The following is a 57,208-nucleotide window of genomic DNA, read 5'->3' as shown; positions in this document are numbered from 1 at the left end:
GCGTCGGCAGGCCGGCGACGAGGTCGAGCAGCTGCTCGCCGAGCCGCTCCATCCGCTCCATCCGCACCCGGGCCCGGCTGCGCGTCGTCCAGCCGACGAGGGCCATGAACAGCGGCACCAGCGGGAGGGTCACCGCCATGAGCACCGCCGACAGCAGGTCCTGGGTGAGGACGACGGCCAGCAGGGCCGGGGTCACCAGGGCGGTCGCGAGCAGCTGTGGCAGGTAGCGCACGAGGTAGCCGTCGAGGGCGTCCAGGCCGCGGGTCGCCAGGGTGGTCAGTGCGGCGGTCCTGCCGTGCAGCGCGGCCGGGCCGGCCGCCGCGAGGTGGTCGACGAGGGCGCCGCGCAGCTCGGCGACGACGTCCACGGCCGCGCGGTGGGCGAACCGCTCCTGGGCGCCGGCGAGCAGGGCCCGCCCGCCGACGACGAGGGCCAGCCAGGCCACCGCCTCCGCGACCGAGCCCGTCGTGGCCGACCCGGTGACGACTCCGGCCAGCGCGTCGCCCAGCAGGAACGCCTGGACCACGACGAGCGCGGCGTTGCCGACCTGGAGCGCGGCGGCGAGTGCCACCCAGCCGCGGGCCGCCCGGGCCCGGGCCAGCAGCCGCGGGTCGAGCGGTGCGCTCACCGGGCCGCGGGCCGGTCGGGCTTCAGGCCGGTGTACTCGGGGATCCGGTCGAGCGTGATCCGGCGGCGGAACACCCAGTACGTCCAACCCTGGTAGAGGAGGACGAAGGGCAGCATCGCGACCGCGATCCAGGTCATCACCATGAGGGTGTACGGGCTGGAGGACGCGTTCTCGATGGTCAGCGAGTAGGCCGGGTCCGTGGTCGAGGGCATCACCGCCGGGAACAGCGAGCCGAACAGCAGGACCACCGCGGACGCGATCGTGACGGTGGTGAGCGCGAACGCCCGGCCCTCACGGCGCACCCGGGTCGCCCGCACCACGCCGAGGAGGGCAGCGGCTGCGACCACGACGGCGACCCAGGTCCAGGTCTTGCCCAAGGCCAGCTGGGTCCACAGGGCGAACACGCCCGCGACGACGCCCACCGGTACGGCGAGCCGCTCGGCCAGCCGGCCGGCGTCCTCGCGCACCGGGCCGTCGGTCTTGAGCGCCACGAAGACGGCGCCGTGCAGCGCGAACAGTCCCAGCGTGGTGAGCCCGCCGAGCAGTGCGTACGGGTTGAGCAGCGTGAGCACGGTGCCGGTGAACTGCTTGTCCGCGTCGATCGGGACGCCGTGGACGATGTTGGCCAGCGCCACGCCCCACAGCAGCGCCGGTACGTAGGAGCCGACGATGATGGCCCAGTCCGCGCGCCGGCGCCAGCGGTCGTCGTTCACCTTGCCCCGCCACTCGAACGCGACCCCCCGGACGATCAGCGCGGCGAGGATGAGCAGCAGCGGCAGGTAGAAGCCGCTGAACAGGGTGGCGTACCACTCCGGGAAGGCGGCGAAGGTGGCGCCACCGGCGACGATCACCCACACCTCGTTTCCGTCCCACACCGGTCCGATGGTGTTGATCATGACGCGGCGGCGGCGGTCCTCGCGGCCCAGCACGGGCAGCAGCATGCCGACGCCGAAGTCGAAGCCCTCGAGCACGAGGTAGCCGAGCCAGAGCACGGCGATGAGCACGAACCAGACGACGGTGAGGTCCACGGCGGTCTCCGGAGGTCAGTAGGCGAAGTGCAGGGGCTCGGACTCGTCGCCCTCGTCGAGGTGCTCCGGGGGCGGGTCCTCAACCGGGGCGCCGTGGGCGGCGTACCGCCGCATGAGCCCGAACCAGACCACGGCGAGGGCTCCGTAGATGACCGTGAAGGCGATCAGCGACACCCACACCACCCAGGCGTCGTGCCCGGACACGCCGTCCCGGGTGAGCATCCACACGCCGTCGATCCCGGTCGGGTTCGGGGCAACCACCCACGGCTGGCGGCCCATCTCGGTGAAGATCCAGCCGACGGTGTTCGCCAGGAACGGCGCCGGGATCGCCCACAGCGCCCAGCGCCCGAGACGCTCGTCGTCGGGTACCCGGCCTCGGCGGGTGAGCCACAGGCCCGCCAGGGCCAGCAGGGCTGACACCACCCCGAACCCGATCATGAGCCGGAAGCTCCAGTACGTCACCGGCAGGATCGGCACGTAGGACCCGTTGTCGCCGTACCGCTCGGTGTACTCCTCCTGGAGGTCGCGCACTCCCTTGAGGGTGGCGTCAGGGTCCCCGGTCGCCATGAACGAGGTCAGTCCGGGCACGGTGAGCTGACGCACGTCGCAGCGGTTCTGCAGGTCGCCGACGGCGATGATGCTGAACCCGGCCCCGGTCTCGGTGTCGCACAGCGCCTCGGCGGCGGCCATCTTCATCGGCTGCTGCTCGAACATGAGCTTGGCCTGCCAGTCGCCGGTCACCGTGACGGCGACACCGGAGACCAGGATGGTCCACAGCCCGAGGATGGCGGCGGGCCGGTAGACGCGCGCCTCGGCGAGGTCCCCGCGGCGTGCCGAGCGCACCATCCACCAGGTCGCGATCGCCGCCATGAAGGTGGCCCCGGTGAGCACCGAGCCGGCGACCACGTGCGGGAAAGCGGCGAGCGTGGTGACGTTGGTCATCAGCTCCCAGATGCTCGTCAGCTCGGCCCGGCCCGTCTCCGGGTTGAACCGGACGCCCACCGGGTGCTGCATGAAGGAGTTCGCGGCGAGGATGAAGTAGGCGCTCGCCCAGGTGGCCACGGCCACAGCCCAGATGGTGGCGAGGTGGATCGCGCGCGGCAGCCGGTCCCAGCCGAAGATCCACAGCCCGAGGAACGTCGACTCGACGAAGAAGGCGGCGAGGCCCTCGATCGCGAGCGGGGCGCCGAACACGTCGCCGACGAACCGCGAGTACTCGCTCCAGTTCATCCCGAACTGGAACTCCTGGACGATCCCGGTGACGACGCCGATGGCGAAGTTGATCAGCAGCAGCTTGCCGAAGAACTGGGTGAGCCGGTAGTACCGGGCCTGGCCGGTGCGGTACCACATCGTCTGCAGGATCGCCACCAGCGGCGCCAGGCCGATCGTCAGCGGCACGAACATGAAGTGGTAGACGGTCGTCACGCCGAACTGCAGGCGGGCCACGTCGAGGGCGTCCAACGGTCTCCTCCAGGATCGGGTCGGGACCGGGCCGCCGCCAGGTCCGGACAAACGCTAGGCCGCGTCGCGACCGGGGGACCCGGGTCCAAGGTCCCGGTTTCGTCCCCTCCCGGCGCTAGGGTGACCGCCGTCCGCAGGTCGACCAGAACTGAGCCGAGACGTGCACCTCAAGACCCTCACCCTCAAGGGCTTCAAGTCCTTCGCCTCGGCGACCACGCTGCGCCTCGAGCCCGGCATCACCTGCGTGGTGGGCCCCAACGGCTCGGGCAAGTCCAACGTCGTCGACGCCCTGGCGTGGGTGATGGGCGAGCAGGGCGCCAAGAGCCTGCGCGGCGGCAAGATGGAGGACGTCATCTTCGCCGGCACCGCGGGACGCCCACCGCTGGGCCGCGCCGAGGTGAGCCTCACCATCGACAACACCGACGGCGCGCTGCCGATCGACTACACCGAGGTGACGATCACCCGGACGATGTTCCGGTCCGGCGGCTCGGAGTACGCGATCAACGGCGCCCCCGCCCGGCTGCTCGACGTCCAGGAGCTGCTGTCCGACTCCGGTATCGGCCGGGAGATGCACGTCGTCGTCGGGCAGAACCAGCTCGACGCGGTGCTGCGGGCCACCCCCGAGGAGCGCCGCGGCTTCATCGAGGAGGCGGCCGGCGTCCTCAAGCACCGCAAGCGCAAGGAGAAGGCCCTGCGCAAGCTCGACGCGATGCAGGCCAACCTCACCCGGCTCACCGACCTCACCGCGGAGATCCGCCGACAGCTCGGCCCCCTGGGCCGCCAGGCCGAGGTGGCCCGTCGGGCCCGGACCGTGCAGGCCGACGTCCGCGACGCCCGCGCCCGGCTGCTCGCCGACGAGCTCGTCCAGCTCACCGCGACCCTCGAGGCGGAGGTCGCCGACGAGACCGCGCTACGCCGGCGCCAGCAGGAGGTGGAGTCGCGGCTGGAGGAGGCCAGGGCCCGTCTGGGCACGCTGGAGCGGCTGGCGCAGGAGGCCTCGCCGCGGCTCGCCGCGGCGGCCGACACCTACTACGCGCTCCAGTCGCTGCGGGAACGACTGCGCGGCACCGCGACCCTCGCCGCCGAGCGGCTGCGTCTGCTCGGCAGCGCGGCCACCGAGGAGCGCGGAGGCGGCCGGGACCCCGGTGACCTGGAGGCGCAGGCCGCCGAGGTGCGCGCGCAGGAGGCGGCCCTGGCGCAGGAGGTGGCCCGGCTCGGCGCCACCCTGCAGGACGCCGTCACCGCCCGCACCGACGCCGAGCAGGCGCTCACCGAGGAGGACCGCCGGGTCGCCGCCCGGCTGCGGGCCGCCGCCGACCGGCGTGAGGGCCTGGCCCGGCTCGCCGGGCAGGTCGCGGCCCGGCGCAGCCGGGTGGAGGCCGCGGAGGGCGAGATCGGGCGGCTGCGCGACGCCCTCGCCGAGGCCGAGCGCCGGGGCGCGGCCGCGCAGTCCGACTTCACCGCGGTGGAGTCGCAGGTCGCCGGGGTCGAGGAGGGCGAGGAGGACCTGGACGCCGAGCACGAGGCGGCGGTCGCCGCGCTGGCGGACGTCGAGGCCGAGCTCGACCGGCTGCGGGAGGCAGAGCGGGACGCCGAGCGTGACCGGGCCACGTGGACGGCGCGCCGTGAGGCGCTCGAGATGGGCCTGGAGCGCAAGGACGGCGCGGGAGCGCTGCTGGCCGCCGGCGAGCAGCTGCCCGGCCTGCTCGGTCCGCTGGCCGGCCTGCTCGCCGTCGAGGCCGGGTACGAGGACGCCGTCGCCGCCGCCCTCGGGGACGTGGCCGACGCCGTCGCCGTCGACGGGCTCGGCTCCGCCGTGGACGCCCTGCGGCTGCTGCGCGACCAGGACGCCGGCCGTGCGGGGCTGCTCGTCGGCCCGACCGGGGCCGGCGAGCCGGTCGAGGCGCCCTCCCTCGACGGGCTGCCCGAGGGCACGGTCGCGCTGGTGGACGTGGTCGCCGGCCGCGCCCCGGTGGCCGACGTCGTGCGCAGCCTGCTGGCCCGGCACGTCCTCGTCCCCGGGCTGGCCGAGGCCCGGCGGGTCGTCTCCGCCCGGCCCGACCTCGTCGCCGTCACCGCCGCCGGCGACGTGCTGTCCGTCACCACGGCCCGGGGCGGCTCGGCCGCCGCACCCAGCCGGCTGCAGGTGCAGGCGGCGGTGGACGAGGCGACCGAACGGCTGCAGGACGCCGTCCGGCGCGCCGAACGGTCCCGCTTCGGCGTCCAGGAGGCCACCGCCCGCCGGGACGCCGCCCGGGAACGGGTCGAGGCGGCCCTCGAGCGGCTGCACGAGTCCGACGCCCGGCTCGCGGCGGTCGCCGAGCGGCTCGGCCAGCTCGGGTCCGTGGTGCGGGCCGCCCGGGCGGAGGCGGAGCGGCTCACCAGCAGCCTGGCCCGGGCCACCGAGCAGCTCGAGGCCGACCGGCGGGACCTGCACGACCTCACCGAGCGGCTGCGGGCCGCGCAGGAGGAGCCGGCGGAGGCCGAGCCCGACACCGGGGAGCGGGACCGGCTCGCCGCGGCGGCCGCGGCGGCCCGCACCGCGGAGACCGAGGCGCGTCTGGCGCTGCGGACCGGTGAGGAGCGGCTGCGGGCCCTGTCCGGGCGGGCCGAGTCCCTGGAGCGCGCGGCCCGGACCGAGCGCGAGGCGGCGGTGCGCGCCGCCCGCCGGGCCGAGCAGCGCCGCCGCCAGGCCGAGGTGGCGCGCGCCGTGGAGGTCGGGGCCGCCGCGGCGCTCCGGGTGCTCGAGCGGACCCTGGCGGACGCCGCCGTCGACCGGGACGACGGCGAGGCCGAGCGGGCCCGGCGCGCCGCCGAGACCGCGCAGGTGCGCGAGCAGCTCGACACGCTGGCCGCCGAGCTGCGGGAGCTGACCGACTCCGTGCACGCCGACGAGGTCGCCCGCGCCCAGCAGCGGCTCCGGGTCGAGCAGCTCCAGCAGCGGGCCACCGAGGAGCTCGGACTCGACCCGGAGGTGCTCGTCGAGGAGTTCGGCCCGCACCGGCCGGTGCCCCCGTCGCCGCCGGCTCCCGGGGACCCGGAGCCGGACGAGCCGCCCGCCGCCGTCCCGTTCGTGCGCGCCGAGCAGGAGAAGCGGCTGCGCCGGGCCGAGCGTGCCCTGGCCCAGCTCGGCCGGGTCAACCCGCTGGCGCTCGAGGAGTTCGCGGCGCTGGAGGAGCGGCACACGTTCCTCACCGAGCAGCTGGAGGACCTCAAGCGGTCCCGCAAGGACCTGCTGGACATCGTCCGCCAGGTCGACGAGCGGGTCGAGCAGGTGTTCGCCGAGGCGTTCGACGACACCGCCCGCCACTTCGAGGAGGTCTTCCCGCGGCTGTTCCCCGGCGGCGAGGGCCGGCTCGTGCTCACCGACCCCGACGACCTGCTGACGACCGGCATCGAGGTCGAGGCGCGGCCGGCGGGCAAGAAGGTCAAGCGGCTCAGCCTGCTGTCCGGCGGCGAGCGCTCGCTGACCGCCGTCGCCCTGCTGGTGGCCATCTTCAAGGCCCGGCCCAGCCCGTTCTACGTGCTCGACGAGGTCGAGGCGGCTCTGGACGACACGAACCTCGGCCGGCTCATCACCCTGCTCGAGGAGCTCCGCGCCTCCAGCCAGCTGATCATCATCACCCACCAGAAACGGACCATGGAGATCGCCGACGCCCTCTACGGCGTCAGCATGCGCGGCGACGGGGTGACGACCGTGGTGAGCCAGCGGCTGCGCGAGCTCGCGGACGCCTGAGCCGCCCCGGCCGCGGGCCGGACCCGTGTGGCCGGGCGGTCGCGGGTGAGGCACCGTAGTGCCGTGACCGTCGTCGCCATCGGGATGCTCGTGAGCCTCGGCACCGCCGTGGTCGTGCTCGCGCTGGTGGCCGTGCCGCGGGTGCGGGAGGGGGAGCGGATCCTCACCCCGGACGGCGAGGCGGCGGTGCGTGAGGCACGTGCCCGCGCCCGCGCCCTCGCCGTCGAGGCCCGGGAGCAGGCCCGGACCCGTCGCGCCGGGTCCCGCGACCGCGGCGGCGCCGCCCTGCGAGGTGCCGCGACCGGCGTCCGGGCCCGTGCCGGCTCGGTACGGGACACCACCGTCTCCGCGGGGCGCCAGGCCGCGACGGTCGGCGCGGCGGCCGTCACCCGGGCCCGGGCGGCGACCCGCGCCGGGTCTACCGCGGTGGTCACCCGTTCGGCGACCGCCGTCGCCGACCCGCCACCGGTACCGGCCGCCGAGGACGACGTCATCGACCTGCGTGACCGGGCGCCCGGCCCCGACCGGGAGCCTCCCGCCCTCGCCCGGGCCCGGCTGGCCCGCCGCCTGGAGTGGGGCGAGCCGGAGCCGGGGCCCCGGCACCGTCGCTGACCCGCGCCGGCAGCCCCTGAAGCGCCTGGAAGGCTCTCTGCAGGGCCGTCTGGAAGGCCGTCTGGAAGGCCGTCTGGAAGGCTAGGACCCCGTGGAGTCCATCGAGCTCGTCATCGCCCTTGCCGTCGCCCTCGCCGTCGTCGCCGCCGGCGTCCTCGTCGGCCTGCTGCGCCGCCGGCCCGGCCGCGACCGGACCGCCCCGCCCGGCGAGCGACGTCCGGGTGTGGACTACCGGCCGGGCGTCGGCGACGACGCCGAGGAGCCGCGGGACACCCCGCTGCGCACGGTCGAGACCGTGCAGGCCCCGAGCCTCGACGCCCCCGCGGCCACGGACGCCGACGTCGCCGAGCCGTCCGCGCCGGCGGCGCCCACGGTCGAGCGGCCGGCGCCCGTGGCGGGCCGGATGGTCCGCCTGCGCGAGCGGCTCTCCCGCTCGAGCTCCACCCTCGGCAGGGGGCTGCTGACCCTGCTGTCCCGGGAGACAGTCGACGAGACCACCTGGGAGGAGGTCGAGGAGACCCTGCTGCTCGCCGACCTCGGGGTGGGCCCGGCCACCGAGCTCGTCGACCGGCTGCGCGAACGGGTCCGCGTGCTGGGCGCCCGTGAGCCCGACCAGGTGCGGGCCCTGCTGCGCGAGGAGCTGCTGCGCGTGGTGGGCCCGGACACCGACCGCTCCCTCGCGGTCGAGCGGCACCCCGACCGCCCGGCGGTGGTGCTCGTCGTCGGTGTCAACGGCACGGGCAAGACGACGACGGTCGGCAAGCTCGCCCGGGTGCTCGTCGCCCAGGACAAGGACGTCGTCCTGGGCGCCGCGGACACCTTCCGGGCGGCCGCCGCCGACCAGCTGCAGACGTGGGGGGAGCGGGTCGGCGTGCCGACGGTCCGGTCCGACCGTGAGGGGGCCGACCCCGCGTCGGTGGCGTTCGACGCCGTCAAGGCCGGGATCGAGGTGGAGGCGGACGTCGTCCTTATCGACACCGCCGGCAGGCTGCAGAACAAGGTCGGGCTGATGGACGAGCTCGGCAAGGTGAAGCGGGTGGTCGAGCGGCACGGCCCGGTCGACGAGGTCCTGCTCGTCCTGGACGCCACGACCGGCCAGAACGGGATGCGCCAGGCGCAGGTGTTCTCCGAGGTCGTCGACGTCACCGGCATCGTCCTGACCAAGCTCGACGGCACCGCCAAGGGCGGCATCGTCGTCGCCGTGCAGCGCGAGCTCGGCGTCCCGGTCAAGCTCGTCGGGCTCGGCGAGGGTGCCGACGACCTCGCCCCGTTCGAACCGGAGGCGTTCGTCGACGCCCTGCTCGCGTGAGGCGGGCGAAACAGAGGTTTCACCGGGCGGCCACACCCGTCACCTGCCGGTAACACGACAGGACGCCGTCGGAAACACCGCGCCGTCACCGTCTCCTGCGACAGAGCCGGCCGGACCCGACGGCGTCGACGACGACGACGGCCCGGGACGCCGGCCCCGACCACGACTCGCAGGAGGTTGCCGTGGTGAACACCGGCGACACCGCCTGGATCCTCACGAGCGCCGCGCTGGTGCTGCTGATGACCCCGGGGCTCGCACTCTTCTACGGCGGCATGGTCCGCGCCAAGAGCGTGCTCAACATGATGATGATGAGCTTCGGCGCCCTGGCCCTCATCAGCGTCCTGTGGGTGCTCTACGGGTACTCCATGGCGTTCGGCGACGACCTGGGCGCCGGACTGCTCGGCGACCCGACCCAGTACCTCGGCCTGGCCGGGCTGATGGAGGACACGACGTCGGAGGGCGGGGGCCTGCCCGCGATGGCCTTCGTCGGCTTCCAGGCCGTCTTCGCCGTGATCACCGTCGCGCTGATCTCCGGCGCCATCGCCGACCGGACGAAGTTCGGCACCTGGATGGTCTTCGCCGGCGTCTGGGCGACGATCGTCTACTTCCCGGTGGCGCACTGGGTGTTCGACTTCACCGTCACCGACGACGCCGGCCAGACCACGCACGTCGGGGGCTGGATCGCCAACCAGCTCGCCGCGATCGACTTCGCCGGTGGGACCGCCGTTCACATCAACGCCGGTGCGGCCGCGCTGGCCCTGGCCCTCGTGCTCGGCAAGCGGAGAGGCTTCGGCAAGGACGTCCTGCGGCCGCACAACCTGCCGCTGGTGATGATCGGTGCCGGACTGCTGTGGTTCGGCTGGTTCGGTTTCAACGCCGGCTCGGCCCTCGCCGCGAACAACACCGCCGCCGTCGCGTGGGTCAACACGCTGGTGGCCACCGGTGCCGCCGCTCTGGCCTGGCTGGCGACCGAGAAGATCCGCGACGGGCACGCCACGTCGCTCGGCGCGGCGTCCGGCGTCGTGGCCGGCCTGGTCGCCATCACCCCGGCCGCCGCGGCACTGTCACCGGTCGGGTCCATCGTGCTCGGTGCCGTCGCCGGCGTGCTGTGCGCCCTCGCCGTGGGCCTGAAGTACCGCTTCGGTTACGACGACTCGCTGGACGTCGTCGGCGTCCACCTCGTCGGTGGCCTCGTCGGGACCATCGGGGTGGGCTTCCTTGCCACCGCTGCCGCCCCCGCCGGCGTCGACGGGCTACTGTACGGCGGCGGCGCCGACCAGCTGTGGCGCCAGGTCGTGGGGGCGCTCGCCGTCCTGGCCTACTCGTTCGTCGTCACCCTGGTCGTCGGCCTTCTGCTGCACCGCACCATGGGCTTCCGGGTCGACCCCGACGACGAGGTGGCCGGCATCGACCAGGCCGTGCACGCGGAGTCCGGCTACGACTTCGGTGGCCTCGGCGCCGGCGGCTTCCGGCCCGGCACCGGTGGCACGCCGGCCACCCGCTCCACCACGTCTACCGAGGAGGTCTCGGCATGAAGCTCGTCACCGCGGTCGTCAAGCCGCACAAGGTCGAGGACGTCAAGACGGCCCTGGAGGCGTACGGCGTCCAGGGGCTGACCGTCAGCGAGGCCAGCGGGTACGGCCGCCAGCGAGGCCACACCGAGGTCTACCGGGGGGCGGAGTACAACGTCGACCTCGTGCCCAAGGTCCGCATCGAGGTGCTCGTCGACGACGTCGACGTCGCGGACGTCGTCGAGGTGGTCGTCAAGGCGGCGCAAACGGGGAAGATCGGCGACGGCAAGGTGTGGACCGTGCCGGTCGAGGACGTGGTGCGCGTCCGCACCGGCGAGCACGGCGTCGACGCCCTGTAGCTGGTGGCGACGGCGTGCGGGTCGCACCGGTGCCGGCCGGGCGAGGGAGCCGGCCGGCCGGCTCCCGGGACCTGCGGGCCGAGCGGTTCGAGCTGGCTGCCCGCTGCGACCTGCGCGACCCGCAGGCCGGCGGCCGGCGCCGCCACGCGCTCGCCGCGCTCGTCGACAGCTGGCTCGGGGACGTCTGGGCGGCCGCGACGCCACCCCCCGCCGGGGTGGCGCTCGCGGCCGTCGGGGGGCACGCCCGTCGGGACGCCGGCCCGGCGGGGGACCTGGACCTGGTCCTCCTGCACGACGGTCGGACGGTGCGCGGGCCCGACGTCGCGGCGCTCGCCGAGTCCCTGTGGTACCCGGTCTGGGACGCCGGTCTGCGGCTCGACCACTCGGTCCGCTCGGTGGCGCAGTGCCGGCAGGTCGCCGCGCAGGACGTCACCGCCGCCGTCGGGCTGCTGGACCTGCGGCCGGTCGCCGGGGACGCCGCTCTCGTGCTGCGGGCCCGCGAGACGCTCCGGGAGGACTGGCGCCGGGGTGCCCGCAACCGTCTGCCCGCCCTGCTCGACACGCTCACCGAGCGCGCGGAGCGGCACGGCGAGCTCGCCTACCTGCTCGAGCCGGACCTCAAGGAGGCCCGCGGCGGCCTGCGGGACGTCGTCGTCCTCGGCGCCGTCGTCGCCACCTGGCTCGCCGACGTCCCGCACGCCCAGGTGCGGGCGGCGACCACGCTGCTGCTCGACGTCCGGGACGCCCTGCACCTGACCACCCGCCGTGCCGGGGAGCGGCTCGGGCTCGCCGACCAGGACGCCGTCGCCGAGGCGCTCGGCCTGCCGGACGCCGTCGACCTCCTCGCGAGCACCGCGGTCGCGGCGCGGGCGGTGACCCACTCCGTCGAGACCACGGCCCGGCGCGCCCGCGGCGCCGCGGCCCGCGGCCGGCCGCCGCGTGAGCGCCCCCGGCCGCGGCCGGTGGCTCGTGACCTGGTCGAGCACGACGGCGAGCTGTGCCTCGCTGGGTCGGCACGGCCGCAGGGCGACCCGGTGCTCGCGGTGCGGGCCGGTGCGGCCGCGGCCCGCGCCGGCCTGCCGCTGTCACCGGTCACCGCCGGGCTCCTGGCGCGGTCGGCCCCACCGCTGCCGGACCCCTGGCCCCAGGAGGCCCGGGCAGCCTTCGTGGACCTGCTCGGCGCCGGCCCGGCGCTGGCAAGCGTCTGGGAGACCCTCGACCAGGCTGGGCTCGTCACCGCGTGGCTGCCCGAGCTGTGGCCCGTGCGCAACCGGCCCCAGCGCACCGTCGTGCACCGGCACACCGTCGACCGGCACCTCGTCGAGACCTGCATCGAGGCGTCCCGGCTGGTGCGTGACGTGACCCGCCCCGACCTGCTGCTGCTCGCGGCCCTGCTGCACGACGTCGGCAAGCTGCCGGGTGCCACCGACCACTGCGCGGTCGGTGCGCCGATCGCCTGGCGAGTGGCGCGTCGCACCGGCCTCACCGCTGCCGACGCCGCCGTCGTCGAGCGCCTGGTGCGCGAGCACCTCACCCTCGTCGACATGGCCACCCGCCGGGACCCCGACGACCCGCGCACCGTCGAGGCCCTCGTCGCCGCGGTCGACGGCCGCGAGGACGTCCTGGACCTGCTGCGCGCGCTCACCGAGGCCGACGCCCGGGCCGCCGGGCCACCGGCGTGGTCGGCGTGGCGGGCGCGGCTCGTCGACGACGTCGTCGCCCGTGCCCGCCGGGTGCTGCGGGACGAACCGGTCCCCCCGCCGGCCGACCCCCCCGGCGTGGGGGCCGACGTGGTCGCGGCGGTGGCCGCCGACGGGGTGCCGGAGGTCTCGGTGACCGAGGTGGACGGCGAGCACCTCGTCACCGTGGTCGCACCGGACCGTCGGGGCCTGTTCGCGGACATCGCCGGCACGCTCGCGGCCTCCGGGCTCACCGTGCGCTCGGCGACCGTCCGGACCGTCGACGGGGTGGCGGTGGACACCTGGCGGGTCGGCGCCACCGGCTCGGCGCCCGACGCCACCGTCCTGCGCACCACGTTGCGGCGGCTGTCGGCCGGGGAGCCGGCGGTGCTCGAGCTGCTCCGGCGCCGGGAGGCGTCGTGGCGCCCGGGACCACGGGCCGGGCCCGTGCCCGCGGCCAGGGTGACGCTGGTCCCCGGCGGGTCCAGCGACGCCACCGTCCTCGAGGTCCGCGCCGCCGACCGGCCCGGCCTGCTGCACCGGCTGGGCCGGGCGCTCGTCGGCATCGGGGTGGACGTCCGCTCGGCACACGTCGCCACGTTCGCCGGCCAGGCCGTCGACGTGCTCTACCTGTCCGGCCCGGACGGCGGGCGCCTCACCCCGGCCATGGAGGCCGCGGCCTTCTCCGCGCTGGCGAGGTCCGCTGACGTACCCTGAGGCCCGTTCGCCGTCCGCCTACGCCGAGGACCCCGCCCCGTGTTCTCCACGCTGTCCGACCGTCTCACCGCGACCTTCAAGAACCTGCGCGGCAAGGGCCGGCTCACCGAGGCCGACGTCGACGCCACCGTCCGCGAGATCCGTCGGGCCCTGCTCGACGCCGACGTCGCCCTGCCGGTGGTGCGCGAGTTCGTCGCGACCGTCCGGGAGCGGGCCCTCGGCGCGGAGGTGTCCCAGGCGCTCAACCCCGCCCAGCAGGTCGTCAAGATCGTCAACGAGGAGCTCGTCGGCATCCTCGGCGGGTCGACCCGCCGGCTCACGTTCGCCAAGACGCCCCCCACGGTCATCCTGCTCGCCGGCCTGCAGGGCTCCGGCAAGACGACCCTGGCCGGGAAGCTCGGCCACCTGCTGCGCCAGCAGGGCCACACCCCGTTGCTCGTCGCGGCCGACCTGCAGCGGCCGAACGCGGTCACCCAGCTCGAGGTCGTCGGTCAGCGCGCCGGGGTGCCGGTGTTCGCCCCCGAGCCCGGCAACGGTGTCGGCGACCCCGTCGACGTGGCCCGCCGCAGCGTGCAGGAGGCCCGCGCCCGCCAGTACGACGTCGTCATCGTCGACACCGCCGGCCGCCTCGGCGTCGACGCCGAGATGATGCAGCAGGCCGCCGACATCCGCGACGCCGTCCAGCCCGACGAGGTGCTGTTCGTCCTCGACGCGATGATCGGCCAGGACGCGGTGAACGTCGCCCGCGCCTTCGCCGACGGCGTGGGCATCACCGGGGTGGCCCTGACCAAGCTCGACGGCGACGCCCGCGGTGGCGCAGCACTGTCGGTGGCCTCGGTCACCGGCCGCCCGGTGATGTTCGCGTCCACCGGCGAGAAGCTCGGGGACTTCGAGCTCTTCCACCCCGACCGGATGGCTTCCCGGATCCTCGACATGGGTGACGTGCTCACCCTCATCGAGCAGGCGGAGAAGGCCTTCGACGCCGGTCAGGCCGAGGACCTCGCCACCCGCTTCCTCGAGGGGGAGGACTTCACCCTCGAGGACTTCCTCGTCCAGATGCAGGGCCTGCGCAAGATGGGCTCGCTGAAGAAGATGCTCGGGATGCTGCCGGGGATGGCCCAGGTGCGCGACCAGCTCGAGCAGTTCGACGAGCGGGAGATCGACCGGATCGAGGCCATCGTCCGCTCGATGACGCCCGCTGAGCGCCGCCAGCCGAAGATCATCAACGGTTCGCGTCGTGCCCGGATCGCGAAGGGGTCCGGGGTCACCGTCACCGAGGTCAACCAGCTGCTCGAGCGCTTCGTCGACGCCCAGAAGATGATGCGCCAGCTCCGTCAGGGCGGCGGGGTGCCGGGGATGCCGGGGCTGCCGGGGATGCCCGGCGGTGGCAAGAAGTCCCGCGGCCGGACCGCCCCGGCGAAGGGACGCCCCCGCAAGGCCAAGTCGGGCAACCCCGCCAAGCGAGCCCAGCAGGAGCAGGCGGCGCGGGAGAAGGCCGCCACCGGCCGCGGCTCGGCGTTCGGCGCCGGGGCGCTGGGTGCCGGCGCCCCCGGTCAGGACCCGGACGGCGAGCCGGACCTGTCCCAGGTCCAGCTGCCGCCGGGCTTCGAGAAGTTCCTCGGCGGCCGCTGACCCACCGGCCCGGACCCGCTGCCCGGTAGGTTGCCGGGCATGACCGACGTCCTGCACCTGACCGGCCCGGTCCTGGTCGACCACACCGACGCCGGGACCGACGTCCGCGACCAGGCCTGGGTGGTCGGCGGCCGGCTGACCTTCGAGCGGCCCACCGGTGACCACGACGTGACCACCCTCGACGGCTGGGTGCTGCCCGGCTTCGTCGACGCCCACTGCCACGTCGGCCTGGACGCGCACGGCGCCGTCGACGACGCCACCGCGGAGCAGCAGGCGCTGCAGGAGCGGCAGGCCGGGGCGCTGCTCCTGCGGGACGCCGGGTCGGCCGCCGACACCCGGTGGATCGACGACCGGGAGGACCTGCCCCGGATCGTGCGGGCCGGGCGGCACATCGCCCGCACCCGCCGGTACATCCGCAACTACGCCCACGAGATCGAGCCCGAGGACCTCGTGGCGTACGTCCGGCGGGAGGCCCGGCGCGGTGACGGCTGGGTCAAGCTCGTCGGGGACTGGATCGACCGCGAGGTCGGGGACCTGACCCCGTGCTGGCCCGCCGACGCGCTGCGTGCCGCGATCGCGGCGGCGCACGAGGAGGGGGCCCGGGTGACCGCGCACTGCTTCAGCGAGGACTCCCTGCCGGACCTGGCCGAGGCCGGGATCGACTGCGTCGAGCACGCCACCGGGCTCACGGCGCAGACCACCGCCCTGTTCGCCGAGCGGGGGATCGCCGTCGTGCCGACCCTGGTGAACATCGCCACCTTCCCCGGCATCGCCGCCGCCGCCGAGGCCAAGTTCCCGGTCTACGCGGCGCACATGCGGGACCTGCACGCGCGCCGGTACGAGACCGTCCGCAGCGCCGTCGAGGCCGGGATCGAGGTCTACGTCGGCACCGACGCCGGCGGCTCCCTGCCGCACGGGCTCGTCGGCCAGGAGGTCGCCGAGCTCGTCACCGCCGGGCTGCCGCCGGTGCAGGCCCTGTCCGCGGCGACGTGGGCGGCCCGCCGCTGGCTGGGCCGCCCCGGACTGGGCGAGGGCGAGGAGGCGGACCTCGTCGTCTACCCGCAGGACCCGCGCACGGACGTCGGGGTGCTGGCCAGCCCCCGGGCGGTCGTGCTGCGCGGCCGGGTGGTCGCCGCCGGTTAGGGGTCCGGGGCCCGGTCTGGCAGAATGCCCGCCGTACCCGGCGCGCTCGGCCCCTCTCACCGTGCGCCGCCGCGTCCGCCCGGGAGCCCCGGTGCCGCCGACCCCCACACGGTGGCCGAGAGGCTCCCACCCCCACAAGAGCAGGAGACACCACAGACGTGGCCGTCAAGATCCGACTGAAGCGCCTCGGCAAGATCCGGGCGCCGTACTACCGCGTCGTCGTCGCCGACTCCCGGACCAAGCGGGACGGTCGAGCGATCGAGGAGATCGGCAAGTACCACCCGACCGAGGAGCCGTCGCTCATCGAGATCGACTCCGAGCGGGTCCAGTACTGGCTCGGTGTCGGCGCCCAGCCGACCGAGCAGGTGCTCGCGCTGCTCAAGGTCACCGGTGACTGGCAGAGGTTCAAGGGCCTGCCGGGTGCCGAGGGCACCCTCAAGGTGGCCGCTCCCAAGGCTGACAAGCGGGCCGTCTTCGAGGCTGCCGCCAAGGAGGCCATGGACGAGCCGACCGCCGAGGCGACGACTCCGCGGAAGAAGGCGACGAAGGCCGCTGAGCAGCCCGCTCCTGAGCAGCCCGCTGAGCAGCCCGCCGCTGAGCAGCCTGCCGACGAGCCGGCTGCCGAGGGCGAGAGCGTTCCGGCCGAGCGAGCCGAGGCCTGACCGTGCTGGCCGACGCCTGCGAGCACCTCGTCCGCGGGATCGTCGACCACCCGGACGACGTCCGGGTGGCCGAGAAGAACCTGCGCCGCGGGCTGCTGCTCGAGGTGCGGGTGCACCCCGAGGACCTCGGCCGCGTCATCGGCCGCTCCGGTCGCACCGCCAAGGCGCTGCGCACCGTGGTCGGAGCGCTGGCCGGTGACCGTGGGGTCCGAGTCGACCTCGTCGACGTCGACCGCCGCTGACACCGCCGCCTCGAGCGGGCTCCCGAGCGCGGGGGCCCGCTCGAGGCGCGTGGGCGCCTGAGCACAGGAGGACCTATGGACGTCGTCGTGGCCCGGGTGGGCCGCCCGCACGGGGTCCGCGGCGAGGTGACCGTCGAGGTGCGCACCGACGTCCCGGAGCTGAGGCTGCGTCCCGGGGCCGTGCTGTCCACCGACCCCGACCGCGGCCGGTTCACGGTCGGGTCGGCACGCGACCACAACGGCCGGCTGCTGCTCACCTTCGCCGAGGTGACCGACCGCACCACGGCCGAGGGCCTGCGCGGCGTCCTGCTCGTGGCCGACGTCGACCCCGAGGCCGAGGAGGCCGAGCACGACGCCTGGCCGGCCGCGCGGCTCGTCGGCCTGCGGGTGGTCACCGTCGACGGGCGCGAGGTGGGACGAGTCGCCGGGGTGCTGCACCTGCCCGCGCAGGACGTGCTCGAGGTGGACCAGCCGTCCGGGGCCACCGTCCTCGTGCCGTTCGTCCGCGCCATCGTGCCGCAGGTCGACGTCGACGGCGGTCGGGTCGTGCTCGACCCGCCCGGCGGGCTGCTGGAGGACTGAGTGCGCCTCGACGTCGTCACGATCTTCCCCGAGTACCTGGCCCCGCTGGACCTGTCGCTCATCGGCCGGGCCCGGCGCGACGGCGTCCTCGACCTCGCCGTCCACGACCTGCGGGACTTCACCCACGACCGGCACCGGACGGTGGACGACTCCCCGGCCGGCGGGGGAGCCGGCATGGTGATGCGGCCGGAGCCGTGGGGCGAGGCCCTGGACGCCGTCCTGGCCGCCGGCCGCTCCGCGCTCGGTGACGACACCGCCGTGCCCACCCTCGTCGTGCCCACCCCGAGCGGGACGCCGTTCACCCAGGCGGCCGCGCACGAGCTCGCCGGACTGCCCTGGCTGGCGTTCGCCTGCGGCCGGTACGAAGGCATCGACGAGCGGGTGCTCGAGGACGCCGCCGAGCGGATGCCGGTCCGGCCGCTGAGCATCGGCGACTACGTGCTGGGCGGCGGTGAGGCCGCCGTCCTCGTCGTCGTCGAGGCCGTGGCCCGGCTCCTGCCGGGAGTCGTCGGCAACCCCGAGTCCCTCGTCGAGGAGTCGCACGCCGCCGGCCTGCTGGAGTACCCGGTGTACACCCGGCCCGCCACCTGGCGCGGCCGGTCCGTGCCCGAGGTGCTGTCCTCCGGGAACCACGCGCTCGTCGCCCGCTGGCGCCGGGACGAGGCTCTGCGCCGCACGGCGCGCCGGCGACCCGACCTCGTGGAGCGGCTGGACCCGGCCGGTCTGGACGCCGCCGACCTGGCCCTGCTCGACGACCTCGGCTGGGTCCTCGAGCACGGGCGGCTGTGCCGGGCCGAGCCCTGAGCCGGGCCACCCGGCGGCGGTTTCGCACCGCGGTCTCCGGCTGTGGCACACTGGGCGATCGTGTCGCGCCCGCGACCGTCCGGTCCTGCCGCAGGGGGACCGGTCCGAGGCGGGACGCGCGACACCCACCGAACCGGACACCCCGGCGCCACGCCGCGCCGCCGAGCAGCGCGCACGTGACCTGTGGCACGGCGCAGAGAGCGACTGACATGCACACCCTGGACTCCGTCGACGCCGCCAGCCTGCGCGACGACCTGCCGGACTTCCGCGCCGGCGACACCGTCAAGGTCCACGTCAGGGTCGTCGAGGGCAACCGCTCCCGCGTCCAGGTCTTCCAGGGTGTCGTCATCCGCCGCCAGGGCGACGGGGTTCGCGAGACCTTCACCGTCCGCAAGGTGAGCTTCGGCGTCGGTGTCGAGCGCACCTTCCCCGTGCACACCCCGGTGATCGAGAAGATCGAGCGGGTCAGCCGTGGCGACGTCCGGCGCGCCAAGCTGTACTACCTGCGCAACCTGCGCGGCAAGGCCGCCAAGATCCGGGAGAAGCGCGAGACCACCCCGGCGCGCTGACACCCGGCGCTGCGGCACCCGGGGCGCCGAGGTCCGTCGGTCGAGGCTCTGCCGTGCCGGCTCGCAGGTGGCCCTGGTGGGCCGAGGTCGTCGCCGCGGCCGTGCTCGCGGTGCTGGTCACCGTGGGCCTGCGGCTGCTCGTCGTCCAGGCGTTCGTCATCCCGACGGCGTCCATGCAGCCGCTCCTGCAGCCGGGGGACCGGGTCGCGGTCCTGCGGCTGCCGGCGCTCACCGGCGACGTCCAGCGCGGTGACGTCGTCGTGTTCGACGGCCGCGGGACCTTCCCCGACGGCGGCGACTACGCCAAACGGGTCGTCGGCGTGGCCGGGGACCGGGTCGCCTGCTGCGCCGCCGACGGCCGGCTCACCGTGAACGGTGCGCCGCTCGAGGAGCCCTACCTCTATCCTGGCGACCGGCCGAGTGACCTCCGGTTCGACGTGGTCGTCCCGCAGGGGCGGCTCTGGGTGCTGGGAGACCACCGCAGCGTGTCCGCAGACTCGCGTTCCCTCCTGGGTCGCCCAGGCGGTGGGATGGTGCGTCAGGACCGGGTCACCGGCCGCGTCGTCGCGGTCCTGTGGCCGGTCGACCGGATCGGGATCGTCGAGAGGACGCCGTGAGCGAGCGCACGGAGGAACGTCGCGCCGGCAGCCGGCTGCTGGGTCTGGTCCGCGAGACCGTCATCGTCGTGGGCACCGCCCTCGTGCTGTCCCTGCTGATCAAGACGTTCCTCGTCCAGGCCTTCTACATCCCGAGCCCGTCGATGGAGCCGACGCTCGTCGCGGGCGACCGGGTGCTCGTCAGCCAGCTCACCCCCGGGCCGATCGACCTGTCCCGCGGCGACGTCGTCGTCTTCCACGACCCCGGCCAGTGGCTGGACCCGGTGCCGGAACCGGACCGCAGCGCGGTCGGGGACGTCGTCGTCGACGTGCTGACGTTCGTCGGGATCCTGCCGCAGGACTCCGGCGAGCACCTCATCAAGCGGGTGATCGGGCTGCCCGGGGACGTCGTCGCCTGCTGCGACGCGCAGGGCCGGCTGACCGTCAACGGCGTCCCGCTGGACGAGCCGTACGTCTACCCCGGGGACGCACCCAGCGACATGACCTTCGAGGTCACCGTCGGTCCCGACGCGCTGTGGGTGATGGGCGACCACCGCGGGGCCTCCCAGGACTCCCGGTGGCACCAGGACCTCGAGGGCGGCGGGACCGTGCCGGTCGACGAGGTCGTCGGGCGTGCGATCGCCGTCATCTGGCCGCCCTCGCGGCTGGACTGGCTGGGGAACCACCCCGAGGTCTTCGAGGCCGTCCCCGAGCCGTGAGCGCCGGACCCACCGACCGGGGCACCGGGACGGCACCAGCGGCGCGCCGCGCCGCCCGGGTGCTGTGCCTCGACCCGGACGGCGCCCTGCTGCTCGTCGGCGGCACGGACCCCGCCCGCCCGCACGCCCCGGCGGTGTGGCTGCCGCCCGGTGGCGGGGTGGCGGCGGGGGAGAGCGCCGGGGCCGCCGCCCGCCGGGAGCTCTTCGAGGAGACCGGGCTGTGGCTGGACGACGTCGGCCCGGCCGTCACCGGGCGGACCGTCGAGTTCGACTTCGCCGGACGCCGTTTCCGCCAGCGGGAGACCTGGTTCGCCGTCCGGGTCGCACGTTTCGAGCCCCGTCCGACGGCGTGGACCCGGTGGGAGCGCAGGTCGCTCGTCGGGACGACGTGGTGGCGTCTGGGAGACCCGCCGCCGGGCGTCATCCCGGACGACGTCGTCCGGCTTGGTGAGGGCGCCCACCGGGACCTGCCGGCCACCCCCCGGCGGGTGGGGCTGTGACGGTGGCAGCCGCCCGCCGCGGACCGCGGTCGACGGTCCCCACGCTCCGGGAGGAGCGCCGGCTGCTGCGTTCCGGTGCCCGGCTCGTCGCCGGCGTCGACGAGGTGGGCCGCGGAGCGCTCGCCGGACCGGTGACGGTCGGGGTCGTCGTCGTGCAGGCCACGACCCGCAGCGCGCCGGCCGGGCTGCGCGACTCCAAGCTGCTCACCCCCGCGGCCCGCGAGGCGCTCGTGCCCCGGCTGCGTCGCTGGGCCACCTCCTGGGCGGTCGGGCACGCCGAGCCGCACGAGATCGACGCCCACGGCATCCTGTCCGCTCTGCGCCTCGCCGGGAACCGGGCGCTGGCCCGCCTGCCCGAGCCCCCGGACGCCGTCCTGCTCGACGGGTCCTACGACTGGCTGACCCGCCCGGCCCTGCCGCTGTCCCTGTTCGGCGACCTCGAGCCGGACGCCGCCCCCGACGTCCACCTCGCCGAGGGCTGCGTGCGCACCCTGGTCAAGGGCGACCTGCGGTGCGCCGCGGTCGCCGCGGCCAGTGTCCTGGCCAAGACCGAGCGGGACGCGCTGATGCGGCAACGGGCGCAGGTGTACCCCGACTACGGCTGGGCCGGGAACAAGGGCTACTCCGCGCCCGAGCACCTCGAGGCTCTTGGGCTCCTGGGCCCCTGCGAGCAGCACCGGCGCAGCTGGCGGCTGCCCCGCAGCGGGCCGGCGGGCGCCGCCCGGACCGGTGCCGGCGACCTGGCCGCCGGGGTCCCTGAGCCCGGCGCCGGGACCGTGCCGCTCTTCGAGGACCCGGTCGGCGGCACAATGGCCCCGTGAGCGCCGAGGACCTGGAGAACTACGAGACCGAGATGGAGCTCGCGCTCTACCGCGAGTACCGGGACGTCGTGGGGCTGTTCTCCTACGTCGTGGAGACCGAGCGGCGCTTCTACCTGGCCAACCGGGTCGAGCTCGTCCCCAGGACGTCGGACGGCGAGGTGTGGTTCGAGCTCACCCTCACCGACGCCTGGGTCTGGGACGTCTACCGCTCGGCCCGGTTCGTCAAGAGCGTACGGATCGTGACCTTCAAGGACGTCAACGTCGAGGAGCTGTCCAAGACGGACCTCGAGGTGCCCAAGCCGGAGGGCTTCTCCCGGTAGCAGCCGCGGCACCTGTCCCGCACAGGCGGGCCAGCCGGGCCGGCCGTCCACAGGGCTTCCGGGAGCGGCCCCGGCCCCGCCCGGCGCACGTCACCGTGGCGCCCGGAGGTGGTTGCGGTGCGGGCGAAGGACGCCGTCGGACGGTACGGGGAGCGGGTCGCGGTACGGCACCTGCTCGACCTCGGCTACCAGGTGCTGGACCGCAACTGGCGCTGCTCCCTCGGCGAGCTCGACGTCGTCGCCGTCGACGACGACTGCCTGGTGGCGGTCGAGGTGAAGACCCGCCGGTCGCTGGCCGCCGGGCATCCGCTGGAGGCGGTCACCCCCGCCAAGCTCGCCCGGCTGCGCCGACTGCTCGGCGTCTGGCTCGCCGAGCACGCGGACGACCCGGTCCGTGGGCGGCGCTGGCCGCAGGTGCGCATCGACGTCGTCGCGGTGCTGCGGCCCGCGCGGGGTGCGGCCGTCGTCGACCACGTGCAGGCGGTCGGGTGATGCTGGGTCGCACTCGCTCGGTCGCCCTGCTCGGGGTCGAGGGGCACGTCGTCGAGGTGGAGGCGCACGTGGCCGACGGGCTGCCGGCGTTCGCGCTCGTCGGTCTGCCCGACGCGTCGCTGTCCGAGGCCCGGGACCGGGTCCGGGCCGCCCTGGCCAACGCCGGCCACGGCTGGCCGCAGCGACGGGTGACCGTCAACCTGTCCCCGGCGTCCCTGCCGAAGACCGGGTCCGGGTTCGACGTCGCCGTCGCCGTCGCCCTGCTCGCCGCCCTCGGGCAGGTGCCGCCGGACTCGGCCGCCGGCACGCTGCACGTCGGCGAGCTCGGGCTGGACGGCCGGCTGCGGCCGGTCCGCGGCGTCCTGCCGGCCGTGCTGGCCGGTGCGAGGGCGGGGGTGCGGCGGGTCGTCGTGCCCGCCGCGGACGCCGACGAGGCCCGCCTCGTCGGGGACGTCGACGTGGTCGCCGCGGTGGACCTCGCCGACGTCGTCCTCGCCCACGGCGGCCTTCCCGGGCGGCCCCCGGGGCGCTCGGTGCCGGTGCCGCACCCGGTCGCCGCCCGGGCGGGTGCGCCCCGGCCGGAGCCCGACCTCGCCGACGTCGTCGGCCAGGAGGAGGCCCGTCACGCACTCGAGGTCGCCGCCGCCGGCGGCCACCACCTGCTGCTGCTCGGTCCGCCGGGAGCGGGCAAGACGATGCTCGCCGCCCGGCTGCCGGGGCTGCTGCCGGACCTGGACGACGACACCGCGGTGGAGGTCACCGCCGTGCACTCGGTGGCCGGCACCTTCGACCCCCGTGGCGGACTGCTGCGCCGGCCCCCGTTCGAGGACCCGCACCACACCGCCTCGACCGCGTCCGTCGTCGGCGGCGGGACGGGTCTGCCGCGGCCCGGCGCCGCCTCCCGGGCCCACCGCGGCGTGCTCTTCCTCGACGAGGCGCCCGAGTTCCGGCACAGCGTGCTGGAGGCGCTGCGGCAGCCCCTCGAGCACGGCGAGCTCGTCATCGCCCGCTCCCGCGGGGTGGCCCGGTACCCGGCCCGCTTCCAGCTCGTGCTGGCCGCCAACCCGTGCCCGTGCGGCAAGGGCGGCGGCAAGGGCCTGGAGTGCACGTGCACGTCGCTCGCGCGGCGCCGCTACCTGCAGCGGCTGTCCGGGCCGTTGATGGACCGGGTCGACCTGCAGGTGCAGGTGCAGCCGGTGTCGCACCGGGCGATCCGCGGTGGGCCCGGGGAGAGCAGCGCCGTCGTCGCCGGCCGCGTCCGGGCCGCGCGGGCCGCCCAGCGGGAGCGGCTCGCCGGCACCGGCTGGCAGTGCAACGGGGAGGTGCCGGGCCCGCTGCTGCGTGGCCGCTTGCGCCTGGCGCCGCCGGCGACGGCGGCGATCGACCGGGCCCTGGACCGCGGCCTGCTCACCGCCCGCGGGTACGACCGGGTGCTGCGGACGGCGTGGACGCTCGCCGACCTGGCCGGCAGGAGCCCCGGGCGCGAGGAGGTGGAGCGGGCCGTGTTCCTGCGGACGATGGGGGGCGCGGCGTGACGGACCGGCTGACCCGTCGCGGCGACGCCGACCGGGTGGCCCGCGCCGCGTGGACCCGGCTGGCCGAACCGGGTGACGAGGCGGCCGGCGCGGCCATCGCGGCGCTCGGCGCCGCCGGCGCCCTCGAGCACGTCCTGGCCGGGCGGCGGCTGCCGCCGGAGGTCCTCGAGCACTGGGACGCGGGCAGCCCGGCCCGCCTGGGCCGGGCGCTGGCCAGGTGGCGCACCCGGGTCGACGTCCTGGCCCCGGACCGGGACCTGGACACCGTGGCCCGGTTCGGCGGACGGTTCGTCACCCCCGAGGACCCGGAGTGGCCCGGCGGGGTCGACGACCTCGACCTCGCCCGCCCGTACGGGCTGTGGGTGCTCGGGCAGCGGCCGCTCGGGCCGACGGTCGGCGCCGGCGTGTCCGTGGTGGGCGCCCGGGCCGCGACGGCCTACGGGCTCACCGTCGCCACCGACCTCGCCGCCGGTCTCGCCGCCCGGGGGCTCACCGTCGTCTCCGGCGCCGCCTTCGGCGTCGACGCCGCCGCGCACCGCGGCGCGCTGGCCGCCCCCGGTCTCACCGTCGCCGTGCTCGCCTGCGGCGTCGACCGCTTCTACCCGATGGCGCACGAGGGCCTGCTGCGCACGGTCGCGGCCGAGGGCCTGGTCGTCGCCGAGGTCGCCCCCGGCACCACGGTGATGCGGGACCGGCTGCTGCAGCGCAACCGGCTCATCGCCGCGCTCACCCGCGGCACCGTCGTCGTCGAGGCCGGCGTGCGCTCGGGCGCCCTCGTCACGGCCCGGCACGCCGCCACGCTCGGGCGGGCCCTCGGCGCCGTCCCCGGGCCGGTCGGCTCCGCCGCCAGCGCCGGCTGCCACGTGCTGCTGCGGGAGTACGGCGCCGTGTGCGTCACCGACGCCGACGAGGTCGCCGAGCTGGTCCGGCCGATCGGTGTCGGGCCGTCCGCCGCGGACCGTGCCCCCTCGGCGCCGGAGGAGGACCTGCCGCCGCAGCAGGCCCGGGTCCTGGAGTCGCTGCCCGTGCGCCGGCCCGTCGGCGTGGACTCCCTGGTCCGGGTGGCCGGCCTGCCCCGGCCGGACGTCGAGCAGGCGCTGGCCGGTCTCTACCTGGCCGGCCTGGCCGAGTTCCGGACCGGAGCCGACGGCCAGGTGTGGCGACGGACCTGAGACGGGTGCCGCTCGGACCAGGCCTCGGGGCGACCTGTTCCGACGCGAGGGGACACGCCGTGCCCGGGCCGCCACGCCGGGCGTGTCGACGGTGCTTGTGCCGGGGCGCGGCAGGGTCCACGGTGTGCGCCATGACGACGGAGGTGCCCGCCGCCGCGGCGTCCACGCGTCTGCCGGAGGACCCGCGTCTGCCGGAGCAGCTGGAGCAGGTGCTGGTGGACTTTCGCCGGCACCTGGAGGCCGAGCGTGGGCGATCGACGCACACCGTGCGCGCCTACCTCGCCGACGTCGCGGGGCTGCTCGCGGAGGTTGCGGCCACCGGTGCCACCGGCCTGGACGGACTCGACCTGCCGCTGCTGCGCTCCTGGCTGGCCCGGATGGCCGCCGCCGGCCTGGCCCGCAGCACCCTGGCCCGGCGGGCGTCGGCGGCCCGGACCTTCACCTCCTGGGCGGTTCGCACCGGCCGGCTCGAGACCGACCCGGCGCTGCGGCTGCGCGCGCCGCACCCGGACCGGCACCTGCCCACCGTGCTGCGTGCCGAGCAGGCCGCGCGGCTGCTGGACCTTGCCGCGGTCCGGGCCGACGACGGTGCGCCGACGCACCTGCGGGACCGGGCCGCTCTCGAGCTGCTCTACGCGTGCGGCATCCGGGTCGCCGAGCTCGTCGGCCTCGACGTCGACGACGTGGACCTCGACCGCCGCACCGTGCGGGTGCTCGGCAAGGGCGCGCGCGAACGGGTGGTGCCCTTCGGGGTGCCGGCCGAGCGGGCGGTCCGCGGCTGGCTCACCCGGGGACGTCCGCGGCTGGCCACCGCGGCGTCCGGGCCGGCCCTGCTGCTCGGAGCACGGGGCAACCGGTGGGGTACCCGTCAGGTCCGGGACGTCGTGCACCGGTTGCTCGCCGACCTGGGGGACGGCACGGACGCCGGGCCGCACGCGCTGCGGCACAGCGCGGCGACCCACCTGCTCGACGGGGGCGCGGACCTCCGCAGCGTTCAGGAACTTCTCGGTCACGCTAGTCTCGCCACGACGCAGGTCTACACGCACGTGTCGGTGGAGCGCCTGCGTCGCAGCTACGACCGGGCCCACCCACGGGCATGACGAGGCGGACGGGGAGCACAGTGCCCGAGGACGTCGAGCACGAGGGCAGGGTGCGCGAGCGCAGCGTGCGCGAGGGCAGAGTGCGCGACCACCCGGTGCGTGACGACCCGGTGGGCGACGACCGGGTACGCGATGACCGGGCGCACCAGGACGGGGTGCCGGTCGGCCGGGCGGCCGACCACGCGACGCCCGAGAGCACAGTGCCTGAGAGCACAGTGCCCGAGGAGCCAGTGCCCGACCCGGCCGCCGAGAACGAGGCGCTCCTGCAGGGGCTCTGGCGGCGGTTCAAGGACACCGGCGACGAGTCCGTGCGCGAGCGGCTGATCCTGCACTACTCGCCGCTGGTCAAGTACGTCGCGGGCCGGGTCGGCGTCGGCCTGCCGCCCAACGTCGAGCAGGCCGACCTCGTGTCGTACGGGATCTTCGGCCTCATCGACGCGATCGAGAAGTTCGACCTGGACCGGGCGATCAAGTTCGAGACGTACGCGATCTCCCGGATCCGCGGCGCGATCATCGACGAGCTGCGCGCCCTGGACTGGATCCCCCGGTCGGTGCGCAGCAAGGCCCGCGAGGTGGAGCGTGCCTACGCCGCACTCGAGGCCGACCTGCACCGCACCCCCACCGAGGCGGAGGTCGCCGACCGGCTGGGGATGCCGGTGACGGACCTGCACGCGGTGTTCACCCAGGTGTCCTACGTCAACGTGCTGGCGCTGGACGAGCTCATGTCCTCCGGCGACCGGGGGGAGGGCGGCCTGTCACTGGGGGACACGCTCAAGGACGCCAAGGCGGAGGACCCGGTCCTCGCGTTCGAGGGCGAGGAGACCAAGTTCCTGCTCGCCCGTGCCATCGACCAGCTCCCGGAGCGCGAGAAGATCGTCATCACCCTCTACTACTACGAGGGCCTCACCCTGGCGGAGATCGGCCGGGTCCTCGGGGTCACCGAGTCCCGGATCTGCCAGATGCACACCAAGGCCGTCGTGCAGCTGCGGGGCAAGCTGCGCGACGCCGGGTGACCCCGGCCGGGCGCTGACGGGCACGACGCCTCTCAGCGGCAGCAGCACGGGTGGAGCCGGCGGCCCGAGCAGTCCCAGCGGGTCCACGTACCGCTCACCGCGGCGCACCCCCCAGTGCAGGCACGACCGGGCCTCGCAGTGGCCGGCACCGGCCGCCACCACCCCCACCACCTGGCCACGCGCCACCGGCGTGCCGGCCGGCAGCAGCGCGTCCACCGGTTCCACGCTGCTGCGCAGCCCGCCGGCGACGGTGACGGTCAGCACCCCACGGTCCACGACCCGGCCGGCGAACGTCACCACGCCGTCCGCCGGAGCCAGCACCGGGTCGCCCGGCGCCGCCGCCAGGTCCACCCCGCGGTGCCCCGGCGCCCACGGCGAGGCCGGGATCGCGGGCAGCCGGAGCACCGCGGGCACAGGACGCAGCGGCCAGTCCCAGCCCCGGACCGGGTCCGCGGCCCGGCCGGGCGGTGCCACCGACACGGCGCCGGCCAGCAGGACGGCGGCCACTGCCACCGTCAGCAGTGCGACGGACCTGCCCGCCGCCGGCCCGCCGGCCCTGCTCGCTGCCGGCCCGCCGGCCCTGGACCTCGACCACCCGTTGCGTCCCACCCCGCCACCCTGACCGCCACCACCTGGCCGGACGACGTCACCGGCGGCCGCTGTGCACGACGCACCGGGCCGCGGCGGCTGTGGAGGACACGTCAGGCCCTCCGCAGCCTCCGCAGCCGGCGCACCGCCTCGGCCAGCACGTCCTCCCGCTTGCAGAACGCGAACCGGACGAGCGAGCGCACCGGCTCGACGTCGTCCGCGAAGGCCTGCACCGGCACGCCGACCACGCCGGCGAGCTCGGGCAGCCGCCGGCACAGCTCCAGCCCGTCCGGGTAGCCGAGCGGGGCGGCGTCGGCGAGCACGAAGTACGTGGCCTGCGGCACGACGACGTCGAACCCCGCGTCGACCAGGCCCTCGCACAGGACGTCCCGGCGGCGGGCGAGGTCCGCCGCCTGCTCGGCGAAGAACTCCCGCGGCCAGCCCAGGGCCCCGGCGACCGCGGGCTGCAGCGGCCCGCCGGAGACGAAGGTGACGAACTGCTTGACGGCCGCGAGGGCGTCGACGAGGGCGGCCGGACCGTGCACCCAGCCGATCTTCCAGCCGGTCACCGAGAACGTCTTGCCGGCCGAGGAGACGGTCAGGGTCCGCTCGGCCATCCCCGGCAGCGACGCCAGCGGCACGTGGCGGGCGTCGTCGTCCAGGATCAGGTGCTCGTAGACCTCGTCGGTGACGACGACGAGGTCGTGCCGGCGGGCGACGTCGGCCACCGCCTCGAGCTCGGTGCGGTCCAGCACCCGGCCGGTCGGGTTGTGCGGGGTGTTCAGCAGGACGAGCCGGGTCCGTCCGGTGACGGCGGCCTCCAGCGCCGCGGCGTCCAGGGAGAAGCCCGGTCCGAACGGCACCGGCCGGCGTACGGCCCCCGCCAGCGCCACGGACGCCGCGTAGGAGTCGTAGTAGGGCTCCAGGGTGACCACCTCGTCGCCGGGCTCGCACAGGGCCAGCACCGCCACTGCGATGGCCTCGGTCGCCCCGGTGGTGACGAGCACCTCGGCGTCCGGGTCGACGTCCAGCCCGTACCAGTCCCGCTGGTGAGCGGCGATCGCCTCGCGCAGCTGCGGGACCCCGCGCGGCGGCGGGTACTGGTTGTGCTCGTGACCGCGCAGGGCCGCGACCGCCGCCTCGAGCAGCTCGTCAGGACCGTCGGTGTCCGGGAAGCCCTGGCCGAGGTTGACCGCACCGGTGGCCCGCGCCAGCGCGGTCATCTCGGCGAAGACCGTGGTCCCGAAGCCCTGCATCCGCGTCACGAGTCCGGCCGGCATGCCCCGACCCTAGACGCGTGGTTTGGGTGGCGCCCGCGCGCGGCGTAGGATGACCCGCGGTCGGCTCCGGTCGACCTCACTTCGCGTGCCCGCACACCGCCGGAGACCGGCGGGGCACGCCGCCTCGGTCCCGCACCAGCGGGTGGACGGCGCGTCGCGGGCACCAGGCGCGGCGGCCGCGGTGGCCGTTCGCGAGGAACCGAGAAGGTGCTGCCGGCCCGGCCGCAGCACGGAAGGAGTGCGTCGGCATGGCCGTCGTCACGATGCGCCAGCTCCTCGAGAGCGGCGTCCACTTCGGGCACCAGACCCGCCGCTGGAACCCGAAGATGAAGCGCTACATCTTCACCGAGCGCAACGGCATCTACATCATCGACCTGCAGCAGACGCTGAGCTACATCGACCGCGCCTACGACTTCGTCAAGGAGACCGTCGCGCACGGCGGCAGCATCCTGTTCGTCGGGACGAAGAAGCAGGCCCAGGAGCCGCTGGCCGAGCAGGCCACCCGGGTCGGCATGCCCTACGTCAACCAGCGCTGGCTCGGCGGCATGCTGACGAACTTCCAGACCGTCTCCAAGCGCCTCCAGCGCCTCAAGGAGCTCGAGCAGATCGACTTCGACGACGTCGCCGCGAGCGGCCGGACGAAGAAGGAGCTGCTCATGATGCGCCGGGAGAAGGAGAAGCTCGAGCGCACCCTCGGCGGCATCCGCAACATGGCGAAGGTGCCGAGCGCCGTCTGGATCGTCGACACGAACAAGGAGCACCTCGCGGTCGACGAGGCCCGCAAGCTCGGCATCCCGATCGTCGCCATCGTCGACTCCAACTGCGACCCGGACGTCGTGGACTACCGGATCCCGGGCAACGACGACGCCATCCGCTCGGTCACCCTGCTCACCCGGGTCATCGCCGACGCGGTCGCCGAGGGCCTCATGGCCCGCTCGCGCGGCGGCGAGTCCGGCGCCGACGGCGCGGTCGCCGAGGAGCCGCTGGCCGAGTGGGAGCGCGAGCTGCTGGCCGGCCAGGAGGCTGAGCAGGCCCAGGGCGGGCAGGCCCAGAGCGAGCAGGCGGCCGGCGAGGCGACCGTGGGCGGACAGCCGGACGCCGGCCCGGAGCAGGTTGCGCAGGACGTCCAGGAGGGCGCCGCCGAGGCCGAGCAGGTCGTCGAGCAGCAGGCGCACCAGCTGGCGGAGCCGGCCGAGTCTGAGCCTGAGTCTGAGCCTGAGCCTGAGCGTGAGTCTGAGTCTGAGTCTGCGCAGGCCTGAGCCCGGCCACACCAACCGAGAGGGAGTACCACCTTCCATGGCGAACTTCACCGCCGCCGACGTCAAGAAGCTCCGGGAGCAGACCGGCGCCGGCATGATGGACTGCAAGAACGCGCTCGCGGAGAGCGACGGGGACCTCACCAAGGCCGTCGAGCTGCTGCGGGTCAAGGGCCTCAAGGGTGTGACGAAGCGTGAGGGCCGCACCGCGTCCAACGGGCTCGTCGCCGCGTCCGTGGCCGACGGCGTCGGCACGATGGTCGAGGTCAACTGTGAGACCGACTTCGTCGCCAAGGGCGACACGTTCCAGGCGCTCGCCCAGCAGGTGCTCGACGCGGCGGTGGCCACTGGTGCGCAGGACGTCGACTCCCTGCTGACCGCCCAGGTGGGCGGCAAGGACGTCAAGACCCTGCTCGACGAGGCCAGCTCCACCATCGGGGAGAAGATCGAGGTGCGCCGGGTGGCCCGGCTGCAGGGCGGGCACGTCGCCTCCTACCTGCACCGCACCAGCCCCGACCTGCCGCCGCAGATCGGCGTCCTCGTCGTCACCGACGTCGAGCACGAGGTCGCCCGGGACGTCGCCATGCACATCGCGGCGATGTCCCCGACCTTCCGTGCCCGGGAGGACGTCCCCGCCGAGACGGTGGAGAACGAGCGTCGCCTGGCCGAGGAGACCGCCCGGGAGGAGGGCAAGCCCGAGCAGGCCCTGCCCAGGATCGTCGAGGGTCGGGTCAACGGCTTCTTCAAGGACGCGGTGCTGCTCGAGCAGCCGTTCGCGAAGGACCCGAAGAAGACGGTCTCGGCCGTCCTCGCCGACGCCGGGGTGCAGCTGAGCGCCTTCGCCCGGTTCCGCGTCGGCGCCTGAGCCGACCCGTGCTGCACGGCCCCGTCCCGGCGTCCGGGGCGGGGCCGTTGCACGAGCAGTGCAGTGCGGCAGACTGCCCCGCACAGCCGCCCACCACCAGGGGAGACCGATGAGCCAGACCGACGTGCTGGACCCGACCCCCCACGGGGGGACCCGCTACCACCGGGTGCTGCTCAAGCTCTCCGGAGAGTCCTTCGGCGGCGGCAGCGTCGGCGTCGACCCGGACGTCGTGGCCCGGATCGCGCGGGAGATCGCGGCCGTGGTCGCCGAGGGCGTCGAGGTCGCCGTCGTCACCGGCGGCGGCAACTTCTTCCGCGGCGCCGAGCTGTCCCAGCGCGGGATGGACCGGGCCCGGGCGGACTACATGGGCATGCTCGGAACGGTGATGAACTGCCTGGCCCTGCAGGACTTCCTCGAGCAGGGTGGGACCGACACCCGGGTGATGACCGCGATCACCATGGGGCAGGTGGCCGAGCCGTACATCCCGCGCCGGGCGATCCGGCACATGCAGAAGGGCCGCGTGGTGATCTTCGGCGCGGGCGCCGGGCTGCCCTACTTCTCCACCGACACCGTCGCCGCCCAGCGGGCCCTGGAGATCCACGCCGACGTCGTCCTGATGGCCAAGAACGGGGTCGACGGCGTGTACACCGCCGACCCCCACGTCGACCCCACCGCCCGCCGCCTCGACCGGATCACCTACACCGAGGCGCTGCAGCGGGGGCTCAAGGTCGCCGACGCGACCGCGTTCAGCCTGTGCATGGACAACAAGCTGCCGATGATCGTCTTCGGTCTGGAGCGTGAGGGCAACGTCCTGGCCGCGGTCCGGGGTGAGAGGATCGGGACCCTGGTCGTCGCCGAGTGACGTCCGCGGGTACGACACGACGAAGGAGCGAGGCGTGATCGACGAGACCCTCCTCGAGGCGGAGGAGAAGATGGACAAGGCCGTGGAGGTCGCCAAGGAGGAGTTCGCGGCGATCCGCACCGGCCGTGCGAACCCGGCCATGTTCGCCCGGATCACGGTGGAGTACTACGGCAGCCCGACCCCGCTGCAGCAGCTCGCCTCGTTCCAGACCCCGGAGGCCCGCACCGTCCTCATCACCCCGTACGACCGGTCCTCGATGAGTGCCATCGAGAAGGCGCTGCGCGACTCCGACCTGGGCGTCAACCCGGCCAACGACGGCAACGTGATCCGGGTGAACCTGCCCGAGCTCACCCAGGAGCGGCGCCGCGACTACATCAAGATCGCGCGCACCAAGGCGGAGGAGGCCCGCGTGTCGGTCCGCAACATCCGCCGCCGGGCCAAGGAGGAGCTCGACCGCATCGCCAAGGACGGCGAGGCCGGCGAGGACGAGGTCGCCCGCGCCGAGAAGGAGCTCGAGCAGCTCACCAGGCGCCGGGTGGACGCCGTCGACGAGCTCCTGCGGCACAAGGAGAGCGAGCTGCTCGAGGTCTGAGCATGGACATCCTGCCGCCCTCGCCGACCCTGCCCCCGCCCTCCCGCCGCGCCGCCCGCACCCGGGGGCGGGCCGGGCGCAACCTGCCGGTGGCGGTCGGCGTCGGCGTCGGCCTCGGCGGCCTGGTGCTCGCCTCCCTGCTCGTCCGCAAGGAGGCCTTCGTCGCCGTCGCCGCGGTCGCGATCGTCCTCGCCGTCTGGGAGCTCGGGCAGGCCTTCGCGGCCCGCCGGATCACGGTCCCCCTCGTGCCGGTCCTCGTCGGCAGCGTGGGCATCCTCGTCTCCGCGTACGCCGCCGGCGAGGAGGCGCTGCTCGTCGCCTTCGGCCTCACCGTGCTGGCCGTCGTCGTGTGGCGCGTCCTGGAGGGCGTCGACGGCGCCGTGCGGGACGTCGCCGCCGGGATCTTCAGCACCGCCTACGTCCCCTTCCTGGCCGGCTTCGCGATGCTCATGCTCGCCGCGGACGACGGACCGGCCCGGGTCATCGTCTTCGTGCTGGTGACCGTGGCCAGCGACATCGGCGGCTACGCCGTCGGCGTCCTGCTCGGGCGCCACCCGATGGCGCCGTCGGTGAGTCCCAAGAAGTCCTGGGAGGGGCTCGCCGGCTCGGCCGTCGCCGCCCTGCTCGCCGGCGCCCTCGGCGTCGTCCTGCTGCTCGGGGGCACCTGGTGGGCGGGCGTCGTGGTCGGCGCCGCCGTCCTGGTCACCGCCACGCTGGGCGACCTGGCCGAGTCGCTGCTCAAGCGGGACCTCGGCATCAAGGACATGGGGTCCCTGCTGCCCGGCCACGGCGGGGTCATGGACCGCCTGGACTCCCTGCTGCCCACCGCACCCGTCGTCTACCTGCTGCTGGCCGCCCTCGTGCCGGTGGTCCCTTGAGGAGCTGCACCACCTGATGGCCCTGCACCTGGTGCGCCACGGCCCCCCGCTCATCGACCCGACGACGCCGGCGAGCAGCTGGCACCTGGACCCCGACGAGGTGGACCGGGTCCGCGAGCTCGCCGAGGCCGGGGTGCTCCCGGAGCGGGCCCGCTGGGTCAGCTCGGACGAGCCCAAGGCGGTCGAGACGGCGCGCATCCTGGCCGGCGACGCCGACGTCGAGGTTCTCGAGGACCTGCGTGAGCAGTACCGCCCGGCGGGCTGGGTCGACGCGTACGCCGTCCGCGTGCACCGTTCGGTGATCCACCCCGACGAGCCGCCGGAGGAGGGCTGGGAGACGGCCGGCGCCACCCGGGTACGGGTGGCCCGGACCGTGCGGGCGCTCGTCGAGGAGACACCCGGGGACGTCGTCCTCGTCGGGCACGGCACGGCGTGGACGCTGGCGGTCGCCGAGCTCACCGGCAGCCCGGTCGACCTCGTCGCCTGGGAGCGGATGCAGCTGCCCGACCACTGCGTCATCGACGGCGGGGAGGTGGTGCGCCCGTGGGGCGCCTGGCGGTCGGGCTGAGTCGCAGGGGACCGGCCGGGCTCGTGCGACCATGGGCCGGTCATGCCTGAACCGCTGCCCCTCGTCGGACGCCGACCCGCGGCCGGCGAGCTGACCTTCACCGCACCGCGCCGCGGCAAGCCGCCGCGGCACCTCGCCGACCTGTCCCCGGCCGAGCGAGCCGAGGTCGCCGCCGAGCTGGGGGAGCGGCCGTTCCGGGCCCGCCAGCTCGCCGTGCACTACTTCGAGCACCTCACCCGTGACCCGGCCCGGATGACCGACCTGCCGGCCGCGGGCCGGGAGCGGCTCGTCGGCACCCTGCTGCCCGAGCTGCTCACCCCGGTGCGGGTCCTGACCGCCGACGCCGGGGCGACGGTCAAGACGCTGTGGCGGCTGCACGACGGGGCCCTCGTCGAGAGCGTGCTGATGCGCTACCGGGACCGGGTGACCCTGTGCGTGTCGAGCCAGGCCGGCTGCGGGATGAACTGCCCGTTCTGCGCCACCGGGCAGGCCGGGCTGACCCGCAACCTGTCCGCCGCCGAGATCGTCGAGCAGGTCGTCGCGGCCGCCCGGTCGCTGCGGGACGGCGAGGTCGCCGGCGGCGCGGTGGCCGCGCCGCTGCGGGTGAGCAACGTCGTGTTCATGGGCATGGGCGAGGCGCTGGCCAACTACCGGGCCGCGATGACCGCCGTCCGGGCGATGACGGCGCCGCCTCCGGACGGGCTGGGCATCTCCGCCCGCGGCGTCACGGTGTCCACCGTGGGCCTCGTCCCGGCCATCGACCGGCTGGCCGGCGAGGGCGTCCCGGTGACGCTGGCGCTGTCCCTGCACGCCCCGGACGACGAGCTGCGCGACGAGCTGGTGCCGGTCAACACCCGCTGGCGGGTCGGGCAGGCCCTGGACGCCGCCCGCCGGTACTTCGAGGCGACCGGACGGCGGGTCAGCATCGAGTACGCCCTGATCCGCGACGTCAACGACCAGGCCTGGCGGGCCGACCTGCTCGCCGACGAGCTGCTGGCCCGTGGCCGCGGCTGGGTGCACGTCAACCCGATCCCGCTCAACCCGACACCAGGCTCGCGGTGGACCGCCAGCGACCCGCAGGTCGAGGCGGAGTTCGTCCGCCGGCTGCGGCGCCGCGGCATCCCCACCACCGTGCGCGACACCCGGGGCAGCGACATCGACGGCGCCTGCGGTCAGCTGGCAGCCGCCCCGGTCCCTGGCCTGGCACGATGAGCGCCGTGCCGAGCAGCGTCTCCCGCAGCAGCTTCTCCCGCACCGGCCGGTGGGCCCGCGGGTACCACGTCGAGCAGGTCGACGAGTTCTTCGACCGTGCCCGGGTCGCCTACGAGCACGCCGAGGCCGGTGCCGCCGTGACCTCCGCGGACGTGCGGCGGGTGGGCTTCGACCTGGTCCGTGGCGGCTACGACGTCGGGCAGGTGGACGCCGCCCTGGACCGGCTGGAGGACGCGTTCGCCCGCCGGGAGCAGGAGGGCCTGCGGGCGCGGGTCGGTGCGCAGGCCGCCCTGGAGAACCTCACCACCCGGGCGCGCACCTTGCGCGGGCGGCTGCTGCGTCCCGACGGGGACCGGTTCGACCGGGCCACCGGGTTCGCCCCGGCGTACGACCCGGACGACGTCGACGAGCTGTGCCACCGGGTGCTCGGCTACCTCGACCACGGCGACCCGATGTCCGTCGACGAGGTGCGCCGCGCGGTCTTCCGGACCCGGCGCGGCTCGCGCGGCTACCGGGAGGAGCAGGTGGACGCCTTCCTCGACCGGGTGGTGGAGGTCATGGTCGCGGTCGAGTGAGCACCGGCGGGCCGGGGTGCGCGGCGTCACCGAGCGCGGCGAGCACCCCGTCGGTGTCGGAGGCGTCGTCGAGCAGGTGGACGCGTGCGGCCATCGGCCGCCCGGCGGCCAGCGCGCCGAGCAGGTCCCACGCGGGCAGGCGGCGCGTCCAGTGCTCGCGGCCGAGCAGGACCAGGGGCACCCCGCCGCCGGGGGAGTAGTACCCCGGGGTGGCCGCCTGGAACAGCTCCTGGAGCGTCCCGGCCGCGCCGGGCAGGTAGACGATGCCCGCGGTGACCGTGACGAGCAGGACGTCCTCCCGCAGCGCGTTGGAGAAGTACTTGGCCACCAGGCCCGGGAACACGTTCGGTGGCTCGTGCCCGTAGAACCACGTCGGGATCCCGATGCTCGCCGGGGAGTGCGGTGCGGGGTGGTCCGCCAGCACGTCGAGGCCCGCTCCGGCCCACGCGGCGACGTCCGGCGCGAAGTCCGGGACGGTTCCGAGGTGGTCGAGCGCGTCCTGCAGGGCCGCGTCGTCCGCACCGGCCAGCCGGGCACCGAGGTTGGCGGCCTCCATCGCCCCAGGGCCGCCGCCGGTGAGCACGAGGTGGCCGGCGCGGGAGAGCGCCCGGGCCAGGTGAGCCGCCTCGGCGTACTGCGGGGTACCCCGGCGCAGCGCGTGGCCGCCCATCACGCCGACCACGCTGCGCCCGGCCAGCACCTCCACGAGCGCGTCGGACACCGCGTCGTCGTGGACGGCCCGGACCATCGTGGCCAGGACGTCGTGGCGGGTCGTGGCGTCCCGCGACCACGCGTAGCAGCGGGCGTCAAGGGTGTGCTCGTAGCCGTCCTGCAGACCGGCGTACAGCTCCTCGGCCGTGTACAGCCGGTTGCGGTACGGGTCGACCGGGCACTGCGGCAGCGCCGGGAAGACGAGCGCCCCGCCGCGGCGCAGGTGCTCCTCGAGCCGCTCCCCGACCCGGCCGCCGAGCACGACGGCGCCGCGCGGGTCGGCCGCCAGCAGCTCCTCCTCCACCTCGGTGAGATCGAGGCCCTGCAGGCGCATCCCGTCCATCGGGGTCCCGGCGGCGAGCAGGGCGCGCAGGGTCTGGACGCTCTCGATCTCCATGCCGGCATCCTGCCTGGTGGCAGCACCCAGCGCCCTCGCGTGCTCACGGTCCCCTCGAGACGGCCACCGACGCAGGGGTGGCCAAGCGCCGACGAGGTGGCCAGGATGCGGGTATGAGCACAGGCGCGTACGAGCAGGCGTACCGGCGGTCCCTGCAGGATCCTGAGGGCTTCTGGGGCGAGGCCGCCGCCGGCGTGGACTGGATCCGCAGGCCCACCAGGGTGCTGGACGACGGCAACCCGCCCTTCTACCGCTGGTTCTCCGACGGCGTCCTCAACACCTGCTACAACGCGCTCGACCGGCACGTGGTCAACGGTCGCGGCGACCAGCCCGCACTCGTCCACGACTCCCCGGTGACCGGGACGAAGCGCGTCCTCACCTACGCCGAGCTGCTCGAGCTCGTCGCCCGCTTCGCCGGCGTGCTGCGGGACCTCGGCGTCGTCGCCGGGGACCGGGTCGTCATCTACATGCCGATGGTGCCCGAGGCGGTCGTCGCGATGCTCGCCTGCGCCCGGATCGGCGCCGTGCACAGCGTGGTGTTCGGGGGCTTCGCCCCCAGCGAGCTGGCCGCCCGCATCGACGACGCCCGGCCCCGGGTCGTCGTGTCCGCCTCGTGCGGCATCGAGCCGAGCCGGGTGGTGGAGTACAAGCCGATGCTCGACGCGGCCATCGAGCGCAGCGGGCACAAGCCGGAGCGGGTCGTCGTCCTGCAGCGGCCGCAGGCCGAGGCCGCCATGGGTGAGCGCGACCTCGACTGGGCCGAGCTCATGCGCCCGGGTGTCGTCGAGCCCGCCGAGTGCGTGCCGGTCGCCGCGACGGACCCGCTCTACGTGCTCTACACCTCCGGGACCACCGGTCGGCCGAAGGGGATCGTCCGGGACAACGGCGGCCACGCCGTGGCGCTGCACTGGTCGATGCGCAACGTCTTCGGTGTCGAGCCCGGTGAGACCTGGTGGACGGCGAGCGACGTCGGGTGGGTCGTCGGCCACTCCTACATCGTGTACGCCCCGCTGCTGGCCGGGTGCACCACCGTGCTGTACGAGGGCAAGCCGGTCGGCACCCCGGACTCCGGCGCGTTCTGGCGGGTGGCCGCCGAGCACGGGGCGGTCGCGCTGTTCACGGCGCCGACGGCGATCCGGGCGATCAAGAAGGACGACCCGGAGGGCACGCGGATCGCCGAGCACGACCTGTCCCGGCTGCGGACCCTGTTCCTCGCCGGCGAGCGGCTCGACCCCGACACCTACCACTGGGCGGCCGACCGGCTCGGCGTCCCGGTCATCGACAACTGGTGGCAGACCGAGACCGGCTGGCCGATCTGCGCGAACCTTCGCGGGCTGGAGCCGATGCCGGTCAAGCCCGGTTCCCCGACGGTGCCGGTGCCGGGCTACGACGTGCAGGTGCTGGGAGAGAACGGCGAGCCCCTGCCGCCCGGCACCGAGGGCGCCATCTGCATCCGCCTGCCGCTGCCACCGGGCACCCTGCCGACGCTGTGGGGCGACGACGAGCGGTACGTCGCGTCGTACCTGTCGGCGTTCCCCGGCTACTACCTCACCGGTGACGGCGGCTACAAGGACGAGGACGGCTACGTGTTCGTCATGGGGCGCACCGACGACGTCATCAACGTCGCCGGGCACCGGCTGTCCACCGGGTCCATGGAGGCCGCGATCGCCGGGCACCCCGCGGTCGCCGAGTGCGCGGTGATCGGCGTCCACGACGAGATGAAGGGCCAGGTGCCCCGGGGGCTGGTCGTGCTCAAGGGCGGGCAGGAGTACACCGACGCGGACGTCGAGCGGATCACCCGCGAGTGCGTCCAGCGGGTTCGCGACGAGGTGGGCGCGGTCGCGGCGCTGCGGCAGGTCGACGTCGTGCCGGCGCTGCCGAAGACCCGCTCGGGCAAGATCCTGCGCAAGACGATGCGGGAGATCGCCGACGGCCGGACGCCCGCGGTGCCCTCGACGATCGAGGACCCCGCCGTCCTCGACGCGCTGGCGTCGACGCTGCGGCGCTGACGCGGGGAGCCGCCGGCCGGGCTCGGTGGCTGGTGGGTTCGGTGACTGGCTGGGCTCAGTGACCGGTGAGGGCGGCCAGCGGCCGGGCCAGCACGGACGGCCGCCCGGTCACCCGCTCCTCGGCGTCCGCCCAGGACGCCAGCCGCAGCCCCGCGTTCACACCCAGCCACCGCAGCGGCTCGGGCTCCCACCGCCGGGTCGGGTGCTGCACCCAGGGCAGCGCGGTGAGCTCGCTGTCCCGGCCCAGGACGAGGTCGGCCAGCGTGCGGCCGGCGAGGAAGGACGTCGTCACACCGTCCCCGACGTACCCGCCGGCGGTGCCGACGCCGGTGCCGGGGTCGAACCGGACGGCGGGGTGCCAGTCGCGGGGGATGCCGAGCGGCCCGCCCCAGGCGTGGGTGAACCGGGCGCCGGCCAGCACCGGGAACATCGTGCGGGCCGTGCGGCGCAGGGCCGCGAACACGCGCTCGTCGTGGTCGTGCTCCGGGGAGATGCGCGACCCGAGGTGGTACGGCGCGCCCCGGCCGCCCAGGACCAGCCGGTCGTCCGCCGTCCGCTGCCCGTAGAGGACGACGTGCCGGTGCTCACCGAGCGTCTCCCGCCCGGCCAGCCCGACCTGCTCCCAGGTCGCCGCGTCCAGCGGCTCGGTCGCCACCAGGAGCGAGTACACCGGGACGACGTCCCGGCGGCGGCCCGGCAGCCCGGCCGTCCAGGCCTCGGTCGCGACCACGACCGCCTCGGCCGTCACCGTGCCCCGGTCGGTCCGCACCCGCCGCGGGGCGACGTCCAGGACCCGGGTGCGCTCGAGCACCGTCCCGCCCCGCGCCTCCACGGCGGCGGCGAGGCCGGTGACCAGGCGGGCCGGCTGGATCCGCGCACAGTCCGGCGTCCAGGTGCCGCCGAGCGCCCCGCGGACCCGGACGCGGCGGGTGACCTCCTCTGCGTCGAGCAGGTGCACCTCGTCCCGGCCGGCTGCCGCCGCCTCGGCCTCGGCGCGGGCCCGCGCGAGCTGGGCGGACCCGCGGGCGACGGTGACCGTGCCGCCCCGGACGTAGTCGCACTCGATGCCCTCGGCCGCGGTCACCTCGCCGAGGTCGCGCACGGCGGTGCGCATCGCCCGGCGCACGGCGAGCGCCGCGTCCCGGCCGTGGCGGCGCACCAGCGCCGCCGTCGAGACCGGGAACAGCGCCGACGCCCACCCGCCGTTGCGACCGCTGGCACCGAACCCGACGTGCTCCGCCTCGAGGACGAGGACGCGCAGGGACGGGTCGAGGACCAGCAGCCGGTGCGCCGTCCACAACCCGGTGAACCCGGCCCCGACGACGCACACGTCGGCGTCGGTGTCGCCGTCCAGCGGGTCGCGTCTCGGCTGCGGCCCGACCTGGTCGAACCACAGCCCGGGCGCGGCCAGGCTCACAGCCGCTCCCAGGCCTCCGTGAGGACGCCGCGCAGGATCTGCTCCATCGTGTCGAACTCGGCCTGACCGCTGATCAGCGGCGGGGCCAGCTGGACCACCGGGTCCCCGCGGTCGTCGGCGCGGCAGTACAGGCCCGCCTCGAACAGGGCCCGGGACAGGAAGCCGCGCAGCAGCCGCTCGGACTCCTCCTCGTCGAAGGTCTCCCGGGTCGTCTTGTCCTTGACCAGCTCGATCCCGTAGAAGAAGCCCTCGCCCCGCACGTCCCCGACGATCGGCAGGTCGAGCAGCTTCTCCAGCGTCGCCCGGAACGCGGGGGCGTTGCGCCGGACGTGCTCGTTGAGGCCCTCGCGCTCGAAGATGTCGAGGTTCGCCATCGCCACCGCCGCGGACACCGGGTGGCCACCGAAGGTGTACCCGTGGGAGAACGTCGTCTGCCCGTGCCGGAACGGCTCGAAGAGCCGGTCGGAGGCGATCATCGCGCCGATGGGCGAGTAGCCGGACGTCATCCCCTTCGCGCAGGTGATGATGTCGGGGGTGAAGCCGAAGTCGACGCAGGCGAACATCGAGCCGATCCGGCCGAACGCCGTGATCACCTCGTCGGACACGAGCAGCACGTCGTACTCGTCGCAGATCTCCCGGACCCGCTCGAAGTACCCGGGCGGCGGGGGGAAGCAGCCGCCGGAGTTCTGCACCGGCTCGAGGAAGACGGCGGCGACCGTGTCCGGGCCCTCGAACAGGATCGCCTCCTCGATCCGGTCGGCAGCCCAGCGGCCGAACGCCTTGGGGTCCTCCCGCAGGTGCTCAGGCGCCCGGTAGAGGTTGGTGTTCGGCACCTTGAACGCGCCGGGCACGAGCGGTTCGAAGGCCTCCTTCGCCGCGGGGATGCCGGTGATGGACAGCGCCCCCTGCGGGGTGCCGTGGTAGGCCACCGCGCGGCTGATCACCTTGTGCTTCGTCGGCTTGCCGACGAGCTTCCAGTACTGCTTGGCGAGCTTCCACGCGGACTCGACCGCCTCGCCGCCGCCGGTGGTGAAGAACACCCGGTTGAGGTCCCCGGGGGCGTAGTGGGCCAGCCGCTCGGCGAGGTCGATGGCCTGCGGGTGGGCGTAGGACCACAGCGGGAAGAACGCCAGCTCCCGCGCCTGGCGGGCCGCGGCGTCCGCGAGCTCGGCGCGGCCGTGCCCGACCTGGACGACGAACAGCCCGGACAGCCCGTCGAGGTACCGCTGGCCGGCGGCGTCCCAGACGTGGACGCCCTCGCCGCGGACGAGGATCGGCACCTCCGCCCCCTGCTCGTAGGGGGAGTGCCGGGTGAAGTGCATCCACAGGTGGTCTCGGGCCGCGTGGCTGCGGTGAGTTCCCCGCGGGGTGTCGGTGGGCTGGTGGTGGGCGGCCGCGAAGTCGGCCGGTGTCGTGGTCATCGGGTACCCCAGTTGTAGAGCTGCTTGCGCAGCCGCAGGTAGACGAACGTCTCGGTGCTATCCACGCCCTCGAGCCGCCGGATCCGGTCCCCGACGAGTCCCAGGAGGTGGTCGTCGTCCTCGCAGACGACCTCGGCGAGCAGGTCGAACGAGCCGGCGGTGATGACGACGTAGTCGACCTCCGGCATGTCGGCGAGCGCGTCGGCGACCCGCTCGAGCGGCCCGGAGCACCGCACGCCGACCATGGCCTGGCGGGCGAAGCCGACCTGCACCGGATCGGTCACGGCGACGATCTGCACGACGCCGTCGCCCAGGAGCTTCTGCACCCGTTGCCGGACGGCCGCCTCGGACAGCCCGACCGCCTTGCCGATGGTGGCGTACGGCCGGCGGCCGTCCTCCTGCAGCTGCTCGATGATCTGCTTGGAGACGTCGTCGAGGTGGTTCGGCCGGCCTCGGGTGCTCACCGGGCCGATGGTGGCCCGGTCCGGCGAGGAAATCAAGTGAATCCGCGCCGGGAGGGCCCTTCGGCAACCGATTCGTGCTTCGCGGGTTCGTAGTTCTACCGGATCTGGCCGTCACCGCGTTATCGTCACCGCGGGCGCCCCGTCCGCCGGTGGCGCTCCCGGACCGCACCCCGCCCGTGCAGCCCCGTCAGCAGCTGCCCGTAAGGAGAGCCACTGTGACCTCGCCGGACGTCCCCGCCCCCCGCCGCCTGCGCCACGTCGTCGACGGCGAGCTCGTCGACCCGCTGGGTGACCGGACCACCCCGGTCGTGGACCCCTCGACGGGTCAGGTCGTCGCCGAGTCGCCGGTGGGCACCGAGGAGGACGTCGACCGGGCCTACCGGGCCGCTGCCCGGGCGTTCGAGCAGTGGCGGGACACCACCCCGTCGGAGCGCCAGCTGGCCCTGCTGCGCCTGGCCGACACGATCGAGGCCCACGCCGACGAGCTCGTGGAGATGGAGGGCCGCAACACCGGCAAGCCGAACGCGCTGACCGCCAGCGAGGAGATCCCGCCGATGGTGGACCAGCTCCGGTTCTTCGCCGGTGCCGCGCGCCTGCTCGAGGGCAGGTCCGCGGGGGAGTACATGCGCGGGCACACGTCCTGGATCCGGCGGGAGCCGGTCGGCGTCGTCGGCCAGGTCGCGCCGTGGAACTACCCGATGATGATGGCGGTCTGGAAGATCGGCCCCGCCCTGGCAGCCGGCAACACCGTGGTGCTCAAGCCCAGCGACACCACGCCGGAGACCACCCTGCGCATCGCCGAGCTCGCGGCCGAGTTCCTGCCGCCGGGCGTGCTCAACGTGATCACCGGCGACCGGGACACCGGCCGGGCGCTCGTCGCGCACCCGACACCCCAGCTCGTGGCGATCACCGGGTCGGTCCGGGCCGGCATGGAGGTGGCCGGCGCGGCCGCCCGCGACGTCAAGCGGGTCCACCTGGAGCTCGGCGGCAAGGCGCCGGTGCTGGTGTTCGACGACGCCGACGTGGCCGCTGCCGCCGAGGGCATCGCCGCGGCCGGCTACTTCAACGCCGGGCAGGACTGCACCGCCGCCACCCGCGTCCTGGCCGGCCCGCGGGTGCACGACGACGTCGTCGCCGCGCTGACCGAGCAGGCCCGCCGGGTCAGGGTCGGGCGGCCCCAGGACCCCGAGGCGGACATGGGTGCCGTCAACAACGCCGACCAGCTGCGGCACGTCACCGGCTTCCTCGAGCGGCTCCCGGACCACGCCCGGATCCAGGCCGGCGGGCACCGGATGGAGGGCATGGGCGGTGGGTTCTTCGTCGAGCCGACGGTGGTGGACAACCTGCGCCAGGACGACGAGATCGTCCAGCGGGAGGTCTTCGGCCCCGTCATCACCGTCCAGCGGTTCGACGACGAGGAGCAGGCGGTGCGCTGGGCCAACGGCGTCGAGTACGGCCTCGCCTCCAGCGTGTGGACGACGGACGTCGGACGGGCGCTGCGGGTCAGTCGCCGGCTCGACTTCGGCACGGTGTGGATCAACACCCACATCCCGCTGGTGGCCGAGATGCCGCACGGCGGCTTCAAGCACTCCGGGTACGGCAAGGACCTGTCGGTGTACGCGCTCGAGGACTACACCCGCATCAAGCACGTGATGGCTGCCATCGAGTAAACCCAGGTCACGATTTCGTTGCGAGTCCTCGCAGACGCGACGGAAAGCGTCGCGACACTCTTGTTCCGCACGCGTGTCGGTGTCAGGATTCCGCGCACCACGTCCACCACACCCACTACGCCCATCACGTCCACGGCCAGTACGGCCACCACGGCCACCGTGCCGGTGGGCGCCGCCCGAGTCGTCGAGGAGGAACGGTGACCGACCGTCGGCACGACGTCATCGACCCGGCCACCGGCGAGGTCGTCGACTCCCTGCCGCTGGCAGGTGCCGCCGAGGTCGACGCCGCGGTCGCCCGGGCCCGCCGGGCCGCGCCCGAGTGGGCAGCCGCCACCCCGGCCGAGCGCTCGGCGGCGCTGCACGCGCTGGCACGCCGGCTGGCGCAGACCGCCGAGGACCTGGCCGGCACCGAGACACGGCAGACCGGCAAGGCGATCCGGCTGTCCCGCGAGTTCGACGTCCCCGGCACCGTCGACAACGCCGCGTTCTTCGCCGGTGCCGCCCGCGTGCTCGAGGGGAAGGCCGCCGGGGAGTACTCACCGGACCACACCTCCTACGTGCGCCGCGAGGCGGTCGGCGTGGTCGGCTCGGTAGCGCCGTGGAACTACCCCCTGCAGATGGCGGGCTGGAAGATCCTGCCGGCCGTCGCGGCCGGCAACACGATCGTGCTCAAGCCGAGCGAGCTCACCCCGTTGACCTCGCTCATGGTCGAGCAGGCGTGCCGGGACGCCGGGATGCCCGACGGCGTCGTGTCCGTCGTCGTCGGGACCGGGCCGGAGGCGGGGGAGGCCCTCGTCGGGCACCCGGACGTCGACATGGTGTCGTTCACGGGGTCCACCGCCGTGGGCCGGCGGGTGATGTCGGTCGCGGCCCGGCGGGCGGCCCGCGTGCACCTGGAGCTCGGCGGCAAGGCGCCGTTCGTCGTCCTCGACGACGCCGACCTGCAGGCGGCCGCCCACGGCGCCGTGGCCGGTGCCCTGATCAACGCCGGGCAGGACTGCACCGCCGCCACCCGCGCGATCGTGCCCCGAGCGGTGCACGACGAGTTCGTCGCCGCGGTCGCGGACCTCTTCGCCGGCGTCCGGGTCGGCGACCCCACCGACCCGGCCACCGACATGGGCTCGCTGGTGTCCCGCCGGCAGCAGCAGCGGGTGCACGGCTTCGTCGAGCGGGCCCGCGCGGACGGCGCCACGGTGCTCACCGGCGGGCGCCTGCCCGGTGGTGAGCTGGCGCGGGGCGCCTTCTACGAGCCGACGCTGGTCACCGGGGCCGCACGGGACTCCGAGATCGCCCGTGAGGAGGTGTTCGGGCCGGTCCTCGTCGTGCTGGCCCACGACGGGGACGACGACGCGCTCGAGGTCGCCAACGACACCGAGTACGGCCTGGCGGCGTCGGTGTGGACCCGGGACGTCGTGCGGGCCCAGCGCTTCACCCGTGGCATCCGTGCCGGTGTCGTCTGGGTCAACGACCACATCCCGATCATCAGCGAGATGCCGCACGGGGGCTACAAGTCCTCCGGCTTCGGCAAGGACATGAGCTCGTACTCCCTGGAGGAGTACACGAACGTCAAGCACGTCATGACCGACCTGACCGGCGCCGCGCGCAAGGCGTGGCACCGCACGGTCTTCACCGCCCGAGAGGACCTCCGATGACTCCACCCGTCCGCCGGCCCCGCCGGCCCCGCCGTCCGCTCACCGCCGGCGACCTCGCCGCCGTCCCGCCGCACGTCCGCCCCCTCGTCGCGGCCCAGCTGACCCGCCGCGGGGTGCTGCGCGGTGCCGGGGTGCTGGGCGTCGGAGGCCTGCTCGCCGCCTGCGGCACGGGCTCCGGGACCGAGGGCACCTCCACCGCGGGGACCCTCACCCCCGCTCAGGACCGTTCCGACACCGAGAAGGTCGTCAACTGGGCCAACTGGACCCTCTACCTGGACCAGAGCGAGGACGGGCAGAGCTACCCCACCCTCGAGGCGTTCACCGAGCAGACCGGCATCGAGGTGACCTACAGCGAGGACATCGACGGCAACGACAGCTACTACGGCAAGATCCAGGGCCAGCTCGCCAACGGCCAGGACATCGGCCAGGACATCGTCACGTTCACCGACTGGATGGCCGCGCGGATGATCCGCCAGGGGTACACCCAGGAGCTCGACGAGGCGAACGTCCCGAACAAGAAGAACATCCTGCCCAACCTCGCCGACGTCGACTTCGACCCCGGCCGGCGGCACTCCCTCACCTGGCAGTCCGGCTTCGCCGGTCTGGCGTGGAACACCGAGAAGGTCCCCGAGATGCGCAGCGTCGAGGACCTGTGGCGGCCCGAGCTCAGGGGCCGGGTCGAGGTGCTCGACGAGATGCGGGACACGATGGGGCTGATCATGATGTCCCAGGGCGTCGACATCTCCGGTGACTGGGGCGAGGACGAGTTCGCCGCCGCCCTCGCCGTCCTGGAGGAGCAGATCGCCAGCGGCCAGATCCGCCAGGTGCGCGGCAACTCCTACAAGGAGGACCTCATCTCCGAGGACGCGCTGGCCGTCATCGGCTGGTCCGGGGACATCACCCAGATCAACTTCGAGAACGGCGACAAGTGGGCCTTCGCCCTCCCGGAGTCCGGCGGGACGCTGTGGAGCGACAACCTGCTCGTGCCGATCGGCAGCCCGCACAAGAAGAACGCCGAGACGCTGATGAACTACTACTACGACCCCGAGGTCGCCGCCCAGGTGGCCGCGTGGGTGAACTACATCAGCCCGGTCCAGGGGGCTCGGGAGGCGATGGAGGCGATCGACCCCGAGCTCGTCGACGACCCGCTGATCTTCCCCACCGACGAGTACCTGCAGAACGTCCAGGTGTTCCGCTCCCTGGAGCCGGCCGAGGAGCAGCAGTTCAACGCCGACTTCCAGGCGGTGATCGGCAACTGATGGCGGGCCCCGCCGGCGCCGAGGGTGGCGCCGACCTCGAGCTGGACCGGGTGACGAAGGCCTTCGGGACCTTCACCGCGGTCGACGACCTGTCCCTGACCGTGCCCGCCGGGTCGTTCTTCGCCCTGCTCGGACCCTCCGGGTGCGGCAAGACGACGACGCTGCGGATGGTCGCCGGCCTCGAGCAGCCGACGTCCGGGGCGCTGCGGATCGGCGGACGGGACATCACCGCCGCCAAGCCCCACAAGCGACCGGTCAACACCGTCTTCCAGAACTACGCGCTGTTCCCGCACCTCGACGTTCTCGACAACGTCGCGTTCGGGCTGCGGCGCCGTGGGGTGAAGGACGCGCAGCAGCAGGCGGAGTCCGCGCTCGACCTCGTCGAGCTGCGCCACCTCGCCCGGCGCCGGCCGGCGCAGCTCTCCGGCGGTCAGCAGCAGCGGGTGGCGCTTGCCCGGGCGATCGTCAACCGGCCGTCGGTGCTGCTGCTCGACGAGCCGCTCGGCGCCCTGGACCTGAAGCTGCGGCGCCAGATGCAGGTCGAGCTCAAGCGGATCCAGACCGAGGTCGGCCTCACCTTCGTGCACGTCACCCACGACCAGGAGGAGGCCATGACGATGGCCGACACGGTCGCGGTGATGAACGCGGGCCGGATCGAGCAGATGGGCGCGCCGGCCGAGCTGTACGAGCTGCCCCGCACCGTGTTCGTGGCCAACTTCCTCGGCCAGTCCAACCTCGTCCCGGGCACCGTGGCGGGGCGCCGCGGGGACGCGCTGGAGGTCGAGCTGCTGGGCCGCCGGGCCCTCGTGCCGACCGCGCGGTCCGTCGTCCACGACGGCCGGGTGCTCGTCGGCGTCCGGCCCGAGAAGGTGCACCTCGTCACCGAGGCCGAGGAGGTGCCCACGGACGTCAACGTCCTGGGACCCGGCCGGGTCGTCGACGTCTCCTTCGCCGGGGTCAGCACCCAGTTCCTCGTCGACGTGCCGGGGGCGGGGCGGCTCACCGTGTTCACGCAGAACCTCGAGGTGTCGCCGACCGCCCGCGTCGGCGACACGGTGCACCTGGCCTGGGCCCCGCAGCACGGCTTCGGCCTGGGCGGTGACGAGAACACCCACGCCGGGCTCGAGGAGCTGGAGGCCGAGCTGCGTCCCAGCGGGGTGGGCTGATGGCCCTCGCCGGTGCGCTGCACACATCCGGCGCCGGGGCGGAGGTGTCCCCGCAGCGCCCGGGCCGGCGCGTGCCCTACCTGCTGCTGCTCCCCGGGACCCTGTGGCTGCTCGTCTTCTTCGCGCTGCCGATCGTCGTGCTGTTCAGCACCTCGCTCATGGTCCCGGTGCCCGGCGGCGAGATCGGCGAGTACGCACCGGGGCTGCGGTTCGCCAACTACACCGAGGCCCTGGCCCAGTACTGGCCGCAGTTCCTGCGGTCCTTCGGCTACGGGTTGACCGCCACCGTCCTGGCGCTGGCGATCGGGTACCCGCTGGCGTACGTGATCGCCGTCCGGGCCCGGGGCCGTCCGCTGCTGCAGCAGGTGATGCTGCTCATGGTCATCGCGCCGTTCTTCGTGAGCTTCATCCTGCGCACCCTGGCCTGGCGGCAGATCCTCGCCGACGAGAGCCTGGTCGTGACGACCCTCAAGGCCGTCTCGCTGCTGCCGGACGACGCCCGCCTCACCGCGACGCCGGTCGCCGTGATCGCCGGCCTGACCTACAACTTCCTGCCGTTCATGACGCTGCCGATCTACGCCAGCCTCGAGCGACTGGACCTGCGTCTCATCGAGGCCGGCCAGGACCTGTACGCCAGCGCCGTCGGGACGTTCCGGCGGGTGACGCTGCCGCTGTCCATGCCCGGTGTGGTGGCCGGCACCCTGCTGACGTTCATCCCGGCGACCGGCGACTACGTCAACGCGGCCCTGCTCGGCACCTCCCGGACGGCGATGATCGGCAACGTCATCGACTCCCGGTTCTTCCGGGTCGTCGACTACCCGACCGCCGCGGCCCTGTCGTTCATGCTGATGGGGACGATCGTCGTCCTCGTCGCGCTCTACGTCCGCCGGGCCGGGACGGAGGACCTGGTATGACCGCGGGCGAGGTCGCCGCCGGCGGGGTCGCCGCGGCCCGGGTCGAGCCACCCGTGCGGCGTCGCCGCCGGTTCGCGCTGGGGGACTACCTGCTGCCCGCGTTCGCGGCGCTCGCGTTCGTCTACCTGTTCGTCCCGATCGCCTACACGTTCGTCTTCTCCTTCAACGACTCCGGCAAGAGCAACCTCGTCTGGCAGGGCTTCACCCTGGACAACTGGGCCAACCCGTGCGGGGCGCCGGGGGTGTGCGGCGCGGTCGTCAACAGCATCCAGATCGGGCTGATCGCCACCGTGGCCGCGACGGCGATGGGCACCCTGATCGCCGTCGCCCTCGTGCGCTACCGGTTCCGGTTCCGGTCCACGATGAACCTGCTGATCTTCCTGCCGATGGCCACCCCGGAGGTCGTGCTCGGTGCGTCGCTGCTCGCGCAGTTCCTCAACTTCCGGGTGAACCCGGGGTTCTGGACCATCGTCATCGCCCACACGATGTTCTGCATCAGCTTCGTCGTCGTCACGGTCAAGGCACGAGTGGCGAGCCTCGACCCGCGGCTCGAGGAGGCCGCGGCCGACCTCTACGCCTCGCCGGTGCAGGCGTTCTGGCGGGTCACCTTCCCGCTGCTGCTGCCGGGGATCGCCGTAGCGGCGATGCTCGCGTTCGCCCTCAGCTTCGACGACTTCATCATCACGAACTTCAACTCCGGCAACACCGACACGTTCCCCAAGTTCGTCTACGTCTCGGCCACCCGCGGCATCCCGGCCCAGGCCAACGTCATCGGGTCGGCGATGTTCCTCCTGGCCCTGGGGGTCGTCGTCCTCGGCCGGGTGCTCAGCAGGAGGCGACGGGCCGCGTGAGACGGATGCTCGCGGACGCCGCGCCGACGCCGTACTGGCTGGACCGGCCCGAGCGGCCGGACCCCGCCCCGCGGCTCGTCGCCGACACCGAGGCCGACCTCGTCGTCGTCGGGGGCGGGTTCACCGGACTGTGGGCCGCCCTGCAGGCGGTGGAGGAGGACCCGGGACGCGACGTCGTCCTGCTCGAGGCCGACCTCGTCGCCGAGGGGGCCACCGGACGCAACGGCGGGTTCTGCGCCGCGAGCCTCACCCACGGGCTGGCGAACGGTCTGGACCGGTTCCCCGAGGAGCTGCCCGAGCTGCTGCGCCTGGGCTTCGGCACGCTGGAGGCCATCGCCGCCGCGGTCGAGCGGCACGGCATCGCGTGCGACCTGGAGCGCACCGGCGAGCTCACCGTCGCGGTCCAGCCGTGGCAGGTCGACGAGCTCGCCCGGCTGCACGCCGAGGCGGACCGGCTCGGGCTGCGCTGGCGGCTGCTGGACGGCGAGACGGTGCGGGACGAGGTCGCCTCACCGACGTACCTGGCCGGGCTGGAGGACCCCGACGGGGTCGCCCTGGTCGACCCGGCCCGTCTGGCCTGGGGGCTGCGCGCCGCCTGCCTGCGCCTCGGCGTACGGGTGCACGAGCGGACCCCGGCGACCGCACTGGCCCGGGACCCGTCCGGTGTCCGGGTCAGCACCCCGTACGGCACGGTGCGCGCCGCGAAGGTGCTGCTCGCGACCTCGGCGTTCCCGCCGCTGCTGCCCCGCATCTCGCGGTACGTCGTCCCGGTCTGGGACTACGTGCTGATGACCGCGCCGCTGAGCGCCGAGCAGCGCGCCGCGATCGGCTGGCGTGGGCGGCACGGGATCTCGGACGCCGGTAACCAGTTCCACTACTACCGGCTCACCGCGGACGACCGGCTGCTGTTCGGCGGCTACGACGCGATCTACCACCTGGGCGGCAGCACCGACCCGCGGCACGCCCAGCGCCCGGAGACGTTCGCCCTGCTCGCCGACCACCTCGTGCGGACCTTCCCGCAGCTGGACGGGATCCCGGTCACCCACGCCTGGGGCGGTGTCATCGACACCTGCACCCGGTTCAGCCCGATGTGGGGGACGGCGATGGGCGGCAGGGTCGCCTACGCGGTCGGCTACACCGGTCTCGGGGTCGGCGCGTCCCACTTCGGTGCCCGGACCGCGCTGGACCTGCTCGACGGCAGGGACACCGAGCGGACGCGGCTGTCGATGGTGCGGCGCCGACCCCGGCCGTTCCCGCCCGAGCCGGTCCGCTGGGGCGGCATCCAGATGACCCGCCGGGCGCTGGCGGCCGCCGACCTGCACGGCGGGCGGCGCGGCCCGTGGCTGCGTCTGCTCGACGCCCTCGGTCTCGGTTTCGACTCGTGACCGCCGCCTGCCCGGGCGTCCGGCCGGTCCACGACCGCACGGTGAACGGACGACGATGACCAGGTACGGACCCCAGTTCGGCCCGGACGTGACGTTTCTCGGGGTGCCACGGTGCGACTGGCGCGACCCCACGTCGATGGACGGCGCCGACGTCGTCGTGCTGGGGGCCCCCTTCGACGGCGGAACGTCGCACCGGCCGGGCACCCGGTTCGGGCCGCTGGCCATCCGCACCACCGACTACCTCGCCCACGACGGCTCCCGGCCGTCCCTGGCCCTGCGCACCGACGCGCTGCAGGACCTCGACGTCCGCGACGCCGGGGACGTGGAGATGCCACCGGGCCACATCGAGCGCTCCCTGGCCGCCCTGGAGGAGGCGGTCGGCGCGGTGGCCGCCGCCGGGGCGGTGCCCGTCGTCCTCGGCGGGGACCACAGCGTGACGTACGCCGACGCCCGTGGCGTCGCGGCGCACCACGGCGAGGGCCGGGTGTCGATGATCCACTTCGACGCGCACGCCGACACCGGTGACATCGAGTTCGGGTCGCTGTGGGGTCACGGGCAGCCGATGCGCCGCCTCATCGAGTCCGGTGCGCTCCGCGGTGACCGCTTCCTGCAGATCGGCCTGCGGGGGTACTGGCCGGGGCCGCAGACGCTGCGCTGGATGGCCGGGCAGCGGATGCGCTCCTTCGAGATGAGCGAGATCGGCGCCCGCGGGCTCGCAGCCTGTCTCGACGAGGCCTTCACCATCGCGGTCGACGACTGCGACGGGGTCTTCCTGTCCGTCGACATCGACGTCGCGGACCCCGGTCACGCACCCGGCACGGGCACCCCCGAGCCCGGTGGTCTCACCGCGCGCGAGCTGCTCGACGCGGTGCGGCGGACCTGCCTGGAGGTGCCCGTGGTCGGGGTCGACGTCGTCGAGGTGTCCCCGCCCTACGACCACGCCGACATCACCGCCGCGCTCGCCAACCGGGTGGTCCTCGAGGCGCTGTCGGCGATCGCCCGACGCCGCCAGGACGCCGCCGCCGGCACCACCTGGCAGCCCGCCCGGCCGCTCCTGGACGGTCGGCTCGACCCGGACCCCGAGGAGGCCCCCTGATGCGCATCCTGCTGGTCGGCGCCGGAGGCGTCGGCGACGCCTTCGCCCGGATCGCCGCCCGCCGTGACTTCTTCGAGCACCTGGTGGTCGCCGACCAGGACCCGCGGCGGGCGCAGCGCACCGTCGCCGCGGTGCGGGAGCGGCACCCGGGCGAGGACCGGCTGGTCGCCGCCCGGGTCGACGCCTCGTCCGCCGCCGAGGTCACCGCGCTGGCCCGCGAGCACGGCGTCACCCACGTGCTGAACGCCGTCGACCCCCGCTTCGTGCTGCCGGTGTTCGAGGGTCCCCTGGCCGCCGGTGCCGACTACCTCGACATGGCGATGTCCCTGTCCCGGCCGCACCCGGAGCAGCCGTGGTCCCGGACCGGGGTCAAGCTTGGGGACGAGCAGTTCGCGGCCGCGCCGCGCTGGGAGCGGGCCGGCCGGCTCGCGCTGGTCGGGATGGGGGTCGAACCGGGGCTGTCCGACGTCTTCGCCCGGTACGCCGTCGACCACCTCTTCTCCGACGTCGACGAGCTGGGTACCAGGGACGGGTCCAACCTCACGGTCGACGGCCCGGACGGGCCCGCGTTCGCGCCGTCCTTCTCGATCTGGACGACGATCGAGGAGTGCCTCAACCCGCCGCTCGTCTGGGAGCGGGACCGCGGCTGGTACACCACCGAGCCGTTCTCCGAGCCCGAGGTGTTCGACTTCCCCGGTGGGATCGGCCCCGTCGAGTGCGTGCACGTCGAGCACGAGGAGGTCGTCCTCATGCCCCGCTGGCTCGACGCCCGGCGGGTGACGTTCAAGTACGGACTCGGGGCGGACTTCATCGACGTCCTGCGCACCCTGCACCGGCTCGGGCTGGACCGGACCGAGCCGGTGCGGGTCGGTGGTGTGCAGGTGTCCCCGCGGGACGTGGTCGCCGCCTGCCTGCCGGACCCGGCCACGCTGGGTGACCGGATGCGCGGCGCGACCTGCGCCGGGCTGTGGGTGACCGGGACGGGCCGGGACGGGGCGCCGCGGGAGGTGTACCTCCACCACGTCGTCGACAACTCCTGGTCGGTGCGCGAGTACGGCGTCCAGTGCGTCGTGTGGCAGACGGCAGTCAACCCGGCGGTTGCCCTCGAGCTGCTGGCCCGAGGCACCTGGCGCGGGACGGGCGTGCTGGGGCGGAGGCCTTCGACGCCGTGCCCTTCCTCGAGCTGCTCGCGGCGCCGGACGGCTACGCCTCCCCGTGGGCACTGCAGGAGCGCACGCCGTCCTGACGTCCGCCTCCCGGACCACCGGGTGCGCGGACGCCGCCGGCCGGGCAGGATGCCGGCGTGCAGGCGGCCGGTGGCAGCGAGGTGTGGCTGGTCCGGCACGGGGAGACCCGGTGGAGCCGGGAGCACCGCCACACGTCGGTGACCGACCTCGAGCTCACCGCCGCCGGCGTGGCCGCCGCGAGGGCGCTGGAACCCCGCCTGCGCGGGACCGCCTTCGACCTGGTGCTGACCAGCCCGCTGCGCCGGGCCCGGGACACCGCCCGGATCGCCGGGTTCGCCGACGCGGTCGTCGACGACAGGCTGCACGAGTGGCGGTACGGCGACGTCGAGGGCGTCAGCACGGCGGCGATGCGTCAGAGGGTCGCCGGCTGGACGGTCTGGACGCACGAGGTCCCCGGCGGGGAGCAGGTGGACGATGTCGCCCGGCGCGCCGACGGGGTCGTCGAGCGGCTCCGTGACGCCGGCCGCTCGCTGGTGTTCGCCCACGGGCACCTGCTGCGGGTGCTCGCCGTGCGCTGGCTGGGCCTGGACGCCCGCGCCGGGGCCCACCTGCGCCTCGACACCGGCACCGTGTCCGTGCTCGGCTGGGAGCGCGAGACGCCGGCCGTCGTGCGCTGGAACGCCTGACGGGGCTCAGCTCGGCGGCTGCACCGGCTCGGCGCCACGGTGGATGGGGACACCGGTGAACTCCACGTCGACCGGCGCGGTGAAGCGTCGTCCGTTGATCTCGTCGTGGCGCATGAACGTGGGCGGCTCGACGTGCACCCGGAGGGTGTACTCGCCGTCCTCCGGCAGCGACCAGTTGCGGGCGTAGTGGTAGAGCATCGGGTGCCACACCAGCTCCTGGGGGAACGGGCCGAGCTCCTGCCCGCTCGGGCTGACCAGGGTCGCGCTGACCTCCAGGCCGGGGATGAACCGGCCGTCGGCGGCGTCGCACACTGCGACCTCGACGTGCGCGTTGGTGTCGCCGGGGTTGTGCCACACCAGCTCCCCGTCGGTGAGCTGGTACATCCCTTCGGCCTCCTCGATGGCGTACCCGACCAGGTACTCACCGACCTGCTGCATGCCGCCGGTGTCGGCGACCTCCTGGGCCATGTGCTCCAGGGCCCGCCGGTAGGCCTGGCCCTGGGCGACGGCGAGCTCGAGCTGGCGGTCGGTGGCCTCCGAGGACGTCGGGTCCATGGGCGGTGTGCCCGGTGCGCTGGTCATTCACCCCTCCTGTGCCGTGCGGTCTTCTCCGAGAGTGCCCGGTGGCCCGGCGCGGCGCATCCCGGGAGCCGGGCCAGCGCTGGACCGGTCACCCCAGCGACTGCAGGGCCCGTCCGAACGACGCGGTGTGCCGGTCGACGTCCTGCGCCGAGGTCTGCGGGGACATCAGCGCCATGTTGTGGAAGGGGGTGAGCAGCACCCCGTCGTTGAGGGCGGCCAGGTGCAGGTACTGCTGGAGGGCGAAGTCGTCCGCGGCGGCGGCCTCGGCGCCGGTGCGCGGTGGCTCGGCGGAGAACGCGTACTCCGCCCGGCACCCCAGCCGGGTGACGTGCCAGGGCACCCCGTGCTCGGCGAGGGACTGCTGCACCCCTGCCGTCCAGCGGACCGCCATCTGCTCCATGTGCCCGAACGCCTCGTCGGTGAGCACCTCGGTCAGCGTCGCCCGGACCGCGGCGAGGGACAGCGCGTTGCCGGCCAGCGTGCCCCCCACCCCGCCGACGTCGACGTCCTCCAGGTCGACGGACGCACGCACCCGCTGGGCCAGCTCGGCGGTCATCCCGAACGCCCCCGCCGGGACGCCGCCCCCGATCGTCTTGCCGACGACCACGGCGTCCGGCTGCAGGCCCCAGGCCCTGGTGCAGCCGCCCGGCCCGGCGCACAGCGTGTGCGTCTCGTCCAGGACGAGCAGCACGCCGTAGCGCGTGCACAGGTCACGCAGCGCCTCGTGGTACCCCGGCTCCGGCAGCACGATGCCGATGTTCGTCATCGCCGGCTCCAGCAGCGCGCACGCCACCTCACCGGTCGACAGCGCGGCCTCCAGCGCGTCCACGTCGTTGAACGGGACGACGACGGTCGTCACCGCGGGGTCGACCGGGGGGCCGATGTTGCCGCGCCGGGCCACGACCCGGCCGGTGCCCGGGTCGAGGGTGGCGAAGGTCTCGTCGACGGTCCCGTGGTAGCAGTAGTCGACCACCAGCACCTTGGGGCGGCCCGTGACGTGCCGGGCGTAACGGATCAGGTGCCGGTTCGCGTCGGTCGCCGAGAGCGTGAACTGCCACTGCGGGACGCCGAATCGGCGGCCGAGCTCCTCCGCTGCCAGCACCGCGTCCTGCGTCGGCAGCATCGCCGTGATCCCGCGCCCGACCTGCTCGCGGACGGCGGCGACGGTGGCCGCGGGGGAGTGCCCCACCATCGCGCCGGTGTCGCCGAGGCACAGGTCCACGTGGTCGATGCCGTCCACGCAGGTGAAGTGCGCACCGTGCGCCTCGTCGACGAAGACCGGGAACGGGCCCGGCCACTTGGCCATCCACGACATCGGGACGCCGCCGGGCATCGACTCCTGCGCCCTCGCCGCGAGCTCCCGTGACCGTGGCCTGGCCGCGACGAACCGCTGCGTCTCGGCCGCGGTCAGCTCGGCGAGCCGGTCGGCGTTCACGCGACACTCTCCGCCACGGCTGACTCGAGGACGTCCAGGGCCTCGTCGAGCAGCCGCGGGGCGATCGTCAGCGGGGGCAGGAACCGCAGGACGTTGCCGTAGGTGCCGGCGGTCAGCGTGACGACACCGGCGGCGTGGCACGCCGCGCTGATCCGCGCGGCCTGCGCCGCGTCCGGCTCGATGGTCCCCGGGCGGACCAGCTCGATCGCGAGCATGGCCCCGCGGCCGCGGACGTCCCCGATCCCCGGGTGGCGCTGCGCCATGGCCTGCAACCGAGGCAGCATCTGCTCCTCGATGGCCCGGGCCCGGGCCGGCAGGTCGTCCTCGACGAGGGTGCGCATGGCCGCCAGCGCCGCGGCGCAGGCGACCGGGTTGCCGCCGTACGTCCCGCCCAGACCGCCGGGGTGGACGGCGTCCACCACCTCGGCCCTCCCGACGACGCCGGCCAGGGGCAGGCCCCCGGCGACGCCCTTGGCAACCGTCATGAGGTCGGGCACGACCCCCTCGTGCTCGCAGGCGAACACCCGGCCGGTGCGTCCGAACCCGGTCTGGATCTCGTCGGCGACGAGCAGCACCCCGTGCTGGCGGCACCAGCGCTCCACGGCGGGTAGGAAGCCGGGAGCGGGGACGACGAAGCCGCCCTCGCCCTGGATCGGCTCCACGACGACGCACGCCACGCGGTCGGCGCCGACCTGGGTGGTGACGGCGTCCAGCGCCCGGGCAGCCGCCTCCTCGCCGGTGACCGGTGCCGGCTCCCGGAACGGGTAGGACGTCGGCACCCGGTAGACCTCACCCGCGAACGGCCCGAACCCGCTCTTGTACGGCATGGCCTTGGCGGTCATCGCCATCGTGAGGTTCGTGCGGCCGTGGTAGGCGTGGTCGAGGACGACGACGGCGTCCCGCCCGGTGGCGTGCCGGGCGATCTTCACCGCGTTCTCCACCGCCTCGGCGCCGGAGTTGAACAGCGCCGCCCGCTTCGGGTGGGACCCCGGGGACAGCTCCGCCAGGCGCTCGCAGACCGCGACGTAGCCCTCGTAGGGCGTGACCATGAAGCAGGTGTGGGTGAAGGCTGCGACCTGCTCCTGCACGGCGTGGACCACGGCCGGTGCGGCGTGCCCCACGTTGACGACGGCGATCCCGGAGCCCAGGTCGATGAGGTGGTTGCCGTCGACGTCGACGATCACGGCTCCGCCGGCGCGCTCGACGTAGACCGGCAGCGTCGTGGCGACGCCGCGGGCCACGGCGGACTCCTTGCGGGCGGCGAGCTCCCGCGAGCGCGGGCCGGGCA

Annotated in this window: 52 protein-coding genes and 2 pseudogenes (2 of these 54 cut by a window edge); 42 read left to right on the top strand and 12 right to left on the bottom strand. The window is 74.6% G+C overall.

The window, feature by feature from the left end:
- The 3 genes in view from cydD to ACFP6A_RS07035 are tightly spaced (at most 15 nt apart) and all read right to left on the bottom strand, a layout consistent with a single transcriptional unit that may run on beyond the window.
- A protein-coding gene (cydD, locus tag ACFP6A_RS07045) for a thiol reductant ABC exporter subunit CydD (RefSeq protein WP_379602654.1) crosses the window boundary here: on the bottom strand, positions 1-628 show its beginning. It extends 1,058 nt beyond the left edge of the window; 628 of the gene's 1,686 nt are visible here — the first part of the coding sequence; the start codon lies at positions 626-628; its stop codon lies off the left edge, out of view.
- Complete coding sequence (gene cydB / locus ACFP6A_RS07040) at positions 625-1,656, bottom strand: cytochrome d ubiquinol oxidase subunit II (protein ID WP_379602652.1); 1,032 nt, start codon at positions 1,654-1,656, stop codon at positions 625-627. The genes cydD and cydB overlap by 4 nt, the downstream gene beginning before the upstream one ends.
- Positions 1,657-1,671: 15 nt before the next feature.
- Complete coding sequence (locus ACFP6A_RS07035) at positions 1,672-3,117, bottom strand: cytochrome ubiquinol oxidase subunit I (protein WP_379602650.1); 1,446 nt, start codon at positions 3,115-3,117, stop codon at positions 1,672-1,674.
- 160 nt (positions 3,118-3,277) lie between these two features.
- Here ACFP6A_RS07035 and smc point away from each other — a divergent pair, with 160 nt between their 5' ends.
- The 23 genes from smc to whiG all read left to right on the top strand — a co-directional run bounded on the left by smc (position 3,278) and on the right by whiG (position 26,942).
- The gene (gene smc / locus ACFP6A_RS07030; protein WP_379602648.1) at positions 3,278-6,853 is read left to right on the top strand and encodes a chromosome segregation protein SMC; all 3,576 of its coding nucleotides are present in this window, start codon (positions 3,278-3,280) and stop codon (positions 6,851-6,853) included.
- Between the two features lie 63 nt (positions 6,854-6,916).
- Entirely contained in the window at positions 6,917-7,465 is a 549-nt protein-coding gene (locus ACFP6A_RS07025) for a hypothetical protein (RefSeq protein ID WP_379602646.1), read from the top strand.
- A 100-nt stretch (positions 7,466-7,565) separates the two neighbouring features.
- Positions 7,566-8,774: a signal recognition particle-docking protein FtsY gene (gene ftsY / locus ACFP6A_RS07020; RefSeq protein WP_379602906.1), complete on the top strand. Its 1,209-nt coding sequence runs from the start codon at positions 7,566-7,568 to the stop codon at positions 8,772-8,774.
- Positions 8,775-8,959: 185 nt separating this feature from the next.
- Positions 8,960-10,309, top strand: coding sequence for an ammonium transporter (locus tag ACFP6A_RS07015; RefSeq protein ID WP_379602904.1), 1,350 nt, complete (start codon positions 8,960-8,962; stop codon positions 10,307-10,309).
- Entirely contained in the window at positions 10,306-10,644 is a 339-nt protein-coding gene (locus tag ACFP6A_RS07010) for a P-II family nitrogen regulator (RefSeq protein ID WP_379602645.1), read from the top strand. Before ACFP6A_RS07015 ends, ACFP6A_RS07010 begins: the two co-directional genes overlap by 4 nt.
- A 14-nt stretch (positions 10,645-10,658) precedes the next feature.
- Positions 10,659-13,040, top strand: a complete 2,382-nt coding sequence (locus ACFP6A_RS07005) for a [protein-PII] uridylyltransferase (RefSeq protein ID WP_379602643.1) — start codon at positions 10,659-10,661, stop codon at positions 13,038-13,040.
- Positions 13,041-13,079: 39 nt separating this feature from the next.
- Positions 13,080-14,672 (top strand): signal recognition particle protein, encoded by a 1,593-nt coding sequence (ffh, locus tag ACFP6A_RS07000; RefSeq protein ID WP_379602642.1) that lies wholly within the window; start codon positions 13,080-13,082, stop codon positions 14,670-14,672.
- A gap of 39 nt (positions 14,673-14,711) precedes the next feature.
- Complete coding sequence (locus ACFP6A_RS06995; RefSeq protein ID WP_379602641.1) at positions 14,712-15,815, top strand: amidohydrolase family protein; 1,104 nt, start codon at positions 14,712-14,714, stop codon at positions 15,813-15,815.
- 158 nt (positions 15,816-15,973) lie between these two features.
- Entirely contained in the window at positions 15,974-16,477 is a 504-nt protein-coding gene (gene rpsP / locus ACFP6A_RS06990; RefSeq protein WP_379602640.1) for a 30S ribosomal protein S16, read from the top strand.
- Between the two features lie 2 nt (positions 16,478-16,479).
- Entirely contained in the window at positions 16,480-16,719 is a 240-nt protein-coding gene (locus ACFP6A_RS06985) for an RNA-binding protein (RefSeq protein WP_379602639.1), read from the top strand.
- 75 nt (positions 16,720-16,794) lie between these two features.
- Entirely contained in the window at positions 16,795-17,301 is a 507-nt protein-coding gene (gene rimM / locus ACFP6A_RS06980) for a ribosome maturation factor RimM (protein ID WP_379602638.1), read from the top strand.
- Positions 17,302-18,105, top strand: coding sequence for a tRNA (guanosine(37)-N1)-methyltransferase TrmD (gene trmD / locus ACFP6A_RS06975; RefSeq protein ID WP_379602637.1), 804 nt, complete (start codon positions 17,302-17,304; stop codon positions 18,103-18,105).
- Positions 18,106-18,314: 209 nt separating this feature from the next.
- Entirely contained in the window at positions 18,315-18,674 is a 360-nt protein-coding gene (gene rplS, locus ACFP6A_RS06970; RefSeq protein WP_379602635.1) for a 50S ribosomal protein L19, read from the top strand.
- Positions 18,675-18,727: 53 nt separating this feature from the next.
- Positions 18,728-19,291: a signal peptidase I gene (gene lepB / locus ACFP6A_RS06965; protein WP_379602634.1), complete on the top strand. Its 564-nt coding sequence runs from the start codon at positions 18,728-18,730 to the stop codon at positions 19,289-19,291.
- Positions 19,288-19,989, top strand: a complete 702-nt coding sequence (lepB, locus tag ACFP6A_RS06960; protein ID WP_379602632.1) for a signal peptidase I — start codon at positions 19,288-19,290, stop codon at positions 19,987-19,989. Before lepB (ACFP6A_RS06965) ends, lepB (ACFP6A_RS06960) begins: the two co-directional genes overlap by 4 nt.
- Positions 19,986-20,489 carry an NUDIX domain-containing protein gene (locus tag ACFP6A_RS06955; protein ID WP_379602631.1) on the top strand — a complete coding sequence of 168 codons (504 nt, stop codon included), beginning with the start codon at positions 19,986-19,988 and terminating at the stop codon, positions 20,487-20,489. The genes lepB (ACFP6A_RS06960) and ACFP6A_RS06955 overlap by 4 nt, the downstream gene beginning before the upstream one ends.
- The gene (locus ACFP6A_RS06950; RefSeq protein ID WP_379602630.1) at positions 20,486-21,310 is read left to right on the top strand and encodes a ribonuclease HII; all 825 of its coding nucleotides are present in this window, start codon (positions 20,486-20,488) and stop codon (positions 21,308-21,310) included. The genes ACFP6A_RS06955 and ACFP6A_RS06950 overlap by 4 nt, the downstream gene beginning before the upstream one ends.
- Positions 21,307-21,630, top strand: a complete 324-nt coding sequence (locus tag ACFP6A_RS06945; RefSeq protein ID WP_379602629.1) for a DUF2469 domain-containing protein — start codon at positions 21,307-21,309, stop codon at positions 21,628-21,630. The genes ACFP6A_RS06950 and ACFP6A_RS06945 overlap by 4 nt, the downstream gene beginning before the upstream one ends.
- Positions 21,631-21,747: 117 nt before the next feature.
- A complete protein-coding gene (locus tag ACFP6A_RS06940) occupies positions 21,748-22,122 on the top strand; it encodes a YraN family protein (RefSeq protein WP_379602628.1) in 375 nt (124 codons plus the stop codon).
- The gene (locus ACFP6A_RS06935; RefSeq protein WP_379602626.1) at positions 22,122-23,657 is read left to right on the top strand and encodes a YifB family Mg chelatase-like AAA ATPase; all 1,536 of its coding nucleotides are present in this window, start codon (positions 22,122-22,124) and stop codon (positions 23,655-23,657) included. Before ACFP6A_RS06940 ends, ACFP6A_RS06935 begins: the two co-directional genes overlap by 1 nt.
- The gene (locus ACFP6A_RS06930; RefSeq protein WP_379602625.1) at positions 23,654-24,829 is read left to right on the top strand and encodes a DNA-processing protein DprA; all 1,176 of its coding nucleotides are present in this window, start codon (positions 23,654-23,656) and stop codon (positions 24,827-24,829) included. Before ACFP6A_RS06935 ends, ACFP6A_RS06930 begins: the two co-directional genes overlap by 4 nt.
- Positions 24,830-24,960: 131 nt before the next feature.
- Complete coding sequence (locus tag ACFP6A_RS06925; protein WP_379602623.1) at positions 24,961-25,929, top strand: tyrosine recombinase XerC; 969 nt, start codon at positions 24,961-24,963, stop codon at positions 25,927-25,929.
- Between the two features lie 215 nt (positions 25,930-26,144).
- Entirely contained in the window at positions 26,145-26,942 is a 798-nt protein-coding gene (gene whiG / locus ACFP6A_RS06920) for an RNA polymerase sigma factor WhiG (protein WP_379602902.1), read from the top strand.
- Between the two features lie 138 nt (positions 26,943-27,080).
- Here whiG and ACFP6A_RS06915 read toward each other — a convergent pair.
- Positions 27,081-27,263, bottom strand: a pseudogene (locus ACFP6A_RS06915) (M23 family peptidase); the annotation flags it as partial.
- Between the two features lie 380 nt (positions 27,264-27,643).
- Complete coding sequence (locus ACFP6A_RS06910) at positions 27,644-28,810, bottom strand: pyridoxal phosphate-dependent aminotransferase (RefSeq protein WP_379602621.1); 1,167 nt, start codon at positions 28,808-28,810, stop codon at positions 27,644-27,646.
- A gap of 248 nt (positions 28,811-29,058) precedes the next feature.
- Between ACFP6A_RS06910 and rpsB the strand changes: the two genes are divergently transcribed.
- The 8 genes from rpsB to ACFP6A_RS06870 all read left to right on the top strand — a co-directional run bounded on the left by rpsB (position 29,059) and on the right by ACFP6A_RS06870 (position 35,618).
- Positions 29,059-30,069 carry a 30S ribosomal protein S2 gene (gene rpsB / locus ACFP6A_RS06905; protein WP_379602620.1) on the top strand — a complete coding sequence of 337 codons (1,011 nt, stop codon included), beginning with the start codon at positions 29,059-29,061 and terminating at the stop codon, positions 30,067-30,069.
- 37 nt (positions 30,070-30,106) lie between these two features.
- Positions 30,107-30,931: a translation elongation factor Ts gene (tsf, locus tag ACFP6A_RS06900; RefSeq protein WP_379602618.1), complete on the top strand. Its 825-nt coding sequence runs from the start codon at positions 30,107-30,109 to the stop codon at positions 30,929-30,931.
- 109 nt (positions 30,932-31,040) lie between these two features.
- Entirely contained in the window at positions 31,041-31,793 is a 753-nt protein-coding gene (gene pyrH, locus ACFP6A_RS06895) for a UMP kinase (RefSeq protein WP_379602616.1), read from the top strand.
- A 34-nt stretch (positions 31,794-31,827) separates the two neighbouring features.
- Positions 31,828-32,385, top strand: coding sequence for a ribosome recycling factor (gene frr / locus ACFP6A_RS06890; protein ID WP_379602615.1), 558 nt, complete (start codon positions 31,828-31,830; stop codon positions 32,383-32,385).
- A gap of 2 nt (positions 32,386-32,387) precedes the next feature.
- Positions 32,388-33,263, top strand: coding sequence for a phosphatidate cytidylyltransferase (locus ACFP6A_RS06885; RefSeq protein WP_379602613.1), 876 nt, complete (start codon positions 32,388-32,390; stop codon positions 33,261-33,263).
- 16 nt (positions 33,264-33,279) lie between these two features.
- Positions 33,280-33,831, top strand: coding sequence for a histidine phosphatase family protein (locus tag ACFP6A_RS06880; protein WP_379602612.1), 552 nt, complete (start codon positions 33,280-33,282; stop codon positions 33,829-33,831).
- A 42-nt stretch (positions 33,832-33,873) separates the two neighbouring features.
- Positions 33,874-35,043, top strand: coding sequence for a 23S rRNA (adenine(2503)-C(2))-methyltransferase RlmN (gene rlmN, locus ACFP6A_RS06875; protein ID WP_379602610.1), 1,170 nt, complete (start codon positions 33,874-33,876; stop codon positions 35,041-35,043).
- Positions 35,040-35,618: a DivIVA domain-containing protein gene (locus tag ACFP6A_RS06870; RefSeq protein WP_379602609.1), complete on the top strand. Its 579-nt coding sequence runs from the start codon at positions 35,040-35,042 to the stop codon at positions 35,616-35,618. Before rlmN ends, ACFP6A_RS06870 begins: the two co-directional genes overlap by 4 nt.
- Here the strand turns inward: ACFP6A_RS06870 and ACFP6A_RS06865 are convergent.
- Positions 35,599-36,726, bottom strand: a complete 1,128-nt coding sequence (locus ACFP6A_RS06865) for an LOG family protein (protein ID WP_379602608.1) — start codon at positions 36,724-36,726, stop codon at positions 35,599-35,601. The genes ACFP6A_RS06870 and ACFP6A_RS06865 overlap by 20 nt on opposite strands.
- Positions 36,727-36,839: 113 nt before the next feature.
- Between ACFP6A_RS06865 and ACFP6A_RS06860 the strand changes: the two genes are divergently transcribed.
- Complete coding sequence (locus tag ACFP6A_RS06860; protein ID WP_379602607.1) at positions 36,840-38,735, top strand: propionyl-CoA synthetase; 1,896 nt, start codon at positions 36,840-36,842, stop codon at positions 38,733-38,735.
- 55 nt (positions 38,736-38,790) lie between these two features.
- Here ACFP6A_RS06860 and ACFP6A_RS06855 read toward each other — a convergent pair whose 3' ends face one another.
- The 3 genes from ACFP6A_RS06855 to ACFP6A_RS06845 are packed head-to-tail and all read right to left on the bottom strand — an operon-like array spanning position 38,791 to position 42,037.
- Positions 38,791-40,152, bottom strand: coding sequence for an NAD(P)/FAD-dependent oxidoreductase (locus ACFP6A_RS06855; RefSeq protein WP_379602605.1), 1,362 nt, complete (start codon positions 40,150-40,152; stop codon positions 38,791-38,793).
- On the bottom strand, positions 40,149-41,573 hold the full coding sequence (locus tag ACFP6A_RS06850; RefSeq protein ID WP_379602603.1) for an aspartate aminotransferase family protein: 1,425 nt from the start codon (positions 41,571-41,573) through the stop codon (positions 40,149-40,151). The genes ACFP6A_RS06855 and ACFP6A_RS06850 overlap by 4 nt, the downstream gene beginning before the upstream one ends.
- A complete protein-coding gene (locus ACFP6A_RS06845) occupies positions 41,570-42,037 on the bottom strand; it encodes an Lrp/AsnC family transcriptional regulator (RefSeq protein WP_379602601.1) in 468 nt (155 codons plus the stop codon). Before ACFP6A_RS06845 ends, ACFP6A_RS06850 begins: the two co-directional genes overlap by 4 nt.
- Before the next feature lie 215 nt (positions 42,038-42,252).
- Here ACFP6A_RS06845 and ACFP6A_RS06840 point away from each other — a divergent pair, with 215 nt between their 5' ends.
- From ACFP6A_RS06840 to ACFP6A_RS06795, 10 genes and pseudogenes are all read left to right on the top strand, one after another.
- A complete protein-coding gene (locus ACFP6A_RS06840; RefSeq protein ID WP_379602599.1) occupies positions 42,253-43,707 on the top strand; it encodes a gamma-aminobutyraldehyde dehydrogenase in 1,455 nt (484 codons plus the stop codon).
- Positions 43,708-43,904: 197 nt separating this feature from the next.
- Complete coding sequence (locus tag ACFP6A_RS06835) at positions 43,905-45,359, top strand: aminobutyraldehyde dehydrogenase (protein ID WP_379602597.1); 1,455 nt, start codon at positions 43,905-43,907, stop codon at positions 45,357-45,359.
- On the top strand, positions 45,356-46,618 hold the full coding sequence (locus tag ACFP6A_RS06830; RefSeq protein WP_379602596.1) for a spermidine/putrescine ABC transporter substrate-binding protein: 1,263 nt from the start codon (positions 45,356-45,358) through the stop codon (positions 46,616-46,618). The genes ACFP6A_RS06835 and ACFP6A_RS06830 overlap by 4 nt, the downstream gene beginning before the upstream one ends.
- Positions 46,618-47,784 (top strand): ABC transporter ATP-binding protein, encoded by a 1,167-nt coding sequence (locus ACFP6A_RS06825; RefSeq protein ID WP_379602595.1) that lies wholly within the window; start codon positions 46,618-46,620, stop codon positions 47,782-47,784. Before ACFP6A_RS06830 ends, ACFP6A_RS06825 begins: the two co-directional genes overlap by 1 nt.
- The gene (locus ACFP6A_RS06820; RefSeq protein WP_379602593.1) at positions 47,784-48,698 is read left to right on the top strand and encodes an ABC transporter permease; all 915 of its coding nucleotides are present in this window, start codon (positions 47,784-47,786) and stop codon (positions 48,696-48,698) included. Before ACFP6A_RS06825 ends, ACFP6A_RS06820 begins: the two co-directional genes overlap by 1 nt.
- A complete protein-coding gene (locus ACFP6A_RS06815) occupies positions 48,695-49,549 on the top strand; it encodes an ABC transporter permease (RefSeq protein ID WP_379602592.1) in 855 nt (284 codons plus the stop codon). Before ACFP6A_RS06820 ends, ACFP6A_RS06815 begins: the two co-directional genes overlap by 4 nt.
- A gap of 5 nt (positions 49,550-49,554) precedes the next feature.
- Positions 49,555-50,934: an NAD(P)/FAD-dependent oxidoreductase gene (locus ACFP6A_RS06810; RefSeq protein ID WP_379602900.1), complete on the top strand. Its 1,380-nt coding sequence runs from the start codon at positions 49,555-49,557 to the stop codon at positions 50,932-50,934.
- A gap of 55 nt (positions 50,935-50,989) precedes the next feature.
- Complete coding sequence (speB, locus tag ACFP6A_RS06805) at positions 50,990-52,030, top strand: agmatinase (RefSeq protein ID WP_379602591.1); 1,041 nt, start codon at positions 50,990-50,992, stop codon at positions 52,028-52,030.
- Positions 52,030-53,276 (top strand): annotated as a pseudogene (locus tag ACFP6A_RS06800) (saccharopine dehydrogenase family protein). The gene speB and the pseudogene ACFP6A_RS06800 overlap by 1 nt, the downstream one beginning before the upstream one ends.
- A 57-nt stretch (positions 53,277-53,333) precedes the next feature.
- A complete protein-coding gene (locus tag ACFP6A_RS06795) occupies positions 53,334-53,903 on the top strand; it encodes a histidine phosphatase family protein (RefSeq protein WP_379602590.1) in 570 nt (189 codons plus the stop codon).
- A gap of 6 nt (positions 53,904-53,909) precedes the next feature.
- Here ACFP6A_RS06795 and ACFP6A_RS06790 read toward each other — a convergent pair whose 3' ends face one another.
- The 3 genes from ACFP6A_RS06790 to gabT form a co-directional block, all read right to left on the bottom strand.
- A complete protein-coding gene (locus ACFP6A_RS06790) occupies positions 53,910-54,485 on the bottom strand; it encodes an iron transporter (protein ID WP_379602589.1) in 576 nt (191 codons plus the stop codon).
- Positions 54,486-54,573: 88 nt separating this feature from the next.
- Complete coding sequence (locus ACFP6A_RS06785) at positions 54,574-55,920, bottom strand: transaminase (protein ID WP_379602588.1); 1,347 nt, start codon at positions 55,918-55,920, stop codon at positions 54,574-54,576.
- Positions 55,917-57,208, bottom strand: partial view of a 4-aminobutyrate--2-oxoglutarate transaminase gene (gene gabT, locus ACFP6A_RS06780; RefSeq protein WP_379602586.1) — the 3' portion only. The gene runs 67 nt beyond the window's last position; only the last 1,292 of its 1,359 coding nucleotides appear in the window; the start codon falls outside the window, past its right edge — the gene reads right to left on this strand; its stop codon occupies positions 55,917-55,919. Before gabT ends, ACFP6A_RS06785 begins: the two co-directional genes overlap by 4 nt.

Origin of the sequence: Quadrisphaera sp. GCM10027208 (genome assembly GCF_042658805.1) — a bacterium.
In the GTDB taxonomy this organism is placed as follows: Bacteria; Actinomycetota; Actinomycetes; order Actinomycetales; family SCSIO-59966; genus SCSIO-59966.
This window is presented reverse-complemented; position numbering and strand designations above follow the sequence as displayed.

What these genes read in the sequence shown, in the direction of transcription:
- rpsB (WP_379602620.1), top strand. Translation starts at nt 29,059, where the DNA reads ATGGCCGTCGTCACGATGCGCCAGCTCCTCGAGAGCGGCGTCCACTTC.
- ACFP6A_RS07010 (WP_379602645.1), top strand. Translation starts at nt 10,306, where the DNA reads ATGAAGCTCGTCACCGCGGTCGTCAAGCCGCACAAGGTCGAGGACGTC.
- ACFP6A_RS06880 (WP_379602612.1), top strand. Translation starts at nt 33,280, where the DNA reads ATGGCCCTGCACCTGGTGCGCCACGGCCCCCCGCTCATCGACCCGACG.
- rlmN (WP_379602610.1), top strand. Translation starts at nt 33,874, where the DNA reads ATGCCTGAACCGCTGCCCCTCGTCGGACGCCGACCCGCGGCCGGCGAG.
- ACFP6A_RS06815 (WP_379602592.1), top strand. Translation starts at nt 48,695, where the DNA reads ATGACCGCGGGCGAGGTCGCCGCCGGCGGGGTCGCCGCGGCCCGGGTC.
- ACFP6A_RS06825 (WP_379602595.1), top strand. Translation starts at nt 46,618, where the DNA reads ATGGCGGGCCCCGCCGGCGCCGAGGGTGGCGCCGACCTCGAGCTGGAC.
- speB (WP_379602591.1), top strand. Translation starts at nt 50,990, where the DNA reads ATGACCAGGTACGGACCCCAGTTCGGCCCGGACGTGACGTTTCTCGGG.
- ACFP6A_RS06935 (WP_379602626.1), top strand. Translation starts at nt 22,122, where the DNA reads ATGCTGGGTCGCACTCGCTCGGTCGCCCTGCTCGGGGTCGAGGGGCAC.
- pyrH (WP_379602616.1), top strand. Translation starts at nt 31,041, where the DNA reads ATGAGCCAGACCGACGTGCTGGACCCGACCCCCCACGGGGGGACCCGC.
- ACFP6A_RS06995 (WP_379602641.1), top strand. Translation starts at nt 14,712, where the DNA reads ATGACCGACGTCCTGCACCTGACCGGCCCGGTCCTGGTCGACCACACC.
- ACFP6A_RS06865 (WP_379602608.1), bottom strand. Translation starts at nt 36,726, where the DNA reads ATGGAGATCGAGAGCGTCCAGACCCTGCGCGCCCTGCTCGCCGCCGGG.
- ACFP6A_RS06810 (WP_379602900.1), top strand. Translation starts at nt 49,555, where the DNA reads ATGCTCGCGGACGCCGCGCCGACGCCGTACTGGCTGGACCGGCCCGAG.
- ACFP6A_RS06850 (WP_379602603.1), bottom strand. Translation starts at nt 41,573, where the DNA reads ATGACCACGACACCGGCCGACTTCGCGGCCGCCCACCACCAGCCCACC.
- ACFP6A_RS06870 (WP_379602609.1), top strand. Translation starts at nt 35,040, where the DNA reads ATGAGCGCCGTGCCGAGCAGCGTCTCCCGCAGCAGCTTCTCCCGCACC.
- tsf (WP_379602618.1), top strand. Translation starts at nt 30,107, where the DNA reads ATGGCGAACTTCACCGCCGCCGACGTCAAGAAGCTCCGGGAGCAGACC.
- rimM (WP_379602638.1), top strand. Translation starts at nt 16,795, where the DNA reads ATGGACGTCGTCGTGGCCCGGGTGGGCCGCCCGCACGGGGTCCGCGGC.
- ACFP6A_RS06860 (WP_379602607.1), top strand. Translation starts at nt 36,840, where the DNA reads ATGAGCACAGGCGCGTACGAGCAGGCGTACCGGCGGTCCCTGCAGGAT.
- ACFP6A_RS06910 (WP_379602621.1), bottom strand. Translation starts at nt 28,810, where the DNA reads ATGCCGGCCGGACTCGTGACGCGGATGCAGGGCTTCGGGACCACGGTC.
- ACFP6A_RS06820 (WP_379602593.1), top strand. Translation starts at nt 47,784, where the DNA reads ATGGCCCTCGCCGGTGCGCTGCACACATCCGGCGCCGGGGCGGAGGTG.
- rplS (WP_379602635.1), top strand. Translation starts at nt 18,315, where the DNA reads ATGCACACCCTGGACTCCGTCGACGCCGCCAGCCTGCGCGACGACCTG.
- ACFP6A_RS06885 (WP_379602613.1), top strand. Translation starts at nt 32,388, where the DNA reads ATGGACATCCTGCCGCCCTCGCCGACCCTGCCCCCGCCCTCCCGCCGC.
- ACFP6A_RS06925 (WP_379602623.1), top strand. Translation starts at nt 24,961, where the DNA reads ATGACGACGGAGGTGCCCGCCGCCGCGGCGTCCACGCGTCTGCCGGAG.
- ACFP6A_RS06790 (WP_379602589.1), bottom strand. Translation starts at nt 54,485, where the DNA reads ATGACCAGCGCACCGGGCACACCGCCCATGGACCCGACGTCCTCGGAG.
- ACFP6A_RS06830 (WP_379602596.1), top strand. Translation starts at nt 45,356, where the DNA reads ATGACTCCACCCGTCCGCCGGCCCCGCCGGCCCCGCCGTCCGCTCACC.